The 57,671-nt window shown below is 63.3% G+C and carries 48 protein-coding genes, 2 tRNA genes and 2 pseudogenes (2 of these 52 cut by a window edge); 27 read left to right on the plus strand and 25 right to left on the minus strand.

The annotated features are described in order from the left end of the window. Positions 1-1,457, plus strand: the 3' portion of a protein-coding gene (locus CK224_RS21830) for a glucan ABC transporter ATP-binding protein/ permease (protein WP_095783205.1). It extends 313 nt beyond the left edge of the window; the window shows 1,457 of its 1,770 coding nt (coding positions 314-1,770); the start codon falls outside the window, past its left edge; it ends in the stop codon at positions 1,455-1,457. Positions 1,458-1,667: 210 nt separating this feature from the next. Then, a complete protein-coding gene (locus CK224_RS21835; protein ID WP_095783206.1) occupies positions 1,668-2,426 on the plus strand; it encodes a heme ABC transporter permease in 759 nt (252 codons plus the stop codon). Positions 2,427-2,660: 234 nt separating this feature from the next. On the opposite strand, the gene CK224_RS21840 is transcribed toward CK224_RS21835, so the two are convergent. After that, positions 2,661-3,719, minus strand: a complete 1,059-nt coding sequence (locus tag CK224_RS21840; RefSeq protein ID WP_095783309.1) for a D-TA family PLP-dependent enzyme — start codon at positions 3,717-3,719, stop codon at positions 2,661-2,663. 207 nt (positions 3,720-3,926) lie between these two features. Here CK224_RS21840 and CK224_RS21845 point away from each other — a divergent pair, with 207 nt between their 5' ends. Further along, on the plus strand, positions 3,927-4,613 hold the full coding sequence (locus CK224_RS21845) for a D-lyxose/D-mannose family sugar isomerase (RefSeq protein WP_095783207.1): 687 nt from the start codon (positions 3,927-3,929) through the stop codon (positions 4,611-4,613). On the opposite strand, the gene CK224_RS21850 is transcribed toward CK224_RS21845, so the two are convergent. From CK224_RS21850 to CK224_RS21880, 7 genes are read right to left on the minus strand one after another with little or no spacing between them, the layout of a single operon-like run. Next, on the minus strand, positions 4,592-4,972 hold the full coding sequence (locus CK224_RS21850) for a hypothetical protein (RefSeq protein WP_067000555.1): 381 nt from the start codon (positions 4,970-4,972) through the stop codon (positions 4,592-4,594). The genes CK224_RS21845 and CK224_RS21850 overlap by 22 nt on opposite strands. A gap of 15 nt (positions 4,973-4,987) precedes the next feature. After that, on the minus strand, positions 4,988-5,851 hold the full coding sequence (locus CK224_RS21855) for an RDD family protein (RefSeq protein WP_095783208.1): 864 nt from the start codon (positions 5,849-5,851) through the stop codon (positions 4,988-4,990). Continuing rightward, on the minus strand, positions 5,838-6,854 hold the full coding sequence (locus CK224_RS21860) for a stage II sporulation protein M (RefSeq protein WP_095778594.1): 1,017 nt from the start codon (positions 6,852-6,854) through the stop codon (positions 5,838-5,840). The genes CK224_RS21855 and CK224_RS21860 overlap by 14 nt, the downstream gene beginning before the upstream one ends. Next, entirely contained in the window at positions 6,851-8,155 is a 1,305-nt protein-coding gene (locus CK224_RS21865; RefSeq protein ID WP_095783209.1) for a DUF58 domain-containing protein, read from the minus strand. Before CK224_RS21865 ends, CK224_RS21860 begins: the two co-directional genes overlap by 4 nt. Continuing rightward, entirely contained in the window at positions 8,152-9,108 is a 957-nt protein-coding gene (locus CK224_RS21870) for a MoxR family ATPase (protein ID WP_095783210.1), read from the minus strand. The genes CK224_RS21865 and CK224_RS21870 overlap by 4 nt, the downstream gene beginning before the upstream one ends. Further along, positions 9,095-10,306 carry a hypothetical protein gene (locus tag CK224_RS21875; RefSeq protein ID WP_095783211.1) on the minus strand — a complete coding sequence of 404 codons (1,212 nt, stop codon included), beginning with the start codon at positions 10,304-10,306 and terminating at the stop codon, positions 9,095-9,097. Before CK224_RS21875 ends, CK224_RS21870 begins: the two co-directional genes overlap by 14 nt. Next, the gene (locus CK224_RS21880) at positions 10,303-10,935 is read right to left on the minus strand and encodes a DUF4129 domain-containing protein (protein WP_067330190.1); all 633 of its coding nucleotides are present in this window, start codon (positions 10,933-10,935) and stop codon (positions 10,303-10,305) included. The genes CK224_RS21875 and CK224_RS21880 overlap by 4 nt, the downstream gene beginning before the upstream one ends. Positions 10,936-11,078: 143 nt before the next feature. Here CK224_RS21880 and CK224_RS21885 point away from each other — a divergent pair, with 143 nt between their 5' ends. Then, positions 11,079-11,726 (plus strand): hypothetical protein, encoded by a 648-nt coding sequence (locus tag CK224_RS21885; protein WP_095783212.1) that lies wholly within the window; start codon positions 11,079-11,081, stop codon positions 11,724-11,726. A 43-nt stretch (positions 11,727-11,769) separates the two neighbouring features. Beyond that, positions 11,770-12,552, plus strand: a complete 783-nt coding sequence (locus tag CK224_RS21890) for a hypothetical protein (protein ID WP_095783213.1) — start codon at positions 11,770-11,772, stop codon at positions 12,550-12,552. A gap of 45 nt (positions 12,553-12,597) precedes the next feature. Here the strand turns inward: CK224_RS21890 and CK224_RS21895 are convergent. The 5 genes and pseudogenes from CK224_RS21895 to CK224_RS21915 form a co-directional block, all read right to left on the minus strand. Beyond that, positions 12,598-14,283: pseudogene (locus tag CK224_RS21895) on the minus strand (hypothetical protein). Positions 14,284-14,419: 136 nt separating this feature from the next. Then, the gene (locus CK224_RS21900; protein WP_095783214.1) at positions 14,420-16,060 is read right to left on the minus strand and encodes an ABC transporter substrate-binding protein; all 1,641 of its coding nucleotides are present in this window, start codon (positions 16,058-16,060) and stop codon (positions 14,420-14,422) included. Positions 16,061-16,329: 269 nt separating this feature from the next. Then, the gene (locus CK224_RS21905; protein ID WP_095783215.1) at positions 16,330-17,007 is read right to left on the minus strand and encodes an isochorismatase family protein; all 678 of its coding nucleotides are present in this window, start codon (positions 17,005-17,007) and stop codon (positions 16,330-16,332) included. 322 nt (positions 17,008-17,329) lie between these two features. Then, positions 17,330-18,625: a Xaa-Pro peptidase family protein gene (locus tag CK224_RS21910; protein ID WP_095783216.1), complete on the minus strand. Its 1,296-nt coding sequence runs from the start codon at positions 18,623-18,625 to the stop codon at positions 17,330-17,332. A gap of 161 nt (positions 18,626-18,786) precedes the next feature. Continuing rightward, positions 18,787-19,683, minus strand: coding sequence for a GlxA family transcriptional regulator (locus CK224_RS21915; RefSeq protein WP_245426115.1), 897 nt, complete (start codon positions 19,681-19,683; stop codon positions 18,787-18,789). 191 nt (positions 19,684-19,874) lie between these two features. Here CK224_RS21915 and CK224_RS21920 point away from each other — a divergent pair, with 191 nt between their 5' ends. Beyond that, positions 19,875-20,372: a GAF domain-containing protein gene (locus tag CK224_RS21920; RefSeq protein WP_095783217.1), complete on the plus strand. Its 498-nt coding sequence runs from the start codon at positions 19,875-19,877 to the stop codon at positions 20,370-20,372. Positions 20,373-20,494: 122 nt separating this feature from the next. Then, on the plus strand, positions 20,495-21,928 hold the full coding sequence (locus CK224_RS21925; RefSeq protein ID WP_095783218.1) for an aldehyde dehydrogenase family protein: 1,434 nt from the start codon (positions 20,495-20,497) through the stop codon (positions 21,926-21,928). A gap of 109 nt (positions 21,929-22,037) precedes the next feature. Here CK224_RS21925 and CK224_RS21930 read toward each other — a convergent pair whose 3' ends face one another. Next, complete coding sequence (locus CK224_RS21930) at positions 22,038-22,271, minus strand: hypothetical protein (protein ID WP_067329916.1); 234 nt, start codon at positions 22,269-22,271, stop codon at positions 22,038-22,040. 500 nt (positions 22,272-22,771) lie between these two features. Beyond that, a tRNA-OTHER gene (locus tag CK224_RS31415) sits at positions 22,772-22,844 on the minus strand. A 782-nt stretch (positions 22,845-23,626) separates the two neighbouring features. Here CK224_RS31415 and CK224_RS21940 point away from each other — a divergent pair. Both CK224_RS21940 and CK224_RS21945 read left to right on the plus strand, forming a co-directional pair. Beyond that, a complete protein-coding gene (locus CK224_RS21940) occupies positions 23,627-24,091 on the plus strand; it encodes a hypothetical protein (protein ID WP_095778605.1) in 465 nt (154 codons plus the stop codon). Between the two features lie 13 nt (positions 24,092-24,104). Continuing rightward, positions 24,105-24,653, plus strand: a complete 549-nt coding sequence (locus CK224_RS21945; RefSeq protein ID WP_245299705.1) for a metallophosphoesterase — start codon at positions 24,105-24,107, stop codon at positions 24,651-24,653. A 283-nt stretch (positions 24,654-24,936) separates the two neighbouring features. On the opposite strand, the gene CK224_RS21955 is transcribed toward CK224_RS21945, so the two are convergent. Continuing rightward, on the minus strand, positions 24,937-25,830 hold the full coding sequence (locus CK224_RS21955) for a lipid kinase (protein ID WP_067000602.1): 894 nt from the start codon (positions 25,828-25,830) through the stop codon (positions 24,937-24,939). Positions 25,831-26,613: 783 nt separating this feature from the next. Between CK224_RS21955 and CK224_RS21960 the strand changes: the two genes are divergently transcribed. From CK224_RS21960 to CK224_RS21985, 6 genes are all read left to right on the plus strand, one after another. Further along, positions 26,614-28,569 (plus strand): HWE histidine kinase domain-containing protein, encoded by a 1,956-nt coding sequence (locus tag CK224_RS21960; protein ID WP_245426095.1) that lies wholly within the window; start codon positions 26,614-26,616, stop codon positions 28,567-28,569. Between the two features lie 187 nt (positions 28,570-28,756). Next, the gene (locus CK224_RS21965; protein WP_245299708.1) at positions 28,757-30,211 is read left to right on the plus strand and encodes a winged helix-turn-helix domain-containing protein; all 1,455 of its coding nucleotides are present in this window, start codon (positions 28,757-28,759) and stop codon (positions 30,209-30,211) included. 100 nt (positions 30,212-30,311) lie between these two features. Next, the gene (locus tag CK224_RS21970; protein ID WP_067000612.1) at positions 30,312-30,557 is read left to right on the plus strand and encodes a hypothetical protein; all 246 of its coding nucleotides are present in this window, start codon (positions 30,312-30,314) and stop codon (positions 30,555-30,557) included. A 451-nt stretch (positions 30,558-31,008) separates the two neighbouring features. Continuing rightward, positions 31,009-31,359 carry a hypothetical protein gene (locus CK224_RS21975; RefSeq protein ID WP_095783221.1) on the plus strand — a complete coding sequence of 117 codons (351 nt, stop codon included), beginning with the start codon at positions 31,009-31,011 and terminating at the stop codon, positions 31,357-31,359. 92 nt (positions 31,360-31,451) lie between these two features. Next, a complete protein-coding gene (locus CK224_RS21980; RefSeq protein ID WP_095783222.1) occupies positions 31,452-34,634 on the plus strand; it encodes an efflux RND transporter permease subunit in 3,183 nt (1,060 codons plus the stop codon). Continuing rightward, positions 34,627-35,946 (plus strand): efflux RND transporter periplasmic adaptor subunit, encoded by a 1,320-nt coding sequence (locus tag CK224_RS21985; protein ID WP_245426097.1) that lies wholly within the window; start codon positions 34,627-34,629, stop codon positions 35,944-35,946. The genes CK224_RS21980 and CK224_RS21985 overlap by 8 nt, the downstream gene beginning before the upstream one ends. 307 nt (positions 35,947-36,253) lie before the next feature. Here CK224_RS21985 and CK224_RS31420 read toward each other — a convergent pair whose 3' ends face one another. Further along, entirely contained in the window at positions 36,254-36,412 is a 159-nt protein-coding gene (locus CK224_RS31420) for a hypothetical protein (RefSeq protein ID WP_176477993.1), read from the minus strand. 486 nt (positions 36,413-36,898) lie between these two features. On the opposite strand from CK224_RS31420, the pseudogene CK224_RS32000 reads away from it, so the two are divergent. Beyond that, a pseudogene (locus CK224_RS32000) lies at positions 36,899-37,013 on the plus strand (PilZ domain-containing protein); the annotation flags it as partial. A gap of 232 nt (positions 37,014-37,245) precedes the next feature. On the opposite strand, the gene CK224_RS22000 reads toward CK224_RS32000, so the two are convergent. The 3 genes from CK224_RS22000 to CK224_RS22010 all read right to left on the minus strand — a co-directional run bounded on the left by CK224_RS22000 (position 37,246) and on the right by CK224_RS22010 (position 38,866). Next, complete coding sequence (locus tag CK224_RS22000) at positions 37,246-37,455, minus strand: hypothetical protein (RefSeq protein ID WP_095783224.1); 210 nt, start codon at positions 37,453-37,455, stop codon at positions 37,246-37,248. A gap of 260 nt (positions 37,456-37,715) precedes the next feature. After that, positions 37,716-37,789: transfer RNA gene (locus CK224_RS22005), tRNA-Gln, on the minus strand. Positions 37,790-37,933: 144 nt separating this feature from the next. Then, positions 37,934-38,866: a YbhN family protein gene (locus tag CK224_RS22010; RefSeq protein WP_095783225.1), complete on the minus strand. Its 933-nt coding sequence runs from the start codon at positions 38,864-38,866 to the stop codon at positions 37,934-37,936. A gap of 249 nt (positions 38,867-39,115) precedes the next feature. Between CK224_RS22010 and CK224_RS22015 the strand changes: the two genes are divergently transcribed. Next, on the plus strand, positions 39,116-40,447 hold the full coding sequence (locus CK224_RS22015) for a Ppx/GppA phosphatase family protein (RefSeq protein ID WP_095783226.1): 1,332 nt from the start codon (positions 39,116-39,118) through the stop codon (positions 40,445-40,447). After that, the gene (locus CK224_RS22020) at positions 40,447-41,142 is read left to right on the plus strand and encodes an RlmE family RNA methyltransferase (protein ID WP_095783227.1); all 696 of its coding nucleotides are present in this window, start codon (positions 40,447-40,449) and stop codon (positions 41,140-41,142) included. The genes CK224_RS22015 and CK224_RS22020 overlap by 1 nt, the downstream gene beginning before the upstream one ends. A gap of 44 nt (positions 41,143-41,186) precedes the next feature. Here the strand turns inward: CK224_RS22020 and CK224_RS22025 are convergent, their stop codons facing one another. Then, positions 41,187-42,608 carry an MFS transporter gene (locus CK224_RS22025; protein ID WP_095783228.1) on the minus strand — a complete coding sequence of 474 codons (1,422 nt, stop codon included), beginning with the start codon at positions 42,606-42,608 and terminating at the stop codon, positions 41,187-41,189. Positions 42,609-42,818: 210 nt separating this feature from the next. Here CK224_RS22025 and CK224_RS22030 point away from each other — a divergent pair, with 210 nt between their 5' ends. The 5 genes from CK224_RS22030 (at position 42,819) to CK224_RS22050 (ending at position 46,180) form a co-directional block, all read left to right on the plus strand. After that, positions 42,819-43,064 carry a type II toxin-antitoxin system prevent-host-death family antitoxin gene (locus CK224_RS22030; protein ID WP_095783229.1) on the plus strand — a complete coding sequence of 82 codons (246 nt, stop codon included), beginning with the start codon at positions 42,819-42,821 and terminating at the stop codon, positions 43,062-43,064. Beyond that, complete coding sequence (locus CK224_RS22035; protein ID WP_095783230.1) at positions 43,061-43,510, plus strand: PIN domain-containing protein; 450 nt, start codon at positions 43,061-43,063, stop codon at positions 43,508-43,510. The genes CK224_RS22030 and CK224_RS22035 overlap by 4 nt, the downstream gene beginning before the upstream one ends. Positions 43,511-43,651: 141 nt before the next feature. Next, positions 43,652-45,154, plus strand: a complete 1,503-nt coding sequence (gene guaB, locus CK224_RS22040) for an IMP dehydrogenase (protein ID WP_067000642.1) — start codon at positions 43,652-43,654, stop codon at positions 45,152-45,154. A gap of 43 nt (positions 45,155-45,197) precedes the next feature. Next, positions 45,198-45,746, plus strand: coding sequence for a hypothetical protein (locus CK224_RS22045; protein ID WP_245426117.1), 549 nt, complete (start codon positions 45,198-45,200; stop codon positions 45,744-45,746). A 14-nt stretch (positions 45,747-45,760) separates the two neighbouring features. Beyond that, entirely contained in the window at positions 45,761-46,180 is a 420-nt protein-coding gene (locus tag CK224_RS22050) for an MAPEG family protein (RefSeq protein WP_095783232.1), read from the plus strand. Between the two features lie 105 nt (positions 46,181-46,285). Here CK224_RS22050 and rnd read toward each other — a convergent pair whose 3' ends face one another. The 3 genes from rnd to CK224_RS22065 all read right to left on the minus strand — a co-directional run bounded on the left by rnd (position 46,286) and on the right by CK224_RS22065 (position 50,209). After that, the gene (rnd, locus tag CK224_RS22055) at positions 46,286-47,437 is read right to left on the minus strand and encodes a ribonuclease D (RefSeq protein WP_067000650.1); all 1,152 of its coding nucleotides are present in this window, start codon (positions 47,435-47,437) and stop codon (positions 46,286-46,288) included. A 170-nt stretch (positions 47,438-47,607) separates the two neighbouring features. After that, complete coding sequence (locus CK224_RS22060; protein WP_095783233.1) at positions 47,608-48,846, minus strand: MFS transporter; 1,239 nt, start codon at positions 48,844-48,846, stop codon at positions 47,608-47,610. Positions 48,847-48,859: 13 nt separating this feature from the next. After that, complete coding sequence (locus CK224_RS22065) at positions 48,860-50,209, minus strand: MFS transporter (protein ID WP_245426100.1); 1,350 nt, start codon at positions 50,207-50,209, stop codon at positions 48,860-48,862. Positions 50,210-50,306: 97 nt separating this feature from the next. Here CK224_RS22065 and CK224_RS22070 point away from each other — a divergent pair, with 97 nt between their 5' ends. Both CK224_RS22070 and aspS read left to right on the plus strand, forming a co-directional pair. Further along, complete coding sequence (locus CK224_RS22070) at positions 50,307-51,065, plus strand: DeoR/GlpR family DNA-binding transcription regulator (protein WP_095783234.1); 759 nt, start codon at positions 50,307-50,309, stop codon at positions 51,063-51,065. A gap of 118 nt (positions 51,066-51,183) precedes the next feature. Beyond that, the gene (aspS, locus tag CK224_RS22075; protein ID WP_176477997.1) at positions 51,184-52,971 is read left to right on the plus strand and encodes an aspartate--tRNA ligase; all 1,788 of its coding nucleotides are present in this window, start codon (positions 51,184-51,186) and stop codon (positions 52,969-52,971) included. A gap of 303 nt (positions 52,972-53,274) precedes the next feature. On the opposite strand, the gene CK224_RS22085 is transcribed toward aspS, so the two are convergent. Next, positions 53,275-54,465, minus strand: coding sequence for a hypothetical protein (locus CK224_RS22085; RefSeq protein WP_095783236.1), 1,191 nt, complete (start codon positions 54,463-54,465; stop codon positions 53,275-53,277). Between the two features lie 391 nt (positions 54,466-54,856). Here CK224_RS22085 and parC point away from each other — a divergent pair, with 391 nt between their 5' ends. Both parC and CK224_RS22095 read left to right on the plus strand, forming a co-directional pair. Continuing rightward, positions 54,857-57,112: a DNA topoisomerase IV subunit A gene (gene parC / locus CK224_RS22090; protein ID WP_095783237.1), complete on the plus strand. Its 2,256-nt coding sequence runs from the start codon at positions 54,857-54,859 to the stop codon at positions 57,110-57,112. A 242-nt stretch (positions 57,113-57,354) separates the two neighbouring features. After that, positions 57,355-57,671, plus strand: the beginning of a protein-coding gene (locus CK224_RS22095; RefSeq protein WP_095783238.1) for an AI-2E family transporter. Its footprint extends 883 nt past the window's final position; the window shows 317 of its 1,200 coding nt (coding positions 1-317); its start codon is at positions 57,355-57,357; its stop codon lies beyond the right edge, outside the window.

Genomic DNA, 57,671 nt, shown 5'->3' on the forward strand with positions numbered 1-57,671 from the left:
CCTGGCACCACCAGCGCGGCACGTCCAATTCGCTGCACACGCTGCTGCGCGCCGTCGAGACCCTGTTCAGCCTGTGGCTCGAATTCATGCGCGTGCATCTCTCGACGGCCATTGCGCTGGTGCTGCTGGTGCCGACCGCGCTTTCCATGGACATCCGCATGTCCATCGTGCTGCTTGGCCTCGGCGTGCTCTACGTCGGAATCGGCCGTATCGTCATGCGCCGTACCAAGTCGGGGCAGACCGCCGTCGAGCGCCACTACCACACCGTCTTTGCCCATGTGACCGACAGCGTCAGCAACGTCGCCGTGCTGCAGAGCTATAACCGCATCGGCCATGAGACCGCGACGCTGAAGCGCTACGTCAAGGACCTGCTCGACGCGCAGAACCCGGTGCTCGACTGGTGGGCTATCGCCAATGCGCTGAACCGCCTGTCGTCGACCATCTCGATGATGATCGTGCTCTCGATTGGGGCTTATCTCGTCACCCGTGGCCAGCTCCGTGTCGGAGACGTCGTCGCCTTCACCGGCTTTGCCGGAATGCTGATCGCCCGTCTCGACCAGATGTCGGCCTTCACGACGCAGATTTCCGAGGCCCGCGCCAAGCTCGAGGATTTCTACCGCCTCGAGGACTCGGCCGCCGAAACCGCCGAGCCGGACGGCCTGCGCGAGTTGACCAACGTCACCGGCCGTGTGCGCTTCGAGGACGTCAGCTTCGAGTTCGCGAATTCGGGCCATGGTATCGAGAATGTTTCCTTCGAGGTGCCGGCCGGCAAGACCGTCGCCATCGTCGGCCCGACCGGCGCCGGCAAGACGACGCTCATCAACCTGCTGCAGCGCGTCTTCACGCCGTCCAGCGGCCGCATCCTGATCGACGGCATCGACACCCGCACGGTGACCCGCAAGTCGTTGCGCCACTCGATCGCCACCGTCTTCCAGGACGCCGGCCTGCTCAACCGCTCGATCGAGGATAACATCCGGGTCGGCCGCGCCGATGCGAGCAATGACGAGGTGCACGCCGCCGCCAATGCCGCCGCCGCACAGGACTTCATCCTGGCCAAGAGCAGCGGCTACGATACCGTCGTCGGCGAGCGCGGCGGCCAGCTCTCGGGTGGCGAGCGCCAGCGCATCGCCATCGCCCGCGCCGTGCTGAAGGATGCGCCGATCCTGGTGCTCGACGAGGCGACCAGCGCGCTCGACGTCGAGACCGAGGACCGCGTCAAGGAAGCGATCGACGTACTGCGCCGCAACCGCACGACCTTCATCATCGCCCACCGCCTGACCACCGTGCGCGACGCCGACCTGGTCGTCTTCATGGACAAGGGCAAGGTGGTCGAATACGGCGGCTTCACCGAGCTGTCGCTGCGCAACGGCCGCTTCGCAGCCCTGCTGCGCGCAGGCGGCCTGCTCAACGACGAGGAGGTCCGTCGCCTCAGCCGTCCGGTGACGGAGGCGGCGTAAGCTTTTTCCCTTCTTCCCTTGTCGTGGGAGAAGGTGTCGCCGCAGGCGACGGATGAAGGTGTTCCAGAAAACACAAGCGTCTCACTCCGTCGCGCACCCTATCCGTCTCGTCGCTCGCGCGCCGATCCACCTTCTCTGACAAGGGGAGAAGGAGAGAGTGCGACAACCGTCCGATTGCCCCTGATGCATCGCCGGTCTATTTAGATCGGCATGAGCGACACCACCTCACGCCTCGCCGGCTGGATCGACCTCGCCAACCCGACCCGCTTCGTCGGGCTGGCCGACAAGGTCATTCCGTGGCTCGCGGCGACCGCGGCGATCCTACTCGGCGTCGGCCTCTATATGAGCTTCACCGCGCCGGAGGATTTCCAGCAGGGCATCACGGTGCGCATCATGTACATCCACGTGCCTTTCGCCTGGCTTGCCATGATGTGCTACACCATCATGGCGATCTCGGCGCTCGGCACGCTGGTCTGGCGCCATCCGCTGGCCGACGTGGCGCTGAAGGCGGCGGCTCCGATCGGCGCCACCTTCACCGCGCTCGCGCTGATCACCGGCTCCATCTGGGGCAAGCCGATGTGGGGCACCTGGTGGGTGTGGGACGCTCGGCTGACCTCGGTCTTCGTGCTTTTCCTCATGTATCTTGGGATTATCGCGCTGACCCGCGCGCTGGACGACGCCGGCCGCGCCGCCTGGGCCGCCGCCATCATCACGCTGGTCGGCCTCATCAACATCCCGATCATCAAATTCTCGGTCGACTGGTGGAACACGCTGCACCAGCCGGCCTCGGTCTTCCGCCTCGGCGGCCCGACCATCGACCCTTCGATGCTGTGGCCGCTCGCCGTGATGGCGCTTGGCTTCACCGTGCTGTTCTTCGCGCTGCACCTGATGGCGATCCGCACGGAGATTTTCAGGCGCCGCGTGATCGCGATGCGCAGGGTTGCGGCGCGGCAGGCGGAACGGCAGTAGATTTTCGGACCAATAGCGGTCAGTCGCGTTCCTTCTCGCCCCCCTCTGTCCTGCCGGACATCTCCCCCACAAGGATGGTGCGATTGCTTTCGGCAACTTTCAGCGTTTGGAGGAGGGCGCGACGCCCGAGCCGCCAATCTCCCCCCAAAGTGGGGGAGATGTCCGGCAGGACACGGGGGGCGCTGTCCCGCCAGCCTAGACGAACTTAAAACATCTGCGTGCGTCTCAGGATCCTCAAGCCATCTTCCCACGCGCCGCCACCGGCAGCGTTTCCAGCACCTTGTCGCCGTCGATCAGATGCACCTGGTCGAACAAATTCGTCACCACGCAGCAATGATCGGGAACCACGCGCACGCGCTCGCCAATGCGCAGGGCGGCGCCGTCTGAAAGCGTGACGTTGCCGTGCTCCTCGCTCAATCCGGTCACTCGCGCGCCGGGCATGCCGAGCAGCTCGCCGAAATCCGGCAGTCCTAGCGTATCGGAGGACAGAGCCTTGCTGCCGCTGTCGAGGATGGCGCGGGAGGGCGTCGGGTGGCTGACCACGGTGGCCAGCACCGTCAGCGCGCAATCGTCGAGCGTGCCGACGCCTTTGGCGACCTGGTAGCGGTCGAGATAGATGTAGGTGCCGGGCCTATATTCGGTGACGACGCTGTCCTCGCCCGAGCGCCACATGTCCGGCGTGCCTCCGCTGGAGATGCGCCGGCATTCGAGCCCGGCCGCCGCAAGCGTCTCGCGCGCGTTCCGCAGCCACGCCTCGGTTTCGGCGGCGCGGCCCGCCGCCGGATAAGTCATCAGCCCGCCGAGGGTCAGGCCCTTGGCCTGGTCGATCACTTTCGCCAGTGCAACCGCTTCGGCCGGGCTCTGCACGCCGCAGCGGCCCATGCCGGTGTCGCATTCGACCAGCACCGGCAGCGGGTGGCCGGTATCGGTGAAGGTCGCGGCTAGCCCTGCCAGCGTTTCGTGGCTGTCCGCCGTGACCGACAGCGTGACGCGGCCATGCAGTGCCTTCAGCCGCTCCAGCTTGGCGCGGCCGAGAATGTTGTAGGGCAGGAAAATGTCCTCAAGCCCGGCATCGGCCATCACCTCGGCCTCGCCGATCTTCTGGCAGGTTATGCCGACCGCGCCAGCCGCGACCTGCTTCTTCGCCCAGTAGGGCAGCTTGTGCGTCTTGATATGCGGGCGGAGCTTCAGCCCGTGGCGGTCGGCATGCGCCTGCGCCTTTGCGATGTTGGCCTCGGCGCGGGCCGCGTCGATCAGGATCGCCGGCGTGTCGAGATCGTCTATGCTTGCCATGAAGATCACCGTTCAAAAGCATGTCTCCCGAAAGTGGGAACCGGTTTCGGGATAAAGACATGCGCAATCAAAAACCCGTTGGGGTTATGGGCTTGATCGGGCCGGATGTCACGGGGCCAGAGCCGTCAGTTTGCGTCGACAGCGGACCGGCATTGCGATATTCGGGTTGGCAAATTTCAGCAGGCAGCGGCCGGAAGGAAAACGACCATGAAGCGCTCCAAAATCAACGACATCATCCGCGAAGCCGACGCCTTCAGCCGCTCGTTCGGCTACATCATGCCGCCCTTCGCCTACTGGTCGCCGGAAGAGATGAAGGCGCACAAGGCGGACTCCTCGGCCATTTTCAGCTCGCGTCTCGGCTGGGACATCACCGACTACGGCCAGGAGAAGTTCGATGAGCTTGGTCTCTTCCTTTTTACCGTCCGCAACGGCCGCTACGCGGACATGAAGCTCGGCATGGGCATGCTTTACGCCGAGAAGATCATGATCTCGCGCAAGGACCAGCTGTCGCCCATGCACCGCCACAACATCAAGGCCGAGGACATCATCAACCGCGGCGGCGGCAAGCTGGTGCTGGAACTGTTCATGCACGACCGCGACGGCGGCATCGATCCGAAGGCGGAAGTGTCGGTGCCGGTCGACGGCACCATCACCAGATTGCCCGCCGGCGGTCTCCTGAAGCTCGACCCGGGCCAGAGCGTGACGCTGCTGCCGGGCGTCTGGCACGCCTTCTGGGCCGAGGGCAAGGACGTGCTGATCGGCGAGGTCTCGACCGTCAACGACGACCTCACCGACAACGTCTTCCGCGATCCGATCGGCCGCTTCTCCAACGTCGAGGAGGATGTGGCGCCGGTTCACCTTCTGGTGTCGGATTATGAAAAATGGGTGGGGTAGGGCGAGGGCCTAGTCGTCCCACGCTGCTGAAAGAAGGTCCAGACACTGATAGTGCTGTCGTCCCGGTCGCTCGTGCTGTGCAGCGTGAGGACAATATCCACGGTGGGCGGCGCTTTGATCATGGCTGTGATCACGCGCGTCCCGTCGTCGGGTACGATGCCTATGCCCCAGGTCATTTCCCAATTTCCTCCGGCCTGCTGCAGTCGGGGAGTGGAATCTTCGAACTGCTCCCTCATCGACGCATCGTTTGGAAACGGTTCATCGGTGAGTTTTGCAAAAACCTCCCACGACCCGGCAACTGCTGCCTGAATGGCGCTTTCTATTCTGGCGCTCTCGGCTTGGCTGATTGTTTCAGACATACTGAGAGCTCCAATCTACCGCGCGTACTTGTCCGCCTTCCGATTGCCCAGCAGCAGCTTGCGCTCCAGGTGCGCGCGCAGCTCGCCGTAATAGGCGGTGAGGAAGGCCCTTGAATCGACCGGCTCGACCTTGGCGCCGATCTTGCGGCCTATCGTTTCCGCCACCGCTTTCATCGCGAAATAGTCGTCGCGGCGCAGCACTTCCTCCAGCTTGTGCAGCTCGGCGATGCCATAGGCGTCGAGCTGCGCGGCGCTGAACTGGAAGCGGGTCGCGACCGGATTCTTGCGCAGCGATAGATCTTCGAGCAGCGCCACCTTCGGCGCCTCGACCACCCAGGTTCCGGCGAGCAGGTCGCCGATCCGTAGCCGGTCGCGGTTGAAGAGCGGGAATAAGGAGAACAGCAGCGCCCACACCAGTCCGAAGATGGTCGACAGCGTGTCGGCGACACCGGCGCTGCCGCGCGCCGCTAGGATCGACAGCGGCAGGAACACCTCGATCTCGCGCATCAGGTTGCGCGCGATGACCTGGTCGAGGCTGAGGCCGGCGCCGCTGCGCGAAGCGACGCGGACGCCGACCATCCGCTTGCCGGGCGTCGCCGCCCGCCGGCCCGCCTCGAAGGCGATGAAATAGACGTTGCGCAGCAGGAAGATGAAAATGATCCAGACGATGAAGAGCGGTTCGGCGTCCTTCACGCCGAGCCCGCCCAGGCCGAAGATCGCGACAAGGCTGACCGCGACGGCGGCGACGACGATGATCACCACATCGAGCAGGAATCCCGAAGCCCGCGTCCCGGCATCCGCCAGCTTGACGCGCAGGTCCACGCCCTCCGGCGTGACCAGCGGGCGCACCAGCGCGGCGGGATTCCTAGCCGTTGCCATGCCGCACCATCCGGAACAGGTAGAAATAAGAAATCCAGAGCGCCAGCATGCCGCCGCCGATCGAATAGCGGGCGATATCGCTTGTGATCGTCTGCCGGCCGATGCCTTCGAGCAGGCCGGCAAACAGCAACATCACGACGACGCCGACCATCGCGGTAGCCGCCACGCGGCCCGCTCGTGAGGCCGCGGCCATGCGCGTCAGCTCGCCGGGAAAGGCGATGCTGGTGCCGATTCGCATGCCGGCCGCGCCCGCGATGGCGATGGCAAAAAGCTCCGTCGTGCCGTGGATCGACAGCCAGCCGCCGAGCTCGAAACCGAGCCCCTTGGCGGCATAGATCTGGAAGATGGCGCCGAGCATGCAGCCGTTCATCAGGATGATCAGCACGCTGGGCACCGCGAAGGCGAAGCCGAGCGCGAAGGCCAGGATCGACACCTGCGTGTTGTGGGTGAATAGATAAGCTGCGAAGCCCGAGAGAAAGTGGTCGCCGCCGCCATAAAGCACGCTGCGCAGCATCTCGGCCGACGAATCCGGATTGCGCCCGCCGGCGAGGCTCGGCGCGATGATGGCGTCATACCAGCGCTTGTCGGAGGCGACCAGCCAGTATCCGGCAATGGCGCCGATAACCGTGAGGGCGACCGATGCCCACACCTCGCGCCACAGGTCGCGGATCGCCGCCGGCCAGTCGTGCAGGAAGAAGTCGCCGATGCGCGTTCTCAAGGATCGCCGCGCGCCATAGAGGTAAAAATAGCCGCGCAGGCAGAGCGCTTCGAGATAGGCGACGAGCGCGCTGTCGAGCGAAGTGGCGCGTGCCACCGAAAGCGAGGACAGCGCCGAGCGGTAGAGCAGGGGCAGCGACAGCAGCTCGTCTTCCGACAGGGCGCGCGGCGCCCGCTTCTCGACGCGGGCAAGCAGCGCCTCGAACGCCTTCCAGTCGGCCTCGCGCTCCTGGCGGAAGCTTGCCAGCGACTGGCGGACGGCATCGGTGCCGGCGGGCAGCGTCATAAGAGGTTTTCCTCCTTGAGCTGGATATAGCGCTCGACCAGGGCGGGGCCGAGCCGCTGGTGGTCGGTCTCGATGACATGCGCGCCGAGCAGCCTGAGGCGTCCGATCACCACCTGCCGCTGTTTGAGCAGGTCGCCGGCGGTGACCGCGCGGGCCACGTCCTCCGGGGCGGTAGGCGCCATATCGGCCAAGGTCTCCAGCTCGACATCCTTCATCAGCATGAACAGCACCAGATGCCGCTCGGTCAGCCGCCCGACGGTGCGCAGCATCAGCTCGGCGCTGATCGGGTCGACGAAATCGGTGAACACGATGACCAGCGAGCGCCGGTCGAGCTTCGCGGCGAGCGTCGTCAGCGCCAGGGTGAAATTGGTCTCCTCGGTCGAATAGTCGATCTCGGCGGCGCGCTTCTGGATCATGGTGAAGCTCGGCGAGCCGCGCACGGCGCCGCTGGAAACGCGGGGCCTGGCGTCGAAAGAAAACAGGCTGACGAGGTCGCCGCCCTTGAGCGCAATGAAGGCGGACAACAGCGCCGCCGTCACGGCCCGGTCGACTTTCGGCACGCCCTCGACCGGCTCGCACATCAGCCGGCCACTATCGATGGCCAAGACGATGTTGTTGTTCTCTTCGATGCGGAATTCGCGGGCAAGCAATTTGCCGTGGCGGGCGCTGCGCTTCCAGTCGATCATGCGCCGGCCCATTCCGGGCTGGTAGTCCTTCAGCGCCTCGAACTCGCGGCCCTGGCCGGCGCGCTTCTGGGCATGCCCGTCGGCAAGAGCGGAACGCTGCAGCAGCGTGATCGCCTCGTCGCGCGCGCGGCTGACATCGGGCAGCACCGCTATCTTGCGGTCCACCGGCAGCACGGCCTGGTTCCAGACCAGCCCGAACGGCCCTTGCCAGCGCAGCCATAGCCGATCGAAGCTGGCGATGCCGCGCCGAACGGCGTCGAATTCGAGATCGAGCGTGCCGCCATTCGCCGGCAGCGTGCCGCCCGTTCCGTTGACCGGCGCCAGCCGCTGGTCATGCCCGACGCGCGCCTGCAGCCACCGCGTTCGCGCCCCGAGACCGGCCGCGATGTGCAGCGTGAAACGTCCGCCGACGCCGACCTGCGGCGGCGCGGTGAGCGTCGCGCTGAGCGACGCGCGTCCGCGCCCGGCCGCCGCGTCGACCGCCAAGAAGGCAAGCAAAGCGCAAATCCAGAGCAGCCCGAGATACCAGACATGCGGCAGCGCGAGCGCGATCAGGAAGGCGGGAATCGCTCCCGCCGCCGCCGCCCATACCGCTCTGCCGCTCGGATAGATCAACGCGGCGCTTCCGTCTGGTCGACCAGGTCGGACACGATCTGCTCGACCAGCCGTCCGTCGATCTGCGCCGCCGGCGAGAGGATGACGCGGTGGCGCAACGCCGGCACGGCTAAAGCCTTGACGTCGTCGGGGATGACATAGTTGCGGCCGTCGAGCGCGGCCCGGGCTCGCGCCGCGCGCGCCAGCATGGCGCCGGCGCGGGGACTGGCGCCGACCTCCAGATCCGGGCTTTTGCGCGTGCCGCGCACGAGGGCAGCGATGTAGCCGACGACGTCGTCGACCAGCGTGACGGCGCCCACTGTGGCAAGCGCCGCCTCCAGCGTCTTGCGGTCGGTCTGCGCCTTGATGCCGTATTGCTCGATATTGTGCGAGGCGGAGCCGCCGCCGTGGTGGATGATGATGGCACGTTCTTCCTGCGCGTCCGGATAGCTGACCCGGTGCTTGAACAGGAAGCGGTCGAGCTGGGCCTCGGGGAGCGGATAGACGCCTTGATGCTCGATCGGGTTCTGCGTCGCCACCACCATGAAGTTCTTGCCGAGCGAATGGGTCGTGCCGTCGAATGTGACCGCGTGCTCCTGCATGGCTTCGAGCAGTGCAGCCTGCGTCTTCGGCGGCGTGCGGTTGATCTCGTCGGCAAGCAGCAGATCGCAGAAAATCGGGCCGCGCGTCAGCGTGAACTGGCCGGTCTGGAAATTGTAGATGTTGGCGCCGACGATGTCGCCGGGCATCAGGTCGGGCGTGAACTGGATGCGCCCATAGGCGACGCCGAGCGCCTGCGCGAAGCAGCGCGCGGTCATGGTCTTTGCGGTACCGGGCGGACCTTCGAGCAATATATGGCCGCCGGCGAACAGCGCCGTCAGCATCAGATCGACCGTGTCGCGCTGCCCGGTGATCGCTTTAGCCACTTCTTCCCTGATCGCGCTCGCCAGGGCTTTCACTTCATCGACGTTCACCGAGCCTCCTTGCCGTCCAGTCATGCAGCTCTTCCGCTGCTTCATGCATTGCGGCCAATGTGTTGGAACCGTTCGCAGCCTTGAACCGCACGGTGAAGCCGTTCGCTTCATTTTTGTCGCGGGAATCCAGCCAGCGGTCCAGCGCTTCACCCTGCAGCCCGTGCGGCGCGCCAAGCAGCGCGGCGGCGCGCTGGCGCATCAGCGCGGCATAGCGGTCGCCGAGTTCCTGCAGCCGTCCTGCCCGCTTCAGGAGCATTGCCGTGGTGTCGACCAGCGCCTGCTTGCCGAAGGCGATGGCGCGACCCTCCGTGCGCGGCGGCCCGAAGCGACCGAGCCCGTGCAGGAAGGCGAGGGCAGCCGCCACCAGCACCGACAGCGTCAGCGCCAGGAAGGGCGGTTCGACCAGGAGCTTGCCGAGATCGTAGTTCTGGCCGATGCCGTGAAGCGTCAGGTCGAACATAACCGCGCCCTTGGCGGGCTCCAGCATGGCGATCATGTCGAGCGCCGCCGCCGCCTTTTGCGGATCCTTCAGCGCCGCGTTGTTGATGAGATCGGGATCGGTGAGGATGTAGAAGGGTTCGCTGTCGAGTTCGGTGAGAACAGCCTTGCCGTCACCCGCCGCAATCAGCGGATGATTGTCGGCTACCCATTGCAACTCCTCGGGCACGGCGATCTTGCGCCCCTCTACATCGATCCGATCGACCGATGGCTTGCCGTCGCCGAGCTTGGCCTTGGCGAGGCGACCGAGCCAGTCGTTGACCGCCGTTGCGGGCAGCCGCTCGACTTTCGTCTCCCAGCCCTCCTGGCCTGGCTGCGGAAAGGTGACCCATTTGGGCAGCACGAAAAGCGTGTGCTTGCCCAAGCGGAGCTTGATGATGCGCTGAAGCGCCGCCGGGTCGCTGTTGGGCGCGATGGTGACGATCAGCAGGAATGTGGATGCCAGGGGAGATTGCAGATCCTTCTCCCCGCGCGCCATGGGCGGCGCCTGCCCGTTGGTGAGCTTCAGCCATTCCACGAGCCCGGCATAGCCGGTGCCGCCCTTGGAGAGCGGTGTTGCGCCGCCCTGGGGCTGACGAAAGTCCGGAGCGTAGGTCGAGAGCAGGAAGAATCCGGCGGCCGCGAGCAGGCTGGCGAAGATGCCCCAGAACAGCGTCCTGCGGCTGAACGGCTCTTGTGCCTCTGTCGCCTCCGCGCTCATGCCCAGGCATCCCGGAAGGCAAAGCGCTCATAGGCGCCGCGCGCCTGCTGCCAGCCCTCGGCGCCGACCGGCCGGCGAGCGAACAAGGCGGCCTCGACGATGCGCGCGATCTCACTGAAGGCAGCGCGGGGGCGGGACGGGATGGAACCTGCGGCGGCGATGTCGCGCGCGGTCAGCGACGGGCGCAGGAAGTCGGGCAGGCGGCTGGCGATGTCGGCAACGCTGCGCCGGAGCAGCAGATGCACCGCCTCGTCATAGTCGCCGCGCGCGGCGAGCGCATCGGCTTCGGAGAGCAGGATCTGAGCCGCGCCGGCATCCGGGCGCCATTCCTCCTGCGCCTCCGCCTCCTTGCTCACGCGCCGCCACGGCAGCCGCCAGGCGATGCCCTTCGCCTCGAGCACGAGCAGGAACACGATGATTGCGACGCCGATGATCACAGCGCCCCAGAACAGATAGATCATGTAAGGGCCTAGCTTTGCCAGGGCTTCCAGAAAAGGCTTCAGCCATTCCGGCGGCTCCGGCCGCACCAGCCCCGGCAGGTCAAACTGGATCGAATCGTCAGCCAGCAGCTGCTTGTGCATCTTGGCCAGCCATTCGGCGTCCGCTGTGGCCGGCTGTGCCGCTGTCACCAACTCGCTCCCCTGCTACCCACGGGTTCGACACTGGCAATACCGCAGGACAATTGCAAGTGATTGGACGCGTCTCGTCAATACTGGCAGATTTGCTTTGGGGCGATAGGCTGGCGTGGAGCGGCCAAGCAGGGGAGGGCGTCATGACTTCAGCCGCGTTGGTACGGCAGGAGAAGTATCAGATCGGCCGAGTGTTCAACAACACTTTCTCCGTGATCGGTCGTAATATTGTACTCTGCGTTGGTCTTGCGGCGCTGTTTTCAGGACTACCGCAACTGGTCACCCAGCTCGTGCGTCTAAATTCCCATCCTGGAAATCCGGCCAATTTCGCCAAGGCTATCACGAACTACAAGCTCGGCTTCATCATTGGAACTGCGGTCATTGTAATGCTTTATCTCGCCTTTGCGGTTCTGTTGCAGTCGAGCCTCGTCCGAGTGGCGATCGAGGACATGAACGGCAAGAAGCCGACTTTCAGGGATTCCATCGCAACAGCGATCCGCTTCCTGTTGCCCACGGTCGCCATAGGTCTGCTTGTAGCGCTCGGCGTGGGCGCGGCCTCGATTGCCTTGCTGGTGCCCGGAATCATCCTCGGGCTCGGCTGGTCGGTGGCCGAAGTGCTGATGAGCGGCAGCCCCGCTGAAAGCCTGCCTGAAAATCGCCATCCTGGCCTCAAATCAGAGCGCGACCGTGAGCTTTTTCTGCAGCCGGCGGTTCTGGCTGACACCGGGAATACCCGAAACAATTGCAAGTCCACTGGACGGAGCTCGCAGTTCTTGGCAAATTTACTTTGAAGTTGCCGAATTGGATTCGGCGGCGGCTCGGGGGAAAGCTATCATGACCACTGCGACATTGGGACGACCAGGCAGATTCGAAATCGGCAGGGTGTTCAACAGCACTTTTGCCGTCATCACGCGCAACATAGGACTCTGCGTCGGGCTTGGGCTTTTGTTCGCCGGCCTCCCGACGCTGCTCATCAGGTTATGGACCCAACCGCAGATGGAAGCGGTGATGAATGGCGATCCGAGTGCCATGGCGGATCCGAACGCGATGCTGCGCAACTCCTATCTCAGCATCCTCGCGGGATTGATTTCCTTCGTCTTCACGCTGCTGCTCCAGTCGTCGCTGGTGCGGGCAACAATCGAGGATCTGAACGGAAGGCGGCCATCCTTCGGCGACAGCGTGCAGATTGCCATCCGCTTCCTGTTGCCGACGCTTGCGATCGGCCTGCTCGTCGGCATCGGCTCTGCGCTTGCGATGATCGCGCTGATCGTTCCCGGCATCATCCTGTGGCTCGGCTGGTCGATGTCGGTTCCCGTCCTCATCCAGGAACGGTTGGGCGTATTCGGCTCGATGTCGCGCAGCCGAGCGCTGACCAAAGGCAATCGCTGGTCGCTGTTCGGCCTCTTCCTCATCCTGGTCATCATCGCGATGGTCATCCAGTGGGGAATCCTGGTGGTGCTGCTTCTCTTCGGCGGGATCCTTGCCGAACTGGGCGCCGCCGTGGTGCAGGCCGTCGTCTCGATGGTGCTCTCCGTCGCCACCGCGGTCAGCTATGTCGAACTGCGCCAAGTCAAGGAAGGCACCAGCGTCGATGAGTTGGCGAAAATCTTCTCTTAGCAACGGCCGGGCCGCCTTCCACTTTGACGGCGGCCGCCCGCTGTCTCAACGACAACAGCAGTGGTCTGCCTGCATGCTCGTGCGGCAGAGGCATGACGATGTGATCGGCACGTCCGCCTTGGTCACCGCCAAAGCAAGTTTCGCCTACAAGCCCGGCAGCTCCTCGCTCTCGCGGCGCCGCTTCAGGCATTCGACCAGCCCGTGCAGCGCCCAGACATTGTCCGGATGCTGGGCGCAGCGCTGCACGGCGCCGCTGAGGCCCAGATCGTCGCGATAAACCTGCTCGGCCTCTGCCGCGTGGCCCTGGTCGAGCAAGAGAGCCGCCAGCGCGTGGCGTGGCGGATGCATCCAGGCCCACGGCTCGGTGTAGGAGAGGTTATCGTCGAGCTCGACCGCGCGCCGCAGGTAATCGTAGGCCTCGTCGTGCCGGCTCTGGTGATAGGCGAGCTCGCCATCGAGGAGCGCCGCGCCGACCGCGAGCGACGCCCGTGTCGGGTTGCTGAGGAAGCGGCGTTCGGGCGCAATGGTCTCGAGGTGCCGGTGGAACCGTTCGCGCTCGCGCTCGGCGGCCGCGAACTCGCGCAGCGTCGTATGTGCCACCCCCTTGGCGTAAAGCTGCATGGCCGCCGTCAGGACATAGAGCTCCGGCTCGCTGGTCATCGGCTCGTCGATGATCTCGCGCCAGCGACCGAAGCGCACCTGAACATGCGATGTCATGGCGTGGTAGCCTTCGACCGTCTGCGTCAGCTTCGGCCGTTCGCGAAGGCTGACGACGTCGCGCGTCACCAGGCTGCGCACCTTGTCGGCCGCCCACAGCGCCGGGCGGTATTGGCCGAGAAGCATGCAGGTGAACATCATCAGATGCAGGTCGTGGCAGCAACCGAGCAGGTAGTAGGTCGGCTCTCCGGCATAGGCGAGGTAAAGGTCGTTGGCGCGCACCGCCTTCTCGCTGGCGAGTTTCGCTTTCTCATACTCGCCGCAGAGCGTGTAGATATGCCCGGGCATATGGTTCATATGGCCGGCATCGGGGCACATCGTGCCGAGCTGGTCCGCGGAACGCATGCCGCGCTCGGGCTGCGTCGACATTTCCAGCAGGTGGATGTGGAGATGCAGGGTCGCCGGATGCGGCGTGGCGCCGGCCTCATCCGACAGCCGGATCGAGCGCTCGCAGATGTCCAGCGCTTCCAACACGTCGGAGTTCGGCGCCGGCCTTCCGGTCTTCAGGTCCCACAGCCGGCGCACCGTGCGCATCATCAGCGCTTCGACGGTCAGCGCCATCACGTCATGATCGTCGGGGAACTCGCGATAGACCTGACGCATCGCGGCCGCATAGGCGTCGTCCCATCTTTCGAATTCCGCCGTGCTCACGCCATGCGGCTGCTGAAAACGGGCGGCCAGCGCCTCGATCAGCCGCTGCTCGACAGGACTGGCGCCTGCCGCCTTCGAACGCGCGAGCTGCACATGGTCGAAGCAGCGCCTGGCGGCGCGGTTCGCCTCATCCTTGCCGTGCTCTTTCCAGGTGAGATTGTAAAAAGGCCCGGCGGCATAGGCGATGCCCCAATGCACAAGCGCGCAGTCCGGATCTGTCTCCAGCGCCCTCTCGAAACACTTGATGCCTTCCTCATGATTGAAGCCGTAGCACCAGTTCAGCCCAATATCGAACCAGCGCTGCGTCTCCGCCGAGGATGTGGATATAGGGCGCCGGTAGGTGCCGAGATCGAACTGGTCCATACCTTGCTGCTTCTTGCATTCCGAGCGGCGGGGGGCCGTCCGGCGCAATCTGAGCCGAAGGGCTGGAGCTTGGCAAATGCCAATCGGCCGGCGCGGCTCTGCCGAGCCACGCCGGCCCTTTCGGTCCTGGGAGGATTCAGGACTCCAGCCAAACCGTCTCGAAATGCTGCTCGAGCGCCTGGTGCTGCTCGCAGCCATGCACGCCCTTGCGGTAGGTGCGGTAGACCGAGCGCCAGTAGGGCTGGATGATGATGCCGGAGTCGCGCAAATTCTGCTCGATCTTGGCCATGATCTCCTTGCGCTGGGCGGCGTCCGGCGTCGCAAGTGCTTTATCGAGAAGCTCGTCGAACTCCTTGTTCGAATAAGCGCTTTCGTTCCAGGCCGCGCCCGATTTATAGGCCAGCGCCAGCACCTGGACGCCGAGCGGGCGGCCGAGCCATTCGGTGCAGGAGTAGGGGAACTTGCTCCAGTCGTTCCAGAAGGTGGCAGCCGGCAGCACGGTGCGCTTGATCTTGAGGCCGGCCTCGCGGATCTGGGCGGCGATCGCGTCGGCGGTGCTCTTTTGCCATTCGATGTCGACCGAGATCAGCTCGTATTCGTGGTCGGCCTTGCCGGATTCGGCCAACAGCTTCTTCGCCGCGTCGACATCGCGCTTGGCCGGGCCGATATCGGCGAATTCGGGATGCATCGGTCCGACATGGTGGTTATCGGCGGGCTTGCCCCTGCCGTCGAGGCCGAGCTTCAGCACGGCCGCATTGTCGACGGCAAGCTGGGCGGCACGGCGCACCTTGACGTCGTCATAGGGCGCGTTGCCGACATTGAAGCGCGCGACGATGGTCGAGCCGGTCGCGATCTCGGAATTTTCGAGCCCCATCTGCTCGGTCTGCGACACGGCGTCCGAGGCGGTCTCGTGGTCGGTGTCGATCTCGCCGGATTCGAAGGCCGACAGCATGGCATTGGGATCGGAGCCGTAGTCGACCCACTCGATGCCGTCGAGATAGAACTCGCCCTTCCACCACGGCTTGTCCTTGCGCTTCACCTCCGCACCGGTCTCGGCGTCCCAACTCACCAGCTCGCACGGGCCGGTGGTGATGGCCAAAGCCTTCTTCGGATCGGCATCGCCTTCATAGGAGCGGTGCATGATCAGCGCCGGATAGTCGGCCATGCCGGCGATCAGAGAGATGTCGGGTTTGGGCAGGTTGAGCTTGACGGTGTAGTCGTCGACCTTCTGGATACCGCCGTCGACCGGCTTCTTGGTATCGGCATTGACGAGCGCGCCCATGCGCGCGGCGACCGAATTGCCGGCGACCGAGGCATCGCACCAGCGGTTGAGGTTGTGGATCACGTCGTCGGCGTTGAAAGTGTCGCCGTTGGACCAGGTGATGCCTTTGCGCACGTGAAGCGTGATCGTCTTGGCGTCGTCGCTGGTCTCCCAGTTTTCGAGCAGCCAGGGCTCGAAGGTGAAGTCGGTTTTCCAGCGCACCAGATATTCGTTGCAGTGACGCGCGACATTCGACATCTCGACGCCGTCGAAAGTGCGCGGATCCTTGAAGCCCTTCACGTTCATGGCGACGCGCAGGACCCCGCCGCGCTTCGGCTCCTCGGCCCGAGCGGGCGAGGGAGTAAGGCCGCCCAGCGCCAGCGCGCCGGCGGCGCTGACGCCCAAGCCGGCCATAAGCGCCAGATACTCGCGCCGGCTGATCGCGCCCTTCTTGAAATCCTCCGCGGTCGGCTTTGCCCGCGGGTGCAGTTTTCTGTCGGTCAGCATGAATTTCATTGTCGTTCCCTCTATTGTTGGTGCAGGTCGCCCGCGCGGCGGCTTTTGGCGGCAACGACCTGCACGAAACCCAGGGCGCCCCCTTGCCGTCAGGCGCGGAGGCGGATACGGCCGCCGGGCGCCGTTGCCTGCGAGGAGATCATAGGTCCGCTTTCCGCGGCGGAATGTTTGGTTTTCCGCAATTCTTGTGCGCTGTTCCGCAGGCTAAAGTTGGCTGACGCGCATAATTGCTGCGCCTTGCCGGGCGGCTGGGTCTCCGGTCTTCGCGGTCAGAGCTCTGCGTAAAGTTGCGCCGCATTCTCGAAGGTGAAGCGCAGCGGCACCGATCCCTCGACCTGCCACACGCTCACCGTGTCGCCTGCCATCAGCCGGCAGGCGTCGAGCGTGTTGGTCACGGCGCCGCCATAGAGGCGGTTGGCGAGGTTGAGGATGCCGGTCTGGTGCATGGCGCTGCTGCCGCTGCCGCAGGCATCCTTGACCAGGAGCACGCGAAAACCGCGCGCGACCGCGTCCTTCACCGTGGCGTCGATGCAGGCTTCGGTCCACACGCCGGCAATCACCAGCCATTCGATGCCGGCTGCTTCGAGCTTGTCGCCAAAATCGTTCTTGCCGAAGACGCTGGCTTCCTGCTTGACCAGAGTGGCTTCGCCGTTTTGCGGCGCTACTTCATGGCAGATCTCCGTCAGCGGATCGTCCTTGTCGGAGAAGGCCGACTTGCCGCTCTCGTCGAGCGGATGGAACGGCCGCGCCTCGGCGAGGTCGACGATGTAGGCCCAATGATAGAGCGGCACGAAATTGCGCCGCGCCGCCTGCTGCAGGCGTTGGACGTTGGCGAGGATGTCGGCAAAGCCTTCGACCAGATAGCGCTTGTCCTTGCGATGCTCCTCCTGGAGATCGATGAACACCGCGGCCACCGTGCCGCGCCGGATGGAAATGGGGGATTTCATGCGGATGCTCTCGAAGGGGTGCCGCGGCGCGTCGGAATGTGCCGCAGCGTATCAGCTTCGTCATTCCAGCGCGAAGCAGCCGCGAAGCGGCGTCGCGAAGACCCTGGAATCCATTCCGTTACCTTGATCGAAGAGTGCGGCCTAACAGAATTCTGCACCGTTGCGGCGCTCCGACGTAACGGAATGGATCCTATGGCCTGCGCCGCGTCGCTTCGCTCCTTGCTTCGCTCTAGGATGACGACGACATGAGTGCGGCGGCCAATCTCGAACGCCTGCGACAATGTGTGGGCGGCGCCAACAGAGCGTATCGGCATCAAACCGCTCATTCCAGAAACTCATCCTCATAAGGAAACCGCGAAAGCAGCTCGGTCCCCGTTTCGGTAATAAGAATCTCGTCCTCCAGCTTGACGCCCTCGCGGCCGCCTTTCTCGCCGATATAGCTTTCGACGCTCACCACCATGCCCGGCACGATCATGCCGTCGCGGCCGTACGTCTCGTAATCCATCGCGTGGGCGATGAAGGGCGTCTCGCCATGCATGCCGACGCCGTGCATGACCGAGGTATAGCGCTGATCGACGAAGCGGTCCGGGATTTTCCAGGCCCTCTCGGCGATCTCGCGGAAGGCCATGCCGGGTTTCACGATGGAAATGTTGTGCTGCACCTGGTCATGCGCCATCCGATAGAGCGATTTCTGGTAGGGAGTCGGCTTGCCCGGGCCGCAGCGGAAGGTGCGCGAGAAGTCGGAATAATAGCCGTAGCAGCCGATCGTGTCGGTATCGAGCGCGACCAACTCGCCCGGCCTGATCTTGCGGCCGCTCGCCTCGTTGAACCACGGATTGGTGCGCTGTCCTGAAGTCAGCAGCCGGGTCTCGATGAACTCGCCGCCCTGGCGGATCACCTCGTGATACATAATGGCGAAGAGCTCGTTTTCGGAAACGCCGGGCTTGATCGCCTCGCGCACGGCGGCCACCGCCGCTTCAGCTCCGGCCATGGAGGCCTGCAGGCATTTCACCTCCTCCGGCGTTTTCACCGCGCGCACGGCAAGAATCTCGCCCTGGCAGTCCTTCACCTCGCAGCCGCGCTTTTCCAGAGCCACCGCCTGCAGATGGCTGCAGCGGTCGAGGCCAAGCTTCATCGAGCCGCCGCCATGCTTCTTGAGCAACTCGATGATCTCGTCGGCGAACGGCCCCGCCGTCTCGTCGTCGCGGCCGGAGACGGAGGACCAGACGAGCTTGGAAGGACGCGCCTCGTCGATCGTGTCGAGCACCATCGAGACATGGTAGCTCTGCGGATACTCGAACAGCACGATCGGCCCTTCGGTCGGGATGAAGAAGTAGCGGGTGGAATTGCGCAGGAAATAGCCGAACATGTTGCGCGAGCCGGTGGCGTAGCGCTGGTTATAGGGGTCGAACAGCACCACTCCGCCATAGCCCGCCTCGCGCATCCAGGCGCGCAGTTTGGCGAGCCGCCCCTTGCGCAGTGCGTCCGCATCGATGAATGAGGGCTCGGTGTCGGAGAGCCACATGCCGCCGGCGGGATCGGCCGCGGCCGGGTGGCGCATGCGGTCCTTGAAGTCCACATCCTCGGTGCTGTCGGGATCGAAAACGACGATGCTCATGGGTGCCTCCTGTTCCCGCGAACATAGCCGGGCAGGATGCAGAGCTTGTGCGGCATTCCGCAAATGTCGTGCAGGATGCCGCGCGACCGATGTCGTCACTGCAACGTCGGCGGGACAGAGGGGGTGTGAAGGAAGTCTGCGTAGTAGCAGCAAAGCGCACCCTAATGCCTTCGCATCGCCTTCGGCGCGTGCCCATGCTCCTCGCGAAACGCCCGCGCGAAACTCGACATCGAAGCAAAACCGCAGGCCAGCGCGACATCGCGCACCATCAGCGTCGAATGCGCCAGCAGATCGGCGGCGCGCTTCAGCCTGAGCCGCCGGTAATAGCCGTTCGGCGAGATATCCAGCTCAGCGCGGAAATTGCGCTCGAGCTTGTCGGGCGAGACCCCAAGCCGCTCAGCCAGTTCCGCCATGCCGAGCCGTTCCTCGACCGCGTCCTCCATGATGGCGATCGCCGACAGCACCAGCTCGTTCTGCACCCCGGTGCGCAGGCGCAGCGGCATCAGCCTGCGGTCGACGCTCGAGCGCAGGGGAGAGTGCACGAACCATTCCGCGACACCCGCGGCGAGCTCGGCGCCGTAGTCGCGCGTGATGATCTCCAGCATCATGTCGAGGCTGCCGACGCCGCCCGCCGAGGTAAAACGCTTGCGGTCGATGACGAAGAGATCGCGCCTGAGCTCGATGTCGGGAAACGCCTCGGTGAAAGCGGCCTGGCTGGTCCAGTGCAAGGTGCAGGCATGTCCGTCGAGCAGGCCGGCGCGGGCGAGGAAGAACGCCGCATCCGCCACCGCGCCGATATGCGCGCCGCCGCGCAGGCTTTTGCGGATCCAACTCATCGCCTCGTCGGCCACGACATGGTCGGCATCGCCGCCTGAGCAGACGACGATGCGATCGACCTTCGGTGCGTTGGCGGCCGAGAAGCAGGGCTGGATGACGACGCCGTTGGAGGCTTCGACCGTGCCCTCATCCGCGCCGACGATCACCCATCGGTAGCAGTCGCGCTTCGAAAGAATGTTGGCGCCGCGCAGCGGCTCGATGACCGAGGAAAACGCCATCATCGGAAAGCCGGGAAAGACCAGCACCGCGAAGGTGAGCGGGGTCTCGCGCGCCTCCGGCTGCGCGCGGTCGCGTTTTCGGTTGGCGAGAATGGCGCTCACGACTTTTGTGTTTCCCGCGCGCAGCATTGGTGGCAGAGAAGGCCAAACTGTAGCGGGCGCTTCAGCGCCCTAGCAACGGAGAAACGACCAGGATGTTTGCGGCAACGGCCGTCGACACGAGCAGCAAGCCGGCCTTCTACGATGAGCTGGCCAGGCAATTGAAAGCGCTGCTGGAAGGCGAGCGCGACTCGATCGCCAACGCCGCCAACACCTCGGCGCTCATCTACCAGATGGTGCCCGACCTCAACTGGGCGGGTTTCTATTTCCTTCAATCCGACGAAGAGCTGGTGCTCGGCCCCTTCCAGGGCAAGCCGGCCTGCGTGCGCATAGCGGTCGGCAAGGGCGTCTGCGGCACGGCGGTCGATCTCGACATGTCGATGCTGATCAAGGACGTGCACGATTTTCCCGGCCACATCGCCTGCGATGCCGACTCGCGCTCGGAACTGGTCGTGCTCTTGCGCGACGCCGAAGGCATCTTCGGCGTGCTCGATCTCGACAGCCCGCTGCCCGGCCGCTTCGACAAGGAAGACCAGGCCGGCATCGAGAAGCTTGCCGCGATCTATGTGGCCGCCAGTTCCTTTGAGGACTGAACTCTTAGCGGACTGCGGTACGGCTACGCCTCTGGCTCAACGACCCTGTCTTGCGTTGCAATACGCGCGTCGTTATCTCTGGCGGAATATGACGCTCGCCAAGCGCGCCGAAGGGAGAAGATATGTCGCACAATCTGCAGTTCTATATCGAAGGCGTGTGGGTCGATCCGGTGGTGCCGAACAATTTCGACGTCATCGATCCGTCGAACGAAGACGCCTTCGCGCAGATCTCGCTGGGCACCAAGGCCGATGTCGACAAGGCGGTCGCTGCCGCCAGGCGCGCCTTCGCCACTTTCGGCTTCAGTGAAGTCGAGGAGCGCCTCGACATCCTCAACCGCGTCATCGAGGTCTACAAGAAGCGCAGCAAGGACCTTGCGCTCGCCGTCTCGCGCGAGATGGGCGCGCCGCGCCAGATGGCGCTGGACAGCCAGGTCGGCGTCGGCCAAGCGCATCTGGAGAAGATGGCCGAGGTGCTGAAGACCTTCCAGTTTCGCCATGTCAAAGGCTCCTCGCTGATCGTCAAGGAGCCGATCGGCGTCGTCGGCCTGATCACGCCCTGGAACTGGCCGCTCAACCAGATCACCTGCAAGGTCGGCCCGGCGCTCGCCGCCGGCTGCACCATGGTGCTGAAGCCTTCGGAGATCGCGCCGCTCGACGCCATCATCTTCGCAGAGATCATGGACGAGGCCGGTGTGCCGAAGGGCGTCTTCAACCTGGTCAACGGCGATGGCCCAACTGTCGGGCAGGCTTTGGCCAGCCATCCGGATGTCGACATGATGTCATTCACCGGCTCGACGCGGGCCGGCATCCTCGTCGCCAAGGCGGCCGCCGACACGGTGAAGCGTGTGCATCAGGAGCTCGGCGGTAAATCCGCCAATATCCTGTTCCCCGACGTCGATCTGCAAAGGGCGGTGACCAAGGGCGTGGCCGGCTGCTTTGGCAATAGCGGCCAGTCCTGCAACGCGCCGACCCGCATGTTCGTGCCGCGCGATCGGCATGACGAGGCCGCCGGCTATGCCAGGACGGCGGCGGAGAAACTCACCGTTGGCCCGGCCGACGCGCCGGGAACGAAGCTTGGCCCGGTGGTAAGCCAGCTGCAGTTCGACAAGATTCAAGACCTGATCCAGAGCGGCATCGACGAAGGCGCAACCCTGGTCACCGGCGGCCCCGGCCGTCCGGCTGAGCTCAACCGCGGCTACTATGTCCGCCCGACTGTCTTCGCCAACGTGACGCACGACATGCGCATCGCGCGCGAGGAAATCTTCGGGCCGGTGCTGTCGATCATGCCTTACGACACGGTCGAGCAGGCGATCGAGTTGGCCAACGACACCGTCTTCGGCCTCGCCTCCTACATCCAGGCCAAGGACATCGAGAAGGCGCGCCAGGCCGCGGCCCGCATGCGCTCCGGCAACGTCTATATCAACTATCCGACGTGGGACGCCGGCCTGCCCTTCGGCGGCTACAAGCAGTCCGGCAACGGCCGCGAATATGCCGAATACGGTCTCGAGGATTTTCTGGAGATCAAGGGCATCGCGGGATACGCGGCGGCGGAGTAGGCGGAACAGAGGCCGGCGCAGGCAGATAGAGAAAGGGCGCGATCTCGGCTTCGCCATTTGCCATGAGCCGCTTGCCGCGACAGCCGATCAGCTCTTCCTCGCCGCCTTCTTACCCGCGCCTTGCCTCGATGATGCCCACCATGGCGCGAGTGAATTCGACCACGCTGTTTGCCGTGATGGCAGCATTGTCGGGGCTCTGGCCGATTTGCTCGGCTGCTCCGCAGCACGAGCGGCGGATGAGGTCGTAATGAGCAAGTCTTTCATCGTCCGGCAACGCCGCCAAGTTCAAGGCTCGACGGTGAAGCATGCGCAACAGCTGCGCCAGCGCTGTTTCGACACTCATGCGTTTGGCTCCGCATCGGTCGAACGTCTCGGCACATAAAGTGCCGGATCGTCGATCAGGGGGCGGTTCTCGTCCCCGATCCGGCAAGGCTGCGCCTTAGTCGTTAATACATCGTTGATCGCTAATATGATCGGTGAAGGCTTTGGGCGGATTCCCGGATGCCATCGGATGTGGCGGAGGCAGATCATCCTCCGCGCGGCACGGCTAACGTCCTCGGCATTTCAAAATCTAACGATCGGCAAAATGCACCAGTAAGGATGCTTGGTAAGGGTTGATTCAACCCTTGCTGGTATGTACAAGGTGGCGGCTCCGGCCAGGGGTAGGGTTGCCTGAAAGCCGGAGCCGCCTGCGCGGCCGATGGGTAGTGTCCGCGCTGTCCCAGAATAGGACAGCGCGGTCTACGATTCGTTAATTCGCTAATATATCGTCCTATGGGCGAACCCCGCGGACAGCGATGCCGGCAAACGAAATTTCCCAAGCAATTGAATTCTCACAGTTCTAGCTGCGAATCTGGATTCGAACCAGGACCGGCGGAGTTAAGAGTCCGCTGGTCTACCCGTTCCTATCACCAGCAACGCTGCCAGCTCCCAGAGAAGATCCACCTTGTCTTTGGCCTCTTTCGGGGGCGATGGGATCGAATGGGGATGGCGATGGGGTCGACAGACCGGCCCGACCGTCATCCTGAATGATGATTGCATCGATGCACTTCGTCGCAATGCTCAAGCCCTTTGCCATGGTTAACGAGTCATGGGCCGGCGGGACCTTCATAAAGACTTTGCTAATATTAGAAAGAAGACAAGCCGTTCAGCGGAACAAGCCTCGCTGAACGCAGTTCGGTGCGACGTCGCGTCGGCTATTGCCGTCGCGTTGGGAGACAGCAGCGCAAGCGAACCCGACAGGAAGCCAAGCCTTCGCAAGGCCTCTCGCGAGCTGCCAAGAAATGAGTGGAACATCACCCCTAGGTGCGCAATGACTACCCCCAAACACATTTCAACGTTCGACCTCGATCAGCTGCGCGAAGCCTTCAAGCAATTGACTCGCGAGCAAGGCATCACAGCCGAAGAACGGGACGTATACGCCCAGCTTTTCCTTAAGCAGACCTGCGCCCCAGTCTTAGCGCTCGGCCCTGAACGGCGGCCGGTGCAGCCTTGGAGTTAGCGGCTGGTGTGCCGCATTGGCGGTTGCGGGTTTGACGGCAGCTTCCCGCAAAGTCCGGCGACACAATTGCGCCAAGCCAGGCTTGTCCGTCGAGATCATGGCCCGAACGCCGCTGCAGCTCTGCGATGGATCACCAGATCGTGGGCCGGGGCCCCAGCTGATCTGGACGCCTTATGAAGCGGCGCTAAATCAAGCCGATGCTGGTTGCGTTGAGTATATTCACTTTTCTTTTTTGCACCGCCTCCCTTCAGGCCCAGGACTGGCAGCCGTTTGGGGTCCGGCAACTGGGCTTCACATTCGATGTTCCGCCTGGTTTCGTCCTCACCCAGCATTCGGATCAGGGTGCTGCATTCCAAGGCGAACGAGACGCGTTTCTTGCCGTGTGGGGCGCCAGACTTGGCAGAGCCAGCTTTCGGGCCGAGATCGAGCATCGCATGCTGGAAGACGAAAAGGCTGGCTGGAAGTTGACGTACCGGCGCCTGACCTCGACCTGGGCGAGCTATTCAGGGATCAAAAACGGCGAGATCCGATATGTTCGCGCCATCAGGGTCTGTGATGACCGCGCCGCGCTTTTCACGATCAACTACAGCAGATCGGAGAAAACGCCTTATGATCGGATCATTGTGCGAATGGTAAGATCCTTAAAGGCCGAAGGCTGCTAGCCTTAGGCCCAGGATGGGTTTCGATCTGCATTGCCGGCATGCCCTGATGCTATTTTTTACGAGCGACACGCATTTCAATGATGCCCGCATCTTACGGATTGACCGGCGGCCTTTCGCATCGCTTGCCGAACATGACGAAGCGCTGATCTCTTTCTGGAACGAGACCGTCACGCCTGACGACGAGGTCTGGCATCTTGGCGACTTCGCGCGCCACGGCAAAGCAGGCGGGGAGGCACTTCTGTCGCGCCTCAATGGGCGCAAGAACCTGATCATCGGCAACAATGACCCGGACGAAACGACCGCCGCCGACGGATGGGCCAGTATTCAGCATTACGCGGAACTCAGGTTCAACGGGGTGCTTCTCATCCTGTGCCACTATCCGTTCCGCACCTGGAATCAGATGGGCAAGAAGTCGATCAATTTGCACGGTCACTCGCATGGGAAGCTCAAGCCGCTTCCACGCCAGTATGACGTTGGCGTAGATGCTTGGAACTTTCGGCCGGTCCCGCTGCCAGCATTGATCCAAAAAGGCGGTGCCCGGACGCAGGCTTCGCCAGCTTAAAAAGTAGGTCAGCCGGCCAGCGAGAGCATCCAGGGGCGGCCGTTCTTTTGGACCGCGCTAACCGAACACCCGAGTCTTTCATCATCGACGGCGAGATGATCGCGTGGGATCCCGACGGACGGCCGAACTTTCATGCCGTCCATTCGCGCATGACCTGAACGCCGAGCTGCTCACCTTCGTCGCCTTCGACCTTCTCTACTCAACGGCGAGCACATTCGTGCTCTGCCGCTGATCGAGCGCTAGGCGAGGCTCTGGAAACTGATCAAACCGTAAGACGCGGGGCTTACAGGGCGCGATCCGGCGCGAAGACCGAGATCGCCTTTGGGTGAACCTTGAAATGGGCCGGTGTCGACGTGACGATCTCGCCATCGGTGTTGACCGGCATCGCCTTCCGCGTCTCGATGTCGAACTCGACGCACCTGGCCGTGCGCACCTCACGCCATGCGCCATGCGTTCCAGAACGAAAAGAGCGGAGCATCAGCGCCAGCTTCCAGAGGTTCGTCATTTCCAAGCTATAGAGATCGAGATGTCCGTCATCGATCTCGGCCGTTTCTTCCACCACGTTGCCGCCGCCGTAGTGCCGACCGTTTCCAACCGCGATCTGGTAGGTTTCGACCTCAATCGCCGCGCCTTTTTCGGTAATCTTCGCGTGAAACCGCGCGGCCCGGGTCAACACTTTCATCGCCGCCAGCGCATAGCCCAGCCTGCCGAAACGCTTCTTCAGTGCGGGGTCAAGACCCTGCGCCAGTTCGGTGCTGAGTCCGATACTTGCGACGTTGAAAAAGGCATGACCGTTGACCGTCCCGACATCGATCAGCCGGGTTCGGCCTCGCGCGATCACATCGGCGGCCTGCAGGAGATCCATCGGAATGTTGAGCGTGCGAGCAAGGTCATTCGCCGTCCCCATAGGAATGATGCCCATCGGCAGGCCGCTTTCCATGATCGCCGTCGCCGCCGAGGACACCGAACCATCACCACCGCACACGACCACAAGATCGGCCAAATGGCGTAAGCGAACGATGTCTCGAGCGATTTCAGGCAACGCCTCGAACATCTCAACAGTGACGGAAAGCCGAGCTCGCCCCAGCCGCTCCACAATTGGCGCGAGCATCTCCTGGCCGCGCCGAGCCTTGGGATTGAGGAGCAGCAACGCGCGCCTTTTGGCTGCTTCGCTCATTCAAAGATCGGTCCGACTGATCATGGCTCAACGCAAATAGGGTGGCTGCTTCCGGATTTCGACCGCAAACCGACGCGAAACGTCACGCCTGCCCCGCCTATGGCGCGCGGTTTCTAAGCGACAAGCGCGCCTGCGGCGTCGGATCATTCGCGGGCAAAAGGTCCACATTGGCTATGGCGAAGCGCTTTCTTGAGAAGGCGGGCTGAAGCGATCCGCTTTCTGCAGTAGGACCCCCGAGGAGCGAGAGAGCCTCTTTGGCTAGTGAAGTTTGTCCTTGGAAGGTTTGACGGCCGACTCGCTCAAGATTTCTTTAAGCGCTTGCTTCCAGCTCCAGCCCGATCATGGGCTCGGGAATCGCAATCACGTCATTCCGGTATCGTCGAGACCTTCGCTGCCCGTGGACACCCGTTCGGTGCCTGTCTCCTTGCGTATCGAAGCTGGCCCCCTCAGCGAGATCGTTGTCCGCCACCTTTTCGTTCCTCGAATGAAAGGCGACGGGATACGCTGGCCCGCCGAGCCGGAAATGACGGCAAAACCAAGCTCTGGTTCCCGCGTGGCTCCTCTGTCCACCCCTCGGGCGGGACTCTTTGCAACTCAGTGAGTTTCGCTTAGCCGCATTGTCTGGCGCCGATCGGCCTTCGAACTTGGCCATGTTCAGCCGTGTTAATCCAAGCTTGTCGTTCGCCAGCTTGCGGCTAAGCTTGCAGTATTGGGGAAGACAGGGAAACAGATTTGCCTCGTCGATCGGTACGAGCCCATCTGCTTGGACTAATCGCAGCGGCCGTGTTGCCGGTCTGGCTGTTTGCTGCCTATCTGTTCGTTGCCTACGCCCTGCATGAGCAGTCTCGTATCGAGCAGGAGGCGCTTTGGATTGCTCGTCAGGTGTCGCTGGTCGTTGATGGCGAAATCGTCAATCTCAAGACCCTTCTGGAAGGGCTTTCCAAGGCGCCTGCTCTCGCCGATGATGATCTGCAGGCTTTTAGCAACGAGGCGAGCCGCCTCGTCCAGGGTACGGATCAGGTAATCACGCTGCGTGATCTCGGTGGCCGCGCCTTGGCAAGCACTGAATCCGCCAAGGGCTCCGAGCCTTCGGCCGAACCGCTGACGCCCGAGGAGCGCGAGCACCTGGATCTTGCTGGCGTGCTGGTCAGCAACGTGTTCGCCGCGCCGGGATCGAACGCATACCGGATCGCGGTCACCAGACAAGTGTCGGGCTCGAAAGGCCAGGCGTTGCTGCTTTCGATGTCGGTCCCGACGGAACGCATTCGCCTTGCTATGCTGCCCGCGGTACCAGCAGGGTGGACGGTCGCTGTCGGTGATCGTGAGGGCAACTACGTTGCAAGGTCCAAGTTGCATGGTGAGGTGACCGGCAAGCCCGGTTTGCCGGAATATTTAGCAAAGGTCGTCGGTCGCTCCGGTACGTTCCGATCTCGCAATTTCGAAGGCACCACGCTGCTGGCCGGGTACTACCGATCGCCCTATTCGGACTGGTTCTACACCGCCAATGTTCCGCTCTCTGATGTTCAGGCACCTCTCTGGTGGTCTCTCGCACAGATTGGTGCAACAGGCTTAACAGCGCTGCTTATTTCGCTCACTCTGGGCTACGTGGTCGGTAAAACCTTCACCAAGGCCACAGTCGACCTCGCCGCGCGCGCCGATGCGCTCGGCAAAGGGAGCGAGGTCAAACCTATGTCGACGTCTGTCGCCGAGTTCGACACGATTGCCCAAGCTATGATCAAAGCCGGCCGTGCAATCGCGGAACGCACGCGCGAGTTGGAAACCGTTCTGGATACGGCGCCGGTGGCGGTCTGGTTCACCTATGATCCGCAAGCGCGACAGGTGATCCGCAACCGGTTCGCGGCGGAACTGATGGGCCTGTCGACGGAGTCCCGGAGATCCTTTGGGACGCCCGACCTGGTGATCGATACGCTGGCGTACAAAGACGGCCAGACCATCAGCCGGGAAGACCGTCCGCTGAGCAGAGCCATGCGCGGCGAGGAAACTGACAGTGAGGAATTCTCCTATACGCTGCCATCCGGGGTGCAACGGTACCTGCTTTCCAGCGCGCGGCCCGTCCGCGATGCGGCAGGCTCGGTAATAGGCGCTGTCCAGATCAGCCTGGACATCTCCGAGCGCAAACGGAGTGAGGAGCAGCGCCAACTGTTGATCAATGAACTAAATCACCGGGTCAAGAACACGCTGGCCGTAGTTCAGGCAATCGCGAGCCAGACCATGCGCAGCGCAACCAGCCTCGCGCTCGCAAAGGAGGCGCTTTCGGCCCGGCTGGTTTCGCTGGCAGAAGCGCATGATATCCTCACCCGGGAGAATTGGAGCGGTGCCGATCTCAGCACGCTCATTGCCGCCTCGATCGACCCGCATGCCTCTCTCGATCGGTTCGATCTCACAGGCGAGCCGGTTTGGTTGCCCTCGAACGTGGCGCTTTCCTTCGCGCTGGCCATTCATGAACTTACCACGAACGCCATCAAATATGGGGCGCTCTCCAATCCTACCGGATCGGTCTCGATCTCGTGGCGGTTGGAATACGTCGATGGGGGCCGAAGTCTGGTCCTGGAATGGCGCGAGGAAGGCGGCCCGCCGGTCGTGCCTGGCAAACACGGCTTTGGTACGCAACTCCTGCAGCGAGTGTTCGACAGCGAAAGAACGGGCGGGGTTGAGCTGGTCTACGATCGCTCCGGGCTGCGTTGCATTTTTAAGGTGGGATTGGACCGCAGCAAGTAGCGTAGTACCGACGCAAACACCAGACGGCGACGAGACCCGCGACGTCTTTCAGCACTACCACCTAGGAAGAATGGAGAGTTTGGCCCGGGAATTTAGGGGGTGCCTGTTCCGACAACTTCCAAACGTCTAATATGCCCAAATGCAGCGGTGTCGCATCGCCTTCGGTCCGTTCGTGCTCGATCCTGACATGGGGACGCTTTTTAAAGACCAGATCCCGATCACTGTTGGGCATCGTGGGCTGACGCTGCTTGCTGCGCTTACCGCACGGCCCGGTGAGATCCTGACGAAGGCCGAGCTGATGGACGCTGCCTGGCCGGGCACCGCCGTTGAGGAAGGCAACCTTACCGTCCAAATCGCGACGCTGAGAAAGGCACTCGGTCCGGCTGATAACGGCGGTGAGTGGATCGCCACAGTGCCTCGCCTCGGGTACCGCTTCACGGGGACTGTCGAGCCGGTGGCGAGCGCGTCCTACGGAGCGATCCCACCGCCCGGCAAGCCGTCGATCGCGGTGCTGCCCTTTGTCAACTCGGGCGGCGATCCGGACCAGCAGTATCTCAGCGACGGCATAACCGAGGACATAATTACGGAGCTGGCCAGGTTCCGCTCCCTGCTCGTCATCGCACGCAATTCATCGTTTCAGTTCCGTCACCCGGCATTGGACATAGCCGAAGCCCACCGCAAGCTCGGAGTTCGCTACCTCGTCGCAGGCAGCATACGAAAGCTCGGTGATCGCATTCGGATCACCACACAATTGATTGATGCCGCCACCGGCACCCACCTTTGGGCCCAACGGTACGACCGGGCCCTCAACGACATCTTCGCATTGCAAGACGAGGTTGCGGCTCTTATCGCCTCGATGGTCGAAGGCCAAGCGGAGGCCGATTCGGCGAGCCGCAGCAGACGCAAGCGTCCGACCGATTGGGACGCATACGACTACTACCTGCAGGGGCGCGCGCACTTCTACCGATATGAACTGGACAAGGCCGAGCCCCTCTTCGCGCAGTGTGTCGAGCTCGATTCGGCATTCGCTCAAGGTCACGCCTTCCTGGCGCAGGCCTTCGTCGGCAGATTTTGGTACGACAACGATCTGCGGACGCTACAGAAGGCCTGGGACGCCGCTCGAACGGCGCTCGCTCTCGACAGGAGCGATGGCGTCTGTCATCAGAGTATGGGGCTGGTGCTTACCCACATGCGCCAACACAGCGATGCGGGAGTGCATTTCGAGCGAGCGCGCTCGTTGAACCCGCTGGACGTGAACATAGCGGGGGATTACGCAAGCTGGCTCAACTACGGCGGACGGGCCGAGACGGCGCTCAACGTGCTCGAAACAGCGCTCCTGCGCGACCCGGTACCACCGATGTGGTTCTGGGAGGTGAAGGGTAGCTCCCTGTTCCTGCTTGGAAGGTACTCCGAAGCCGTCGCTTCGTATCAGAACGCTGGCGACCAATTCTTCGTCCATGCTTTCCTCGCAGCGTCTTACGCACATTTAGGCGAGACGGAGAAGGCCCGCGCTGAAGTCGAGGAAGCACTGACCAGGAAACACGACCTGACTCTCCGGCTGATTTCAAATCTCCCGTTCGCCGACCATGTCGCCCTCGGGCTTTTCACATCAGGCTTCAGAAAGGCCGGTTTTCCCGCCTGAACGCACCCCAGGGAAGGCTATTTTCACACTCGGAGGGGTAGATGCTTTCCCATCTCTCAAATTTGAATGCGGGTGCACCTCGTGCGGCCCACAATAATGCATGCCGAACTATCTGTTCGAAGTCTTCCGCAATGGGCAAAGCCTCGGCGATGCTTGGGTCGACCTCGGCAACCTCACCGACCTGCGACGAGAAGCGCTGAAGGCGCTTCACGATATCGCTGCAGACGAAATCGCCTCAAGCGACTTGGATGAGACTGTGACCGTTGCCGTTCATGACGAAGCCGGCAGGCCGGTATATTCCGCAAGTCTCACCGTCTCGCAGCCGTTGCCCGCCTTCAACGGCTAGGAGTCGTCCGCTCATCCTCTGGGGGAAAGACGGCAGCGGAAGAGAGCCTTTCCTGCTGCTGATCCATCGGCCGCTCGCCGCCCTGCGCACGCGAGTGGCGTTCCTCTGCAGCATATTGGCTTGGAAGACCGACCAGCCGGTTGAGCCTCAAGCCGCACATTATTCACCGTGGTGATGAGTGTTTCTGCGTTTTCCAAATTGGACGCGTACAACCTTTTTGGGCGATGGTTCGTTCAGAACGCCTCTGCTCTCAACGCCACCAGCGAAGCAGGGCTGCGTGCCTGACGACCGATGGAGCAGACATCGATGCCTGTCGGGAACGCGCCATCGGACCCACGCTGCAGCACGTCGATTGCGGGCTGGCAGGCAGAAGGCACTGCTTGCCCAGGGAAAGTTGAATAGGGAGTTGGTCGGCTCCCGCAAGAGTTGCCTTTCGACCAAGGAGTGATCGATGAAGTCGGCTTTCCGGTACCTGGTGTTCGCCGCGGCCTTGCTGTCGCCAGCGGGAATGGATGCAGTCCAGGCAGCGGACGCTCAAATGCCCCTCTTTGTTGCGACGCCCCGGGACCTCTCCATCACCACGAGCACGTCCGAGACGCCCGGCATGTCCCGGGTCAACGGCCAGAGCGCTAAGGTGCTCCATGTGAATGCGACGAAGCCTGGATTGCATGCCGTGTCGCACCTCGATTCCCGCTTCGCGACGATCCTGTCTGGAACCTTCTACGTTGCGTTTGACGACACATACGACGCAACCAAGCTCAAGGCCCTTCCGCCTGGTGGCATCTACGCTGAACCGGCCTAGGCAGCCGTTCGGCTGCCGAATGGTGTGAGTAAGAAAATCTGAAGGGTTGAGGCGACCTACACGCGTCATTGGTTCGCCTCAGGCATTGTTTCATGATTGCACTCGTCCGCATTGCCCTCAGCCGGCCCTACACGTTCATCGTGTTGGCGCTGCTGATCCTGATCATCGGCCCGCTCGTGGCCTTGCGCACCCCCACGGACATCTTTCCGGATATCCGTATCCCGGTGATCAGCGTGATCTGGCAATATACGGGCCTGCCGCCCGATCAGATGTCGGGCCGCATGACGACGCCGTTCCAACGTTCGCTGACCACCACCGTCAACGACATCCAGCATATCGAATCCACCTCTTATAACGGCTTCGGCATCATCAAGGTGTTCTTCCAGCCGAATGTCGACATCCGCACAGCCAATGCGCAGGTCACCGCAGTGGCACAGACCGTGCTCAAGCAGATGCCGGCCGGTGCAACGCCGCCCCTGATCCTCAACTACAACGCTTCCACCGTACCGATCCTGCAGATTGCCCTTTCGGGGCAGGGCCTGACCGAGCAGGCGCTGGCTGACCTTGGCCTCCAGACCATCCGCACACCGCTTACGACGGTGCCGGGCGCCGCCATTCCCTATCCGTTCGGCGGCAAGACCCGCCAGGTGCAGATCGACCTTAACCCTTACGCACTGCAGGCGCGCGGCCTGTCGGGGCAGGACGTCGCCAATGCGCTGGCCGCCCAGAACCTGATCACACCGGTCGGCACCGAAAAGATCGGTCGCTACGAATATGCGGTGCAGCTCAACGATGCTCCGTCTTCGCTGACTGACCTCGCTGACCTGCCGATCAAGTCGGCGAACGGGACGCTTGTCTATGTGAAGGACGTGGCGACGGTGCGCGACGGCAATCCACCGCAAACCAACATCGTCCATGTCAACGGCACCCGCTCGGTCCTGCTTCAGATTCTCAAGAATGGCTCGGTCTCGACGCTCGCGATCATCCAGGGCATCAAGGATCAACTCGCCTTGATGCGAGCGAGCTTGCCCGACAACCTTCAGGTGTCGCTGCTCGGCGACCAGTCGCTCTTCGTCCGCGGCGCCATCACCGGCGTGGCGCGCGAAGGCGCGATTGCGGCCGCGCTGACCAGCATGATGATCCTGCTATTCCTCGGCAGTTGGCGCTCCACCATCATTATCGCCGCGTCGATCCCGCTCGCGATCCTCGGTTCGGTGATCGCTTTGTCGATGATCGGCGAGACGCTCAACATCATGACGCTTGGCGGCCTGGCGCTCGCCGTCGGTATCCTTGTCGACGATGCGACGGTGACCATCGAGAATATCAACTGGCATCTCGAACACGGCAAGGAGGTTCGGACGGCGATCCTTGACGGTGCCCGGCAAATCGTGACGCCGGCCTTCGTCTCAATGCTGTGCATCTGCATTGTCTTCGTGCCGATGTTCTTCCTCGACGGCATTGCACGTTTCCTCTTCGTGCCGATGGCCGAGGCAGTGATGTTCGCGATGATCTCGTCCTTCATCCTCTCGCGCACCTTCGTCCCGACGCTGTGCAACTACCTGCTCAAACCGCATGTCGATCATGGGGTGCATGGTAAGCCGCGCAGCTACAACCCGCTGGTGCTGTTCCAGCGTGGCTTCGAGGCGACGTTCGAACGCATCCGTGTCGGCTATCACGGCCTGCTGGAGCTGGTGCTCGGCCACCGGATGGTGTTCGTTGCCGGGTTCATGGCCTGCGTCATGGGGTCCTTCCTGCTGACGCCCTATCTGGGACGGAATTTCTTCCCCGCTGTCGACACCGGGCAAATCCTGATGCATGTGCGCCTTGGCATCGGCACCCGCGTCGAGGAGAGCGCCAACCAGTTCGCCGACATCCAAAAGGCAATCCGCCAGCTGATTCCGCCCGACCAGCTCGACACGTTGGTCGACAATATCGGCGTCCCGGTCTCGGGCATCAATCTGGCCTACAACAACACAGGCGTGATCGGTTCCCAGGATGGCGACATCCAGGTCAAGCTGTCGCAAGACCACCGACCGACCGATGAATACGTCCGCAAGATGCGCGAGGAGCTGCCGCGCCGGTTCCCGGGCGTGACCTTCGCCTTCCTGCCGGCCGACATTATCAGCCAGATCCTGAATTTCGGTGCACCAGCACCTGTCGATATCCAGGTGCGCGGCAACAATCTGCCGGCGAACTTCAAATATGCCGGTCTCGTGCTGGACCGCCTGCGGCACATTCCCGGCGTTGCCGATGCCCGCATCCAGGAATCGCAGGCCAATCCGACACTGAACGTCGATGTTGACCGCGCCCAGGCCGAATATATCGGCCTTACCGAGAAGGACGTCACCAACAGCCTCGTCGTCGACCTTGCCGGTTCGAGCCAGGTGTCGCCGACCTACTGGCTCGACCCAAAGAGCGGCGTGTCCTATCCGATCGTGATGCAGACGCCGCAATATCAGGTGGATACGCTGGGCGCCCTGCAGACGACGCCGATCACGGCGGCCGGCATCGGGACGCTGCCCATCCTCGGCGGCGTCGCCAGTGTGAAGCGCTCGGTCAGCAACGCAGTCGTCTCGCAATACAACATCGTGCCGATGGTGCAGATCTACGCCACCACGCAGGGGCGCGACCTCGGCGCCGTCGCCACCGATATCAAGAAGATCCTTGCTGACACCGCCGCCGATTTGCCGAAGGGCAGCTCCGTTTCCTTGCTCGGTCAGGTGCAGACCATGAACAGCGCCTTCGCCGGCCTGCTATTCGGCCTGCTCGGCGCCATCGTGCTGATCTATCTGCTCATCGTCGTGAACTTCCAGTCCTGGTCGGACCCCTTCGTCATCGTCTCGGCGCTGCCGGCCGGCCTTGCCGGCATCGTCTGGATGCTGTTCGTCACCCAGACGCCGATGTCGGTGCCTGCCCTCACGGGTGCGATCATGTGCATGGGCGTGGCGACCGCCAACTCCGTGCTCGTGATCAGCTTTGCCCGCGAACGCTTGGCGGAACTGGGCGACCCGATTGCCGCCGCCCTCGAAGCCGGCTTCGTCCGCTTCCGGCCAGTCTGCATGACCGCACTCGCCATGATCATCGGTATGGCGCCGATGGCTCTCGGACTCGGTGAGGGCGGCGAGCAGAACGCCCCGCTCGGGCGCGCCGTGGTCGGCGGCCTGATCTTCGCAACCATGGCAACGCTGCTCTTCGTGCCCGTTGTCTTCAGCCTCGTTCACAAGCGTGAGGCCAAGCCGGCTGCAGCGCCTTCGGAGACCTTGCATCATGCTTGAGCACGCTACCGAGCAGAAGCTCGACACGAGCCCCGAAATCGCTCCCATGCCGCGACACGACACCGACAACGGGCATGAAAGCTCTAAAACACCTGACAAGTCGCTCGACACGGCTGGGACAACCGAGGTGACGTCCTCGGAACGCAAGCCTGGCCGCTCACCGGTCGGGCTCGGCATCTTCGGCGTCGTCGCCATCGCCGGTGCCGCGACCCTAGTCTACACCGGTGTCAGTGCTCGCCAAAGGAGCGCGGTCGAACTGCGGCAATGGACGGAGGCGCAGGCGATACCAAGCGTTGCCCTGGTGACGCTCAACGCCAAGCCTGGCGTCGTCAGCCTAAATCTGCCCGGACGGCTGCAGGCCAACGACAGCGCACCAATCTATGCCCGCGTCAGCGGTTATGTGAAGGATTGGAAGGTTGATATCGGCGCGAGCGTCAAGGCGGGGCAGACCCTGGCCGAGATCGAGGCCCCCGATCAGGACCAGCAATTGCTGCAGGCCAAGGCCGACCTCGCCAACGCTAAATCGGCCGAGGTCCTGGCCGACATCACCCTCAAGCGCGAGCGTCCGCTGCTCGAATCCCGGACCGTCGCGCAGCAGGAAATCGACCAGCGCGTGGCAGATCTAGCCAGCAAGCAGGCCGCGGTGAATTCCGGCGAGGCCAATGTCGAGCGCCTTGAGGCGCTGTCCGCCTACAAGACCGTCGCCGCGCCGTTCGACGGCCTCATCACTGCGCGCAACACCGATGTCGGTTCGCTTATATCGGCCGGATCGAGCGCCGGGCAGGCGATGTTCGTGGTCTCGGACGTACATACGCTGCGCGTCTATATCAACGTGCCGCAGAACTACGCACCGGATGTGAAGTTGGGTTCGCAGGCCACTGTCTCGGTGCCGGAATATCCGGGCCGCAGCTTCCCGGCTACCGTGGTCGCCTCGGCTCGGGCGGTCGACATCACGTCCGGCACGACGCAAATGCAGCTTTCCGTCGACAACGCCAAGGGAGAGCTGATGCCCGGAGCCTATGCCAATGTGAAGGTGGATCTCTCCGGGGTGGCCGGCACATTCCGCATTCCCGTCAGCGCGCTCATCTTCGACGAGAGAGGCCTGCGCGTCGCCACTGTCGGGCAAGACAATCGCGCTACCTTCAAGAGGGTGACGATCGCCCGCGACCTGGGCAACGAGATCGAACTGGCCTCGGGCGTCGCTGCCGACGACCATGTCATCGCCACTCCGCCTGACGGTCTGGCGGAGGGCGACGAAGTCCATATCGTCAAGCTGTCACAGGCCAAGGAAGCCACACCCAAGGTCCCCTAGGCGAAGTGGCGAAGGACTATTCCCGAACCCGGCTGGCCACCGCCAATGTTGAGACCGGACGCCTACATGCGACCAGGTCGGGGCGGTCCTGCCGATTGCCGCCGCTAACGAGCCTTGATCGCGATCAGAGAGATCGAGACTGTCATCGCGATCACGATAAGCGTCCAAACCACCGCATTGGGCGTCAGGCGCCAACGGTGGCCTTCGGTCATCCGCTTGCGCCACAAGTCGGCGTGGTTCGCGCCTTCGTATTTTCCCGAAGGGCCAGGGCCGCGAGGTTTCTTGCGCCTGGCTCTAGCAGCCATGCCTAGCCGGCGACGGCAAGCACTAGGGCGATGCCAAAGCCAAATGCGAGCCCAGTGGCGAGACTTTCTGCCATCCGCATGGCAAAGGCGCCGTAGCGCGTCCGCAGACTGGTTTGCGGGGCTGTCAGGATGCGAGCAAGATCATCGAGCGCGTCTTCCATGCCAAGATCTAGATGGAAACGGATTCGCTGTGAATCCCCCATCCTCTGGTGCGAAGACACCAGTTCTTAGCGAAGCGTCATCGGAATCCGATAACCCGCCGCTCGGTGTGCCCCCACACCCAGCGGCGGGCTAAGGTGACCGGCGCCTTTTCTCGTGGGGGAGAATTGCCTGAGAGCCCGGCGCCGGCCTAGCGACTAGTGGTCCGCCGCATATGCAAGATAGCTAATTTCTACCTCAAAAGGACATGGTGTGATCGCGTAACCTCTTTGGCAATCGCCCTGGCGATCAGGAATAAACCTCACCGGTGCGGCGGCCCCAATTTGCGAGGATCGCCATGGCAATGAAATTTCCCTTCACGGAAGTCACGCTCGGCAAAAAAGCTGGACGCCGGGACGGGCCTTTCTGTCTATTGCCTCACTTGCCGGCGGTCGGCGGTGCTAGACGTTGCCGCACTGGTGAAACGGCTCGGGCCCGACCATAAATGCCTGCTTTACGTACCAGTTGATGGGATCGCCTACAGTTGTTCGATGGCGCAAGAGTGATCGCGTAGGCGTTGAATTCGAGGGCACCGAGCCAAAGCCGAAGTTCCATTACGGTTAAATGCCGGCTCCGGCCTTCCTGTCTCTAGTGGCAGAAATGTCACGCAATCTGAATATGCAGCGCTTCAACTAGGGCGCGCTTATGATCCGTCTTACCGAGGCGTACCGTCTTGGCTGCGAGGGATGCGGGGACCACTGGAGCGCTCGCTGCGGCAACGCAGCGGGCGCTTCGCATGGGAGCGATGGCGATTTGCACCAGAGCAGGGTTAGCATCCGGCTTTCCGGGCCTTCTGTCAGCCCACTCTCCGGCTGGACCGCCAGCGCGCGGTCTCGATGTCGTCGCGGGAAATCCCCATGTCGCTGAGCATGTCGTCCGGTGAGTCGCTCAGATCGTCAGTTGCCTTCAACAGCGCCTTCTGATCGGCTCGGCGACCAAACCAATCGACAACGGGACCAGCTACGACTAGAGGAAGGTTCATAAGCATAGGAAGGTTCATAAGCATCACGGCACTCCCTTCACCGCTGCACAAGCTAGGCCGATGCGCCACGAGCGTATGTGACAAGACTCACAGACCCGTTAGGGCCTGCTAATTCAAGAACGTGCCGAGAACATCACGGCCATTCCGTGTTCCACGGAGTGAGCCAGAATGTTCTTCAATGCACGGAAAAACAAAGGCTTAGGTGAGAGCGTGCTGCAAATGTGATGTAACACGGTCCGGAGACCATGCTTTCACTAAGGCATTGTTCTGCTTGGATATTTTGTTGGCTGGGGAACCTGGATTCGAACCAGGACTAACGGAGTCAGAGTCCGCTGGTCTACCGTTAACCTATTCCCCAGCAGGCGCGGTTGGTGCCGCGCGAAGCGGGCGGCTCAAGCGCCGCGAGCGCTGCCTTGTAGCCGCCATCCGAAAATAGTCAACCCCGCGCCGCAGTTCAACCGCAGCCTTTTTTCTCATTCGGTCGCGGGCCGCACGGGAACGCTCAGCCTTCGCCGCGGCTGTATTGCGAATGCTCGAAGAACAGCACCACGCCGAGCCCGATCAGCAGCGGGATGATCAGGTAGAACAGGCGGAACACCAGGAGTGCGGCGAGCACGCCGACCGGATCCATGTGCGACAGTCCGGCCAGGAAGACGACCTCGAAGACGCCGAGGGCGCCCGGCGCATGCGACAGCAACCCGACCGAAAAGGATATCATGAAGACGCCGAGCACGACGAAATAGCCGGGATTGCCGGCCGCCGGCAGGGCAAAGTAGATGATGGCCGCCGCCGCCAGCAGTTCGACCGGGCCGATCAGCAATTGCCGCGCCACGATCGGCAGTGCCGGGTAGTGCAGCTGGAAGCTGCCGACCTTGAGCGGCCTCAGATGCAGCCAGCTGCAGAACACATAGACCGCAACCAGGATCAGCATGGCGAGGCCGGCGGCTGTTGCCAGCTCGTGGTGCGGGGTCGTGGTGAAACGGTCGACGATCTGCGGCTCCAGCACCAGCACGAGGCCCCCGACAAGCAGGCTGGAGAGCACGAAGGTGATCCAGCAGATCGCCACCAGCACGCCGACATCCTGGCCGGTCAGCCCCCTGGTGCCATAGGCGCGGTAGCGGATCACCGCGCCCGACAGCACCGAGCCGCCGATATTGTGCGACAGCGCATAGGTGGTGAAGGAGCAGAGCGTGACGAACAGCCACGAAACTTTCTTGCCGATATGGAGCAGCGCAATGTGGTCGTAGCCGGCGAGGGATGCATAGGCGACGACCGAGCTCAGCGCCGCCAGCACCCAGGCGCGCGGGGGGATGGCGACGATACCGGCCCAGACATCGTCGAGTGAGATGCCGCGCAACTCATGGATGAGCAGCCAGAGCGAGAACACCACGGCCGCTACGCCGATGACCGGCCAGAAATAGCGCGTCCAGTTCATGGCGTCGTCGTCATGCGATTAAGCTCATTGCTATGATGTCGCCCAAACCCGTTCCAAGTCTCATTGAGACATGCCTGATTGAAGCCGGCTATTCAACCGGCATGAGGTGGCCCCTGCGTGACGGCGCCAAAAATCGGGTCATGCGCTCTTGGTGATTGCAAAGCGCGCTGCTAGTCTGTTCTCAACTTGAAACAAATCGAGGTGCCTGCTGCGTCCTTGCTGGTTCGCGCGGCGCCGAAAGGAATTGAAGTGGAAGACCACGATACCGGCGCGGGCGCGTCGGCAGTGGGCGTGTCCGGGGCATCGCCGGCGGTACCGGCGGGCCCGCCCGCGGGGCGTTTCAGCCGCCATGCGGGCGCGCACGCAAGACATGCCGACAATCAAGGCGAGAACCCGAAAGGCAAAACGCGCAAGCGCCGCAAGCGCAGGCGCGGCCGCAAGGTTTTCGCACGCGATGAGAACGGCGGAATACCGTCGCCGGGGCCCGTCGCCGCTCCCGCCAGCCTCGCGCCTGAACCCGCGCCGATCGTCCCCCAGCCGCGACCGTCGCTTCCGAATGGCGCGCGCCCGCCGCATCAGGAACTGCCGGTATTCGCAGCGCTCGATCTCGGCACCAACAATTGCCGGCTGCTGGTCGCGGTGCCCGCCCGCCACGGCCAGTTCCGCGTCATCGATGCGTTCTCGCGCATTGTCAGGCTGGGCGAGGGGCTTTCGGCCAGCGGCCGGCTCGGCCAGGCGGCCATGGACCGTGCCGTCGAGGCGTTGAAGGTCTGCGGAGACAAGCTGCGCAACCGCAAGATCAGGAAGGCGAGGCTGATCGCCACCGAGGCCTGCCGCTCGGCCGAAAACGGCGTCGAGTTCCTCGAACGGGTCGAGCGCGAGGCCGGTCTGAAACTGGAGATCATCGATCGCCAGACCGAGGCCCGGCTGGCCGTCTCCGGCTGCGGCTCGCTGGTCGAGCGCGAAACCCGCGGCGTGGTGCTGTTCGACATCGGCGGCGGCTCGTCCGAGATCGCATTGATCGACCTCACGCGCGGCCAGCGCTCGCCGCAGCTTGCCAACCACATCGTCTCCTGGACGTCGCTGCCGGTGGGTGTCGTCTCGCTTGCCGAACGTTTCGGCGGCCGCACGGTGACGCGCGAGACCTTCGCCGCCATGGTCGATGACGTTGCGGTGCGGCTCAAGGCCTTCGACGGGCGCAACCGGCTCGCGCATGTGCTCGCCAGTCCGAATTTCCATCTGCTCGGCACCTCCGGCACGGTGACGACGCTGGCCGGCGTCCATCTGGACCTCGAGCGCTACGATCGCCGCCGCGTCGACGGGCTGTGGATGGACCGTCAGAGCGTCGACCGCATGGTGGAAAAACTGATCGGCTGGGATTTCCAGCAGCGCGTCGCCAATCCCTGCATCGGCGCCGACCGCGCCGACTTGGTGCTTGCCGGCTGCGCCATCCTGGAGGCGATCCGCGGCGTATGGCCGTCGGAGCGGCTGCGGGTCGCCGACCGCGGCCTGCGCGAAGGCATCTTGAGCGAACTGATGGCCGATAACGGCGTCTGGCGTCATGACGGGCGTGGCCGGTGATGAGCAGGAAGCCAGAGAAGCCGGGCTCGGCCGGCATGCGCGTGCTGAAGACCCGGATCAATAAGAAGAGCGGCCTGAAGGAGTCCTCGCGCCGCTGGCTCGAGCGGCACATGAACGACCCCTATGTGCAGCGCTCCAAGGCCGATGGTTACCGTTCGCGCGCCGCCTACAAGCTCACCGAGATCGACGACAAGCATCATCTTTTGAAACCCGGCATGAAGGTGATCGACCTCGGCGCCGCGCCCGGCGGCTGGTGCCAGGTGGCGGCGGCCCGCACCAAATCGAGCGCAGAAAACCCGCATGTCGTCGGCATCGACTATCTTGAGATGGACGCCGTGCCGGGCGCCGTCATCCTGCAGATGGATTTCCTCGATCATGACGCGCCGCAAAAGCTGTCAGAGGCGCTCGGCGGTCAGCCCGATGTCGTCCTGTCGGACATGGCGGCCCCCACCACCGGGCACCGCCGGACCGATCATCTGCGCACCATGCATTTGTGCGAAGTGGCGGCGGATTTCGCGCTGCAGGTTTTGAAGCCCGGCGGCCATTTCCTCGCCAAGACCTTTCAGGGCGGGGCCGAGAACGAGCTGCTCTCGCGGCTCAAGCAGAATTTCCGCTCGGTTCATCATGTGAAGCCGCCGGCCTCGCGCGACGAGTCGGTGGAGCTTTACTTGTTGGCGAAGGAATTCAAGGGGTAGCGCCTAACCTTTCCCCTTGTCAGGGGAGAAGGGAAAGGTGGCGCTCATTTCCCTGCGGTCCCCACCGCCTCTAGCGTCTTCGGCGTCGTCAATTTGCCATGTCCCGACACGGCATTGCCGGCGTCCGGCGCCAGCCGCATGAAGGTCAGCGATGCCGCCGCCGAAACCGCCGCGACGATGAAGAAGGCGATGTGGAAATCGCCAAGCATCAGCGGGCCGCCATGGATGGAGGTCGACACTTCGAGGATGCCGCCGGCCAGCGCCACGCCGAGCGCGATCGACAACTGCTGGAACACGGCAACGATCGGCGTCGCCTTGCTGGTGTCGGCGGTCGATACTTCGGCGTAGGACAGCGCGTTGACGCCGGTGAAGAACATCGAGCGGATGAAGCCGCCGACCAAAAGGATCGCGAGCATCAGCGCATAGGGGGTTGCGGGGGTGAAAAGGCCGTAGATGGCAATCGAACCGGCGGCGATCAGCGACCCCCAGATCAGCACTCGCCGGAACCCGGCGAGCCTGAAGAGCAGCGCGGTGACGAACTTCATGCCGATGGCGCCGACCGCGGAGACGAAGGTGATCATACCGGACTGGAACGGCGTCAGCCCGAAGCCGATCTGGAACATCAGCGGCAGCAGGAACGGCACCGCGCCGATGCCGATGCGGAACAGCGAGCCGCCGAGCACGGAGGAGCGGAACACCTGGTTGCGGAAGAGCTCCAGCGCCAAGAGCGGGTTCCTGGCGCGCCGAGCATGCAGCAGATAAAGCACGCCCGAAACCAGGCCGACGGCAACGGTAGTGAAGCCGGCGATCGGCGGCAAAGCGGGGAGGCTGACCACCGAGAGGCCGAAGACGATGCCGGACGCCGCGAGGCCGCTGAGCACGAAGCCCGGGAAGTCGAGCGGCGGCGTTTTGGCGGGGTCGGTTTCCGGCAAATAGCGGGTGGCAAGCCAAATGCCCAAAAGCCCGATCGGCACGTTGATCAAAAAGATCCAGTGCCAAGTGAAATAGGTGGTGATGAAGCCGCCGATCGGCGGGCCGACTAACGGCCCGACCAGCGCCGGCACCGTCAGCCATGACATCGCCGCGACGAGTTCGCTCTTTGGCGTCGCGCGCACCAGCACCAGGCGCCCGACCGGCGTCATCATGGCGCCGCCCATGCCTTGCAGGAAACGCGACACCACGAAGGCCGGCAGCGAATTGGAGAAGGCGCAGGCGACCGAGCCGGCAATGAAGACGGCGATCGCGGCGCGAAACACGTTCTTGGCCCCGAACCGGTCCGCCATCCAGCCGCTAATCGGAATGAAGATTGCCAGCGACACGAGATAGGCCGTCAGCGCCAGCTTCAGCGCGATCGGGCTGGTGTGGATGTCGATGGCGATTGCCGGCAGCGAGGTCGCGATCACGGTCGAATCCATGTTCTCCATGAAAAGTGCGACCGCCAGGATGAGCGGGATGATGCGGTTCAAGGGGACGCCCTGATTTGACTTCGCGATTCCGGGCCTGGCTTTGGGGGCGAGCCGGCACGCCGGGGCGGTACCACCAATTGGCCCGGATGTCGCATTAATTTGCTGTCACTTTTGTGCGACCGCAACCCTCGCTGGGAATCATCGCGCGCGCCGCTTGATAAACAGAGCCTCTGGGTTGTTGTAGTGAAAATAACTACAGGTTATGCAGCCATGGACGAAACCGTTTCGGCAGCCGATGCCAATCGCAGGTTCTCCCACATCCTGCGTGATGTACGCGAGGGCCACAGCTACGTCGTGACCACCCATGGGCGGCCGGTGGCGCGGATCGTGCCTGCGCAGAAGCACGAGGGCGTGGCCTCCCGCTCGCACGCAGCATTGCTGTCGCGCCTCGAACGGCAGCCGATCCTCAATGCCGGACACTGGACCCGCGATGAACTTTATGAGGACGATCGGTGAAGGTCGCCATCGACCCCAACGTCCTGGCCTATGCTGAGGGCGTTAACAACGCGGAGAAGCGCGACGTCGTTATCGAGCTGCTACGCAACGTTCCACGAGAGGCCGCAGTCATTCCGGTCCAGGTGCTGGGCGAACTGTTCAATGTTCTCGTCCGCAAGGCCGGAAGACATTCCCAGGAAGCTCGGGATAAGCTGCTTAGCTGGAGCGACGCCTTCGCGGTTGCCGGAACGACGCCGGAAGTGATGATGAAGGCTGTCGATCTTGCGGCAGCCCATCGTTTCGGCATCTGGGATGCTGTCATTCTTTCGACTGCTTCGCAAACGGGTTGCCGGCTACTCCTGTCGGAAGATCTGCAGGATGGCTTTACCTGGGGCGGTGTAACCGTCGTCAATCCTTTTGCATCGCCGCGGCACGCTCTGCTGGATGCTCTCCTAGGTGCGGAATAGGAACCCGAAGCGTCTCGCAACGATCGGCTTTTCATCGCCTGCGGGACGTGTTACCAGCCAGCGCCAATCCTGAAAGGGAAGATGAGAGTCGGCGCTGGCCATTTCGGCCCAGCGCCTTTTCCGCATTCAAAAGGACTGGCCATGGCAAAAATCATCGAGACGTCCACCGGCGCATTGGCGCTGACCTTCGACGACGTGCTGTTGCAGCCCGGCCATTCCGAGGTCATGCCCGGCGAGACAGATATCCGCACCCGCATCGCCACCGACATCGACCTCAACGTGCCGATCCTCTCGGCCGCCATGGACACGGTCACCGAAGCGAGGCTGGCGATCGCCATGGCGCAAGCCGGCGGCATCGGCGTCATCCACCGCAATTTCTCGCCGGCCGAGCAGGCCGAGCAGGTCAGGCAGGTGAAGAAGTTCGAATCCGGCATGGTGGTCAATCCCGTTACCATCGGCCCCGACGCCACGCTCGCCGACGCCCTGGCACTGATGCGCGCTCATGGCATTTCCGGCATTCCGGTGGTCGAGAACGGCGGCACCGGCGGTCATACGGTCGGCCGGCTGGTCGGGATCCTCACCAACCGCGACGTGCGCTTCGCCTCCGATCCGTCGCAGAAGGTCTACGAATTGATGACCCGTGAGAACCTGATCACGGTGAAAGAGAATGTCGACCAGGACGAGGCCAAGCGCCTGTTGCACAAGCATCGCATCGAGAAGCTGGTGGTGGTCGACCGCAAGGGCAATTGCGTCGGCCTGATCACCGTCAAGGATATCGAGAAGTCGCAGCTCAACCCGCACGCCACCAAGGACGCTCAGGGGCGGCTGCGCGCCGCGGCCGCCACCAGCGTCGGCGACGACGGCTTCGAGCGCGCCGAGCGCCTGATCGATGCCGGCGTCGACCTTCTGGTCATCGACACCGCGCACGGCCATTCGCAGCGCGTGCTGGACGCGGTGACGCGGGCGAAGAAGCTCTCCAATTCGGTGCGCATCCTGGCCGGCAACGTGGCCACCGCCGAGGGCACGCAGGCGCTGATCGACGCCGGCGCCGACGCCGTCAAGGTCGGTATCGGCCCCGGCTCGATCTGCACCACCCGCATCGTCGCCGGCGTCGGCGTGCCGCAGCTGTCGGCGATCATGTCGGCGGTGGAGACGGCTGAGAAGTCGGGCGTGAGCGTCATCGCCGATGGCGGCATCAAATATTCGGGCGATCTCGCCAAGGCGCTCGCCGCCGGCGCAAGTGCCGCCATGATCGGCTCGCTGCTTGCCGGCACCGACGAGAGTCCGGGCGAGGTCTATCTGCACCAGGGCCGCTCCTTCAAGGCTTATCGCGGCATGGGTTCGGTCGGCGCCATGGCGCGTGGCTCGGCCGATCGCTACTTCCAGGCCGAGGTGCGCGACACCTTGAAACTGGTTCCGGAGGGCATTGAAGGCCAGGTTCCCTACAAAGGACCTGTGGCTGGCGTGCTGCACCAGCTTGCAGGCGGCCTGAAAGCCGCTATGGGTTATGTCGGTGGGCGCGATCTTGCCGAGTTCCGCGAACGCGCCACCTTTGTGCGCATATCAAACGCCGGACTTCGTGAAAGCCACGCCCATGACGTCACGATCACCCGCGAAAGCCCGAACTATCCGGGCGGACTTTGATCAGGCGGACGAGCGGCCGGATCGCTTGGGGCTATGGCGCAACCTGATCGTCACGGTGTTGCGCCTGTCGCGTCACGCGGCGGCGCTCTCGATTGCGTCCGCGGCGATCTTCATCGCCATGACGGCGCTCGAGTTCTTTTATTTCCGCCACCTGAGCGGCGGGCTCCCTTCGCTCGACATGCGTGTTACCGGCTTCACGCCGGATGAGGGCATGGCATGGCTGACGGCGCTCGGCCGGCGCGGCAGCGAGATCATCATCGTTTGGCATTATCTGACGTTTGATCTGCTCTTCCCGGCGCTGCTGTCGCTCACCTTGCTCAGCCTGATCCTGGCCTTCGGCAGGCGGCTGAGCACTTTCCGCTCCATGCCCGCGCAATTGAAAGCGCTGTCGGCACTGGTCCTGGTGTTGCCCTATACGATCGCCGACTACGCGCAGAACTTCGCCGTGGCGCGGCTTTTGTCGGATTTCCAGTCGGCCAATCCCGACTCGCTGGCCTTCGCCTCGTCGCTGACCGTGACAAAGTTCACGCTTCTGGCGATCCCCTTCGCGGTCGTTGCGGTCCTGGCGCTTGCCGGGCAGCGGCGACGTTAAACAGTAGGGGCAAGATGAACCAGACCGCCATCTTCTGGCCGATGCTGGCGCAGGTGCTGCTGGTCTACATCGTCTATCTGGTGATGCTGAAGCGGCGTTATCTTGCCGTGAAGTCCGGCGAGGCCAAGATCAGCCAGTACAAGGTCCGCTCGACCGAGCCGGCCTCAAGCGTTACCGTCGCCAACAACCTCATCAACCAGTTCGAGCTGCCGGTCCTCTTTCACGTGCTATGCTTGGCGCTGTTCGTTACCAATGGCGTGAATTACCTGACGCTGACGCTGGTGTGGCTCTTCGTCGTGACGCGCTATGTGCATTCCTGGGTGCATCTCACCAGAAACTATCTGCTGCACCGCAGCCGCGCCTTCTTCCTCGGCGCGGGCATTCTTCTCGTCGCCTGGATCTGGTTCGCGCTGCACCTGCTTGGGGCGGTGTAGATTGATGCTTGTCGCTCAGAAGTGTGCGCGGTTCTGGGACAACGACACGCCATCAACTCAAGTATTTGAAGCACGTTGCCGGAAACCGTTTCAGCGCGACGCGCTTTAGAGGTCGAACACCGCTATCCTGCGCTTGTCGAACTTGATGCCGATCTCGCCGCGCACCAGTCTAAGCGCCTGCTCGCCGAACACGGCACGCCGCCAGCCTTGCAGCGCCGGCACGTCGGCGGCATCACCCTCGGCGGCGATGCGGTCGATGTCGTCGCTCGAGGCGAGCACCTTGGAGGCGACTCCTTCCTTCTCGGCGACGATCCTGAGCAGCACCTTGAGCAGTTCCGCCGCCGCGCTCGAGCCCTCCGGCGGCTGGAACGTCTTCGGCAGTTTGGGCATCGCTTCCTTCGGAAGGGAAAGGGCGGTGTTGACGGCGCTGAGCAGCGCGGTTGCCGTCGCCGAACGCTCCCAGCCCTTCGGCGTCGTCCGCAGCCGCCCCAATGCGGTCGCGTCGCGCGGCGCCTGTTGCGCGATTTCGTAGATCGCATCGTCCTTGAGCACGCGGCCGCGCGGCACGTCGCGCTCGCGCGCCTCGCGTTCGCGCCATGCCGCCACCGCCTGCACGATCGCCAGCTCCTGCGGCTTGCGCAGCCGCATCTTCAGCCGCTTCCAGGCATCCTCCGGATGCGGATCGTAGGTCTGGCGCGAGGTGAGGACGTCCATCTCCTCGTTGAGCCAGTGGGCGCGGTCCTCGCGCCTCAGCTCGGCGCTGAGGTGCTCATATACCTTGATCAGGTGGGTGACGTCGGCGAGCGCGTATTCGAGTTGCTTGTCGGAGAGCGGCCGGTGCCGCCAGTCGGTGAAGCGCGAGGATTTGTCGAGCCGCGCGCCGGTGATGCGCTGCACCAGCTGATCGTAGGAGACGCTGTCGCCGAAGCCGCAGACCATGGCCGCCACCTGCGTGTCGAACACCGGATGCGGCACCAGATCGCCCAGATGAACGATGATTTCGATGTCCTGGCGTGCGGCGTGAAAAACCTTGACCACCGCTTCGTTGGCCATCAGCCGGAAGAAGGGTTTGAGGTCGATGTCGGGCGAAAGCGGATCGATCAGCGCCGTCACGCCCGGCGCGGCCATCTGGATGAGGCAGAGGATCGGCCAGAAGGTCGTTTCGCGGATGAATTCGGTATCGACGGTTACGAATTCGGACTTTTCGAACGCCGCGATGACGCTCTCGAGTTCTTTCTGGGTGGTGATGACGTGCATCAATTCGCTTTTGGCATCATATCAGGCCTCTTTCAATTTCAGTCGCAAGCGCTTTCGTCAAGCCGCAGTTAGAGCAATTCCAGGAAAAGTGACGAACGGTTTTCCGTCCGGAATTGCGTAAAAACAAAGAGATAGAGAGGTTCGGCGTTTCCGCGAAACGCTGAAACGCTCTAGTCCTGCTTGTCTGAATCGCCGCCCCGCCGCGCCAGCCGCGCGAACAGCGTCGACGTGCGCAAAAGCGCGGTGAAGCGGCTGCGGCTGCCGGCCGGCACACCCGACCGCACCTGCATGCGGTAGAGGATCACGATGATGAGAACGGCATAGACGACGGCGTTGAAAACGAACAGCGCGCTCGGCCCGAAATGTTGCATCACCGCCGAGGCCGCAATCGGACCGCCGATCGCGCCGAAGGAGTAGAACAGCATCAACGCCGCGTTGATCAGCACGAACTCACCTTTGCCGGCGCGGTCGTTGGCATGCGCGGCCGATAGTGAATAGAGCGGCATGGCGAAGCTGCCGAAGATGAAAACGATGATGAAGTTGAGGAACGGGTCGGCGCGCGCCACGAAGGCCAGCGCCAGCGCAGCAAGCAATGCGCAGCACGTCGTCGCCAATAGCACCGAGCGGCGGTCTCGGCGGTCGGAGAGATAGCCAAGCGGATATTGGATGAGAGCGCCTCCAAAAATGCCGACGCTGACGAAGGTCACGACATCGGCAACCGACATGCCGATCTCCTCGGCATAGACCGGCGACAGCGTGCGAAAGGCGCTGTTTGTGAGGCCGACGGCGATGCAGCCGATCGAGCCGAGCGGGGAGATCCGCCAGACGCGCGGCAGGTCGAGCTTGACGTCTTCCGGCGGCGCCGGGTTCGAGCGGTCCCCGAGCGAGACCGGCACCAACGAAAAGGTGATCATCATCGACATGACGGCGAAGATGGCGAAGCCGCCGGCGCCGAAGATCGGAATCAGGAATTGCGCGCCGGTAACCGAGCCGATGTCGACCATGCGATATATGGCGAGCACCCGGGCGCGGTCCTTGTTGCCGACGCCGGAATTCAGCCAGGCTTCCATGACGGTGAACAGGCCGGCGAAGCAGAAGCCGCCGGCAAAGCGCACCGCGCACCACATGACGGGGTCGATGACGAGCACCAGAAGCAGCGTGCCGACCGAGGCGATCGCGGCCAGCGCGGCAAAAGTCCGGACGTGGCCGACCGCCTTCAGGATACGCGTGACGGCCAGGCAGCCGAGCAGGAAACCGGCGAAATAGAACGTGCCCATCAGGCCGATATCGGAAGCGGAAAAGCCTTCCTGCGCCCCGCGCAAGGCAATCAGCGTTCCCTGCAGCCCATTGCCGCCAAGCAGGATGCCTGCGGCAATCAGGAGCGGAATAAGCGGACGGATGGACGACATTAAAGAGAGGCAATCACGGATCTGTGACCTCTTCTTGGACCATAGATCCTGTCAACGCCAGCGGCAAATGCAACTTCACATCCTTGCACCCGGCCGAGGAGATGGGCTGCCAATCGGGGTAGGGGTGTCCTAAGCCTTGCCGGCCCGTATTTTCTATCTCCAGCTCGACCGTAGCAGGTGTCTCGCCCGGAAACGCATGGATGTTCTCCGCGGCCGGCCTCCGGCCAAGTGAACCTACCGTCAGCAGGCTGAGCACGATGAAGGGGATGCCGATGCCATAGGCGGAGCGGATGCCCCAATGGTCCGATACGAAGCCGAGCAGCGGCGGGCCGAGCAGGAAAGCGATGAAGGAAATCTGCGAGAGCGCCGCGACGTTGATCGCCGCCGGGCGATCCGTCCGTTGCGCGGCGGCGGAGATCGCCAGCGGGAAGAGGGCGCTGCTGCCGATGCCCAACAGGGCAAAGCCAAGCATCGAAACGGCCGGCAGCGGCGAGAAGAAGACGATGAGCACGCCGGCCGCCATCGCTGCCAAGAGCACGCGCGCGACCCCGCTTGGCGAGTGGCGGTCGACGAAGGAGTCGGCGAAAAAGCGTGTGGTTGCCTGCGAGAGGGCAAACAGCGCCACCGTCAATCCGGCGACGAAGGGGCCGGAGTCGAAGACGGTGCGCATGTAGATCGCCGACCAGTCGATGCTGGCGCCTTCGAGGAGCATCGCCGAAAGCGTCACGGCGACCAGGACCAGGATCGGCAATGTCGGCCGCGCGAACATCGGCGCCTTGTCGCCGGAGTTGGCGAAGCGGGCGGGCGCCGGCTCGAAGCCGCCGAGAAACAGAGCCGTTGCAATGGTCACCATCGGCACCACCAGCGCCAGATGCAACTGCGGCGACAGGCCGAGATGCGCCATGGCGCCGCCGAACAGCCCGGCGCCGAAGAAGCCCGCGCTCCAGAAGGAGTGCGCCCGGTTCATGATTCGGCGCTTGAGCAGGAACTCCGTCCGGTCGGCCTCGACATTGAGGATGATCTCGACGCTGCCGATCATCAGACCGACCGGCAGCAGCATCAGGAACAGCCCAAGCGGCCCCGGCGCGTGCACCGCGACCGAATAGGCGAGCGCCAGAAGCGGGACGAGCCAGAGCAGCGCGCGCCGAAAGCCGACACGCTCAAGGACGGGCGTCGCGAGCGTCAATGCGGTCAAAGTGCCGATCGGCGTCCCGATTAGGCTGAGCCCCAGCGTGCCGTCCTCGATCGCCATGGCGTGCTTGATGTCCGGCAAGCGCAGAAAAATGTTGCCCATCGCGAAGGAGTAGATCGCGAAACCGGCATAGACGCGATGCTGAGGGGCGAGTTTCAAGCCAAAGGTCATTGCGACTTTCCATCGGGGAAGGGCGGACGGCACTGCGCATTTTCTTGCATGAACACGCAAAACATGCAAGAACATGCACAAAGAAATAGGATCGTGCATGCTCACCGATGAACGGTATCAATTTATTCGCGACCGGCTGGCAGCGGAAGGCAAGGTCCTGGCTGGCGAGCTCGCCAGCCGCTTCGGCGTTTCGGAAGACACGGTTCGCCGCGATCTGCGGGAACTGGCCAAGGCCGGGCAGTTGCGTCGCGTGTATGGCGGTGCGGTAGCGCCGGCGCCTTTCGCAGCGGCAACGATCAGCGAGCGCGCTCGCCACGCCCCTGAGGAGAAGCTACGCCTTGCGAAGGCCGCAGTCGGTATGCTGAGATCCGGACAGGCCCTGTTCATTGACGGCGGTACAACCAACGAAGCGATCGCCAGGGCCATCCCGCGCGATATCGAGCTGACGGTCGCTACCAATTCGCTGGGCGTCGCATCGGCACTCGCCGATCTGCCCCTGGTCGAGCTGATTGTGCTGGGCGGCCGGTATGTCCGCGACCTCGGCACCTGCGTAGGCGGCGATACGCTGGCCGCCGTGGCGCAGCTTGGCGCCGATATGTTCTTCCTTGGCTCCTGCGGCCTCGATGCCTCGCGTGGCGTCACCGCCTTCGATTCGGCGGAAGCGGAGGTCAAGCGCGCTATGGCCAGGAATAGCGCCGGCATCGTGATCGTCGTCACCAACGACAAGCTCGCCACCGCGGCGCCTTATCGCGTCGCCGCGCCCGACGCGATAAGCCATCTGGTGGTGGACAAGACGGCGCCTTCAGCCATCCTTGCCGATTTCGAGCGCCTGGGTGCCGAAATCCACTTTGCCTGACCTGGGGCACCGCGCCTGCGTGTGACCGCTTGCCTTGACAAAGCCGGCCTCTCATGCGCTTTTCGCGCCAATTTTCGAGCCGGGCTTTAGCCCGCAATTCCGGACTCCACCAATGACAATGCATCGTTACCGCAGCCACACCTGTGCCCAATTGAGAAAGACCGACGTCGGCAATTCGGTCCGCCTGTCCGGCTGGGTACATCGCGTGCGCGACCATGGCGGGCTGCTGTTCATCGACCTGCGTGACCATTACGGCCTGACCCAGATCGTCGCCGATCCGGACTCGCCGGCCTTCAAGGTCGCCGAGACGGTGCGCGGCGAATGGGTGATCCGCGTCGACGGCGAGGTCAAGGCTCGCCTGCCGGAGACCGTCAACGCCAATTTGCCGACTGGCGAGATCGAGATTTTCGCGCGCGAGATCGAAGTGCTGTCGGCGGCCAAGGAGCTGCCGCTGCCGGTGTTCGGCGAGCCTGAATACCCCGAGGACATCCGCCTGAAATACCGCTTCCTCGACCTGCGCCGCGAGACGCTGCACAGGAACATTGTTGCGCGCACCAAGATCATCGCCGAGATGCGCAAGCGCATGGGCGAGGTCGGTTTCACCGAGTTCTCGACGCCGATCCTGACCGCGTCGTCGCCGGAAGGCGCGCGCGACTTCCTGGTGCCGTCGCGCATCCATCCCGGCACCTTCTATGCCCTGCCGCAGGCGCCGCAGCAGTACAAGCAGCTGATCATGGTCTCGGGCTTCGACCGCTACTTCCAGATCGCGCCCTGCTTCCGTGACGAGGATCCGCGCGCCGACCGCCTGCCCGGCGAGTTCTACCAGCTCGACCTCGAGATGAGCTTCGTCGAGCAGGACGACGTGCTCTCCACCATGGAGCCGGTGCTTCGCGGCGTCTTCGAGACCTTTGCCGCCGGCAAGCCGGTGACTCAGCAATTCCGCCGCATTCCCTTCGACGAAGCGATGCGGACCTACGGCACCGACAAGCCGGACCTGCGCAACCCGATCGAGATGCAGGCGGTCTCGGATCATTTCCGCGATTCCGGCTTCAAAGTCTTCGCCAACATCCTGGCCAACGATCCGAAGGCGGAAGTCTGGGCTATCCCCGCCAAGACCGGCGGCAGCCGCGCCTTCTGCGATCGCATGAACTCCTGGGCGCAGGGCGAGGGCCAGCCGGGTCTCGGCTACATCTTCTGGCGCAAGGAGGGCGACAAGCTCGAAGGCGCCGGACCGATCGCCAAGAACATCGGTGAGGAACGCACCGAGGCGGTGCGCCAGCAGCTTGGCCTTGCCGATGGCGACGCCGCCTTCTTCGTTGCCGGCGACCCGAAGAAGTTCGTTTCCTTCGCGGGCGCCGCGCGCACCCGCGCCGGCGAGGAATTGAACCTCGTCGACCGCGATCGCTTCGAGCTCTGCTGGATCGTCGACTTTCCGTTCTTCGAATGGAACGAGGACGAGAAGAAGATCGACTTCGCCCACAATCCGTTCTCCATGCCGCAGGGCGGCATCGACGCGCTCGGCGGTCAGGAGCCGCTGGGCATCAAGGCGTTCCAATACGACATGGTCTGCAACGGTTTCGAGATCGCATCCGGCGGCATCCGCAACCACCTGCCGGAGACCATGGTCAAGGCCTTCGAGATGGTCGGCCTCGATCGCCAGACGGTCGAGGAGCGCTTCGGCGGCCTCTACCGCGCCTTCCAGTACGGCGCGCCGCCGCATGGCGGCATGGCGGCCGGCATCGACCGCATCGTGATGCTTTTGGTCGGCGCCAAGAACCTGCGCGAGGTCACCATGTTCCCGATGAACCAGCAGGCCTATGACCTGCTGATGAACGCGCCTTCGGAGGCCACCCCGCAGCAGCTTCGGGAGCTGTCGCTGCGCGTCGCCGTCGCGAAGAAGGACTGACGCGGGGACTCATCCTGAATCGATGGTAGCCCCGGGAGCGATTGGCGGCTGGCCATCGCTCCCAGAGCCATTTTCTCAAGGATTGGGTCAGAGCGTGTGGGCAACCGCCCGGATTTCAACCAATTGCTGCGGGAATGCCAAACCCGAGACCCCGAGGAGGGTCACGGCGGCCCGGTGTGGTCCAACATACTCTTTGTAAACAGCGACGAACGCCTTCGTCGAGGAGGTCAGGCCCTGATCTTACGAAAACGGCGATCATCCGAACCGCCGTTGGATAATGCTCGCAGGTGCGAAGCGCCCCGATCAGTCCTCGTTCGCCTTGACCTTCACGCCCAGCGTCTTCGGCAGGTCGAGCGGGTTGGACATGGCGCCGGCCATGATCAGCGCGAACGGCACCGACGCCGGCGGTTCGGCCGAGATCTCGAGGCTCTTGGGGTCGTCGAGGAACTTGTTGACCGCGGCCGATACCTCGGCCGTCAGTTCGGGATTGTTGAGCTGCGCCATGCCGAACGGCACGATCGCCTTGGCCTGGTTGGCGACGTCCTTGCCGGACATGCCCTGCTGCTTGCCGACATAGTCGAGCACCTTGCCGGTCAGCGAATCGTCGTCGAAGCGCACCGAGGCGCCGTTGAAGGACAGCTGCTGCAAGAGGCCGAGCATGGCCATGCCCTGCGCGGAATTGTCGGCACCCTCGGGCTGTGCGGCGAACTTCTTTTGCATCTCCTGCATCGACTTGATGAAGTCGAGGGTGTAGCCGCCGAGATTGAAGGTCATGCCGAGCGTGCCGGCATTCTCGACCGAGATGTCATATTTCGACAGCTCCATCTTGCCGTCGCTGGGCTGCCAGGTGCCGGCCATCGAGACCGTACCGGAGATGTTCTGGTAGCCGAGCGCTTGGATCGCCTCCTTCGACTTCGGGTCCTCGACGAGTGTCAGGTCGGCGTTGAACTTTTCCGTGTTGGCGGTGAAGTCCATCGCTTTGCCGTCGGCCGGCGGGGTGATCTGGACGGCCAGCCCGTCCATCGAGAAGGCTGTCTTGTCGCCGACCTTGACCGTCATGTTGGAGAGCTCGGCCGACTTGTACATCATCAGCGAGCCGAGTGGGTCGGTGCTGCCTTCGGCCGGCACCTTCATGCCGTGAATGACAACGGGGCTGAGGTTGAGCGTCACGCCGTCCTGGCTGCGCTCGAATGCCGAGCTCGAGACGGTCGCGATCTCGAAGCCGCCATTGGCCTCGGTGATGCCCTCCAGCTTCACGTCGCCGATCGGCAGGGCTTGCTTTTCAGCTGCCGGCTTGATGGACACGCCCTGCAGCACCGCGTTCGAATCGTCGCCGGAGACGCCGGTCCAGGAAATGTCGACGCCCTGGGCGGCAAGGGCCGCCTTGACGCGCTCGGCCACCGCCGGATCGGCGGCGAAGGCGGTGTTGAGCGGCAGGGTCAGCAGAAAGGTTGAAAAAGCCAGTTTCTTGAGCATTGAGCGTTGAATTGTCATGGCGAGTTCCCTGTCCTGAAAAGTGTTTTTAAATTCTGCTCCATCACCATTCCGCAACGAACGGGTCGGGAACAAGGCGTTTCCCGGCACATTTGTCGAAAACGGCGATGAAAAGCAAACCCGGCCGGCACGCTTTGCATGATGCGGTGAATTTGTCATGAAGACCGCGGCTCTCCTGCGCCGGCGCGTTGCCTGCCCAGATAGAGGGCGCATGTAACAGATTGATGTTGGCCGGTTAGCCCGCTTGCTGCCGGGGCCGGTTGCAGAATGGGCAAACTGGAATGCTCGCCTTGCCGGTTCCGTGAAATCCTTCACGTCGCTGTTTGCGACGAATCCGCCGACTTCCAACCCGGCGCTTGCCGCGAATCACCCGCTCGGCTAGTCCAAATCCATGGGCAAAAGGCATTTGCCGCCTGAAGACAATGGCGGCGGCGACAACATCGAACCGGTCGATCTGAAGGAAGCGCTCGAGAAGCGCTATCTCGCCTATGCGCTGTCGACCATCATGCATCGGGCGCTGCCGGATGTGCGCGACGGACTGAAGCCGGTCCATCGCCGCATCATGCATGCCATGCGGCTCTTGCGGCTCAACCCGGATCAGGGCTTCGCCAAATGCGCCCGCATCGTCGGCGAGGTGATGGGTAAGTTCCATCCGCACGGCGACCAGTCGATCTACGACGCGCTGGTGCGCCTCGCGCAGGAATTCTCGATGCGCTACCCGCTGGTCGACGGGCAGGGCAATTTCGGCAATATCGACGGCGATAACGCCGCCGCCATGCGCTACACCGAGGCGCGCATGACGGAGGTGGCGACCGAGCTGCTTGCCGGCATCACCGAGGACGCCGTCGACTTCCGGCCGACCTATAATGAGGAGGACGAGGAACCCTCCGTTCTTCCCGGCGCCTTCCCGAACCTGCTCGCCAACGGCTCATCCGGCATTGCGGTCGGCATGGCGACCTCGATCCCGCCACACAACGCCGCCGAGCTTTGCGACGCGGCACTTCATCTGATCGAGCATTCGGACGCGCCGGTGACGAAGCTGATGGATTTCGTCCAAGGGCCGGATTTCCCGACCGGCGGCATCATCGTCGACAGCCGCGCCTCGATCCTCGAAGCCTATGAGAGCGGCCGCGGCGGTTTCCGCGTGCGCTCCAGATGGAGCCAGGAGGACCAGGGCAGGGGCACCTGGAGCATCGTCGTCACCGAAATCCCCTATGGCGTCCAGAAGGCCAGGCTGATCGAGAAGATCGCCGAGCTGCTGATGGCGCGCAAGCTGCCGCTGCTCGAGGACGTCCGCGACGAAAGCGCCGAGGATATCCGTATCGTCCTAGTGCCGAAGAGCCGCAGCGTCGATCCAGGCATCCTGATGGAATCGCTGTTCAAGCTGACCGAGCTCGAAAGCCGCTTCCCGCTCAACATGAACGTGCTGTCGCGCGGCAAGGTGCCGAACGTCCTGTCGCTGAAGGGCGTGCTGAGGGAATGGCTCGATCACCGCCGCGACGTGCTGATCCGCCGCTCGAGATATCGGCTGGGCGAGATCGAGAAGCGGCTGGAAATCCTGGCCGGCTATCTGATCGCCTATTTGAACATCGACGAGGTGATCAGGATCATCCGCGAGGAGGACGAGCCCAAGCAGGTGATGATGGCCCGCTGGTCGCTCACCGACAATCAGGCCGAAGCCATCCTCAACATGCGGCTGCGCGCCCTGCGCAAGCTCGAAGAGATCGAAATCCGCAAGGAGTTCGACGGCCTTACCGAGGAGAAGAAGCAGATCGAGGCATTGCTTGCCTCCGACGCCAAGCAATGGGCGACGATCAAGTGGGAAGTCGCTGAGGTTCGTAAGAAGTTCGGTCCGGAGACAGAGCTCGGCAAACGCCGCACCCAGTTCGCCGACGCGCCCGAGCATGACCTCACCGATATCGCGCACGCCATGATCGAGCGCGAGCCTGTCACCGTCGTGGTTTCGGAAAAGGGCTGGCTCCGCGCGATGAAGGGGCACCTGACCGACTATTCGCAGCTTGCCTTCAAGGAAGGCGACAGCCTGAAGCTCGCCTTCCACGCGCAGACGACCGACAAGATCCTGGTCTTCACCACCGGCGGCAAGTTCTACACTATCGGCGCCGACCGGCTGCCGGGCGGGCGCGGCCATGGCGAGCCGATCCGCATCATCGTCGACATGGAGAACGACCAGGACATCGTCACCGCCTTTGTGCACGACCCGAAGCGCAGGCTCCTTCTGGTCTCATACGACGCCAACGGCTTCGTCGTCTCCGAGGAAGAGGTGATCGCCAACACCCGCAAGGGCAAGCAGGTGATGAACGTCAAAGCGCCGGACGAGGCCAAACGCTGCATTCCGGTTGCCGGCGACCATCTCGCCATCGTCGGCGAGAATCGCAAGATGCTGATCTTCCCGCTGTCCGAAATCCCGGAAATGGCGCGAGGCAAGGGTGTGCGCCTGCAGAAATACAAGGACGGCGGCGTGCTGGACCTTAAGACCTTCACGATTGCAGCGGGGCTGACCTGGCAAGATTCGGCCGACCGCACCTTCACCAAGTCGCGCGAGGAATTGGCCGAGTGGATCGGCGCCCGCGCAGCCGCCGGTCGCATGGTGCCGAAGGGTTTCCCGAGGACGGGCAAGTTCGGGTAGCGGAGCTCCCCCTTCTCCCCGTGTGGGAGAAGGTGTCGCCGAAGGCGACGGATGAGCGTGTTCCAAGGAACGCAGAGGTCTCGCTCCGCTGGAACATCCCTTATCCGTCTCGGCGCTACGTGCCGATCCACCTTCTCCCTCGCGGGGAGGAGGCTAGGCGCAAACATTTGGACTATCGTCACGATTGCTGCACTATGATGGTGCATAAGCAACCATCGAGCTGGCAGGGGAGAACCGCCGCGTTGAAGCGGGCTGAGATCCAAAAACCAGGGCAGCGCCTGTTTGGTCTGTCGGCGCCGCTGAGGGCTGCCGTCATCCCGCCGCTGTCGGCGGCGCGCTGGCTCCTGGTGCTGATCGTCGCCGCCGGCGTCTATTTCTTTCACGGCTTCCTGTTCCCGGTGCTGGCGGCGCTCGTCATCGCCTTCGCCAGTTGGCCGCTCTACCGCCGGCTGCTCACCGGGGTCGGCGGTAACCGCACGATCGCCGCGACCCTCGCGATCCTGTTCATCCTGACCTTCCTGGTGGTGCCGATAGCGCTCGCCGGCACTTACGCCATCAA

The sequence above is a fragment of the Mesorhizobium sp. WSM3862 genome (assembly GCF_002294985.1).
GTDB lineage: Bacteria > Pseudomonadota > Alphaproteobacteria > Rhizobiales > Rhizobiaceae > Mesorhizobium.

Coding starts and splice junctions, on each gene's coding strand:
- CK224_RS21890 (WP_095783213.1), top strand. CDS start 11,770: ATGACCACTGCGACATTGGGACGACCAGGCAGATTCGAAATCGGCAGG.
- CK224_RS21910 (WP_095783216.1), bottom strand. CDS start 18,625: ATGAGCATCGTCGTTTTCGATCCCGACAGCACCGAGGATGTGGACTTC.
- CK224_RS21855 (WP_095783208.1), bottom strand. CDS start 5,851: ATGGCAACGGCTAGGAATCCCGCCGCGCTGGTGCGCCCGCTGGTCACG.
- CK224_RS21945 (WP_245299705.1), top strand. CDS start 24,105: ATGGGTTTCGATCTGCATTGCCGGCATGCCCTGATGCTATTTTTTACG.
- CK224_RS21985 (WP_245426097.1), top strand. CDS start 34,627: ATGCTTGAGCACGCTACCGAGCAGAAGCTCGACACGAGCCCCGAAATC.
- guaB (WP_067000642.1), top strand. CDS start 43,652: ATGGCAAAAATCATCGAGACGTCCACCGGCGCATTGGCGCTGACCTTC.
- CK224_RS21845 (WP_095783207.1), top strand. CDS start 3,927: ATGAAGCGCTCCAAAATCAACGACATCATCCGCGAAGCCGACGCCTTC.
- CK224_RS22000 (WP_095783224.1), bottom strand. CDS start 37,455: ATGCTTATGAACCTTCCTATGCTTATGAACCTTCCTCTAGTCGTAGCT.
- CK224_RS22030 (WP_095783229.1), top strand. CDS start 42,819: ATGGACGAAACCGTTTCGGCAGCCGATGCCAATCGCAGGTTCTCCCAC.
- CK224_RS21920 (WP_095783217.1), top strand. CDS start 19,875: ATGTTTGCGGCAACGGCCGTCGACACGAGCAGCAAGCCGGCCTTCTAC.
- CK224_RS21835 (WP_095783206.1), top strand. CDS start 1,668: ATGAGCGACACCACCTCACGCCTCGCCGGCTGGATCGACCTCGCCAAC.
- CK224_RS22065 (WP_245426100.1), bottom strand. CDS start 50,209: ATGACCTTTGGCTTGAAACTCGCCCCTCAGCATCGCGTCTATGCCGGT.
- CK224_RS21900 (WP_095783214.1), bottom strand. CDS start 16,060: ATGAAATTCATGCTGACCGACAGAAAACTGCACCCGCGGGCAAAGCCG.
- CK224_RS21875 (WP_095783211.1), bottom strand. CDS start 10,306: ATGAGCGCGGAGGCGACAGAGGCACAAGAGCCGTTCAGCCGCAGGACG.
- CK224_RS21965 (WP_245299708.1), top strand. CDS start 28,757: ATGGGGACGCTTTTTAAAGACCAGATCCCGATCACTGTTGGGCATCGT.
- CK224_RS22060 (WP_095783233.1), bottom strand. CDS start 48,846: ATGTCGTCCATCCGTCCGCTTATTCCGCTCCTGATTGCCGCAGGCATC.
- CK224_RS21860 (WP_095778594.1), bottom strand. CDS start 6,854: ATGACGCTGCCCGCCGGCACCGATGCCGTCCGCCAGTCGCTGGCAAGC.
- CK224_RS21885 (WP_095783212.1), top strand. CDS start 11,079: ATGACTTCAGCCGCGTTGGTACGGCAGGAGAAGTATCAGATCGGCCGA.
- CK224_RS22020 (WP_095783227.1), top strand. CDS start 40,447: ATGAGCAGGAAGCCAGAGAAGCCGGGCTCGGCCGGCATGCGCGTGCTG.
- CK224_RS21925 (WP_095783218.1), top strand. CDS start 20,495: ATGTCGCACAATCTGCAGTTCTATATCGAAGGCGTGTGGGTCGATCCG.
- CK224_RS21850 (WP_067000555.1), bottom strand. CDS start 4,972: ATGTCTGAAACAATCAGCCAAGCCGAGAGCGCCAGAATAGAAAGCGCC.
- CK224_RS21840 (WP_095783309.1), bottom strand. CDS start 3,719: ATGGCAAGCATAGACGATCTCGACACGCCGGCGATCCTGATCGACGCG.
- CK224_RS21980 (WP_095783222.1), top strand. CDS start 31,452: ATGATTGCACTCGTCCGCATTGCCCTCAGCCGGCCCTACACGTTCATC.
- CK224_RS22050 (WP_095783232.1), top strand. CDS start 45,761: ATGAACCAGACCGCCATCTTCTGGCCGATGCTGGCGCAGGTGCTGCTG.
- CK224_RS22070 (WP_095783234.1), top strand. CDS start 50,307: ATGCTCACCGATGAACGGTATCAATTTATTCGCGACCGGCTGGCAGCG.
- CK224_RS21940 (WP_095778605.1), top strand. CDS start 23,627: ATGCTGGTTGCGTTGAGTATATTCACTTTTCTTTTTTGCACCGCCTCC.
- aspS (WP_176477997.1), top strand. CDS start 51,184: ATGCATCGTTACCGCAGCCACACCTGTGCCCAATTGAGAAAGACCGAC.
- CK224_RS21915 (WP_245426115.1), bottom strand. CDS start 19,683: ATGATGGCGTTTTCCTCGGTCATCGAGCCGCTGCGCGGCGCCAACATT.
- rnd (WP_067000650.1), bottom strand. CDS start 47,437: ATGCACGTCATCACCACCCAGAAAGAACTCGAGAGCGTCATCGCGGCG.
- CK224_RS21930 (WP_067329916.1), bottom strand. CDS start 22,271: ATGAGTGTCGAAACAGCGCTGGCGCAGCTGTTGCGCATGCTTCACCGT.
- CK224_RS22010 (WP_095783225.1), bottom strand. CDS start 38,866: ATGAACTGGACGCGCTATTTCTGGCCGGTCATCGGCGTAGCGGCCGTG.
- CK224_RS31420 (WP_176477993.1), bottom strand. CDS start 36,412: ATGGAAGACGCGCTCGATGATCTTGCTCGCATCCTGACAGCCCCGCAA.
- CK224_RS21905 (WP_095783215.1), bottom strand. CDS start 17,007: ATGAAATCCCCCATTTCCATCCGGCGCGGCACGGTGGCCGCGGTGTTC.
- parC (WP_095783237.1), top strand. CDS start 54,857: ATGGGCAAAAGGCATTTGCCGCCTGAAGACAATGGCGGCGGCGACAAC.
- CK224_RS21970 (WP_067000612.1), top strand. CDS start 30,312: ATGCCGAACTATCTGTTCGAAGTCTTCCGCAATGGGCAAAGCCTCGGC.
- CK224_RS21955 (WP_067000602.1), bottom strand. CDS start 25,830: ATGAGCGAAGCAGCCAAAAGGCGCGCGTTGCTGCTCCTCAATCCCAAG.
- CK224_RS22085 (WP_095783236.1), bottom strand. CDS start 54,465: ATGACAATTCAACGCTCAATGCTCAAGAAACTGGCTTTTTCAACCTTT.
- CK224_RS21975 (WP_095783221.1), top strand. CDS start 31,009: ATGAAGTCGGCTTTCCGGTACCTGGTGTTCGCCGCGGCCTTGCTGTCG.